The following is a 54441-nucleotide window of genomic DNA, read 5'->3' on the forward strand; positions in this document are numbered from 1 at the left end:
CAATAGGACTGCGCATCCGTCAAAGTGACGTTGATCACGGGCCGCGACCCTTGTTTCGAGCCTGCGTCACGGAACTTCTTTCGCCCGGTCTCGTCGCAGAAACGATCGAATTCATCGACGGTCACGGGATGGCGAGCAAGCGCGAATGGCGTGCGGATGTCCACCCTATGCTGCGGCCCTTCATCCGGATGCCGGCCGACTTCGTCTTTAGGAGATCCCATCAGGAAGCTGCCGGTCGGAATCTGAATCATTTCGGGTGTGAAGGGAAGTTCGCGGAATGCCGCCAATGGCGGCAAGTCCGCAATCGTCTGGTGAGAAGCTTCGCGCAACGCCGCAAGCAGCGAGCCTCCTGCCTCGCGGAATGGCTCGAAGCCAAGCGCCTTCGCCCGTTCCTTGATCCGAACGGCGGATCCGTTCATGCGCGCCCAATCGGGCGACATCGAACGCGCCGCGCGCCGGATCGCCCGTGCTTCATCCTCGATCACGGCGAGGTCCGCAGAAGACCATCCCTGCCCGCTTACTTCATCGACGCGCTGGAGAAGCTCGGCGGCACGCACCGCTAAATTGGTCTGAAGGCCAGGCGGCCAAACCCCGTACCCACCCGTGCCGGCGGAGAGCGCGTGCGTTTCTGATGGTGCCAGGGCACCAACGAGTGCCATGGCGTCGGTCTGCACCTTGCGGAGCACCTCGCTCCCCTCATCAAACTCCGGCACTTCAAGGCGCAGAAAGTACAACAGATCGGCGGCAAAGCCCCCAATCGACGTGGCGTCTGGTCTGACCGTCCGGGCAAACGCTGCCGAAATGTCGTCTGTCAGATCTTCCAGCAGGCCAGCGCTGTAAGGTTCGGGCAGCATGTTCCGCTTCCGACGCGCGGTCTCGGCGAATTTTTCGGTCGCGGACTCGACTGACGGGCCTGCCTTGTTAGCTGCCTCTGCAAGCAGGGCCTTACCCTCGTTACGGCGGAGGGAGGGAAGGTCGATTGGACTCGGCTCGAAAGTCCGTTTGTAGGCCTTCGCCGCGATCTCCTGATGCATCCGTGCGAAGATGCCGGCGGACAGTAAGAATGCGGTGCCGGGAGCATTCACGCCCACAGCCTGGTTCATTCCTATCACAGGACCAGTCCGCAAACCGCTATGGTCGCAAGCGAAAAGAGGTGCGCCGCTGAACCCCGCCACGATAAATGGATGCTCTGCGTGAAGCGCATGAAAAGCAGTCACACCGTCGCGCCGTTTCATAGGTTCAATTTCTCCGGACGCGCCACAGCCTTCTCTTGGCGCCGCGTGATTGCCCTCCGTCGGAAAGCCAAAGCCCCAGATTTTCCGCGCCGCGGGGTCCTCAGCCGAAAATAGACCTTCCGGCGGCGGCCTCTCGTGATCGAGGATCCGAAGAAGCGCGTAGTCGCCGCGGGTGCCGGGACTGCATTTCTCCCGGGCCGGTCCCCAATACTCAGCGACGCATTCGGCCTCATATTGATGTAACTTGTTTTCCTCGTCCTGCAACTCGAACGACAAGACACCCCGAGGTGGCGCGGCCGAGGTCTTGTCACTGCCCGTCAATGCCTTAGTGGCGACGTGGGCACAGGTTGCGAGGTAGCCATGGGGCGCCACGAAGCCTGTGCCAACGGTTGTCGGCGACCCATCCCTGCCTTTTCCAAGGATGCGTGCAATGTGTAACGCGACCCTGTCCCGCATTCCGTCAGTCCTTGCTTTCCCATGTCAGGGTGAACTTCAGCGCTCCGCTGCTTTCGCCTTCTACGATCCAGAAATTGGCCTTGCCCTTCAGCGTCCCCGACAGTTCCAACGTCAGCTTGTCGGGCCGCGCATCGCTGGCGATGGACTGCATTTGCTCGTGCATCGAATTAGCTATTCCGGCGAGCGACTTCGTGATCTTCGCGAATTTGGCCTCAATTTCAGCCTCTCCTTTCGCGGAGGTTTTTCGCATGCCGCTGCTTTCCTCTTGCGGCTCAGTCGGGTCCGCCTCTACCTCCATGAAGATCGCAGCTTCGTCTTGGCCTTCCCCCAGCGTGAGCTTGAGGATCTTTTTCTCAGTCATTCTCTATCTCCCAGTCGGCTTTCATTGTGTTTTCAACCATATTATACGGGATGTTGACCAGTGAGGAAAATCCATGTCACTCACTCGAAGCGCATTCGGCCGGATCGCAATTGAAAAAAGCAAAACGATAGGGAACGTCAAGCTGAACTCCGGCGGGATGCTGTCGCCGCTTAAACACAGGCCGTTCGACTGACGTAATGATCAGCAGGTACCCCTCACGGGTATTCGCTCTTGTCCCGGCATAGATTGCTCCAAGTACATGAAGAACAGGCAGATACATCTATGTGCTCTAGTGCGTCGTCAGTCACCCGTCGTATCTACCTTGACACCGAAGCGCCGAACCCTCCGAGCGTTCAACCTTGACTCCTTCCCAATCTTCTTAAGCGCGGTCATCGTATTTTGAGTGATTCGAGACATTTCACCTGATGGGTTGGCAATGCGCTTAAAGCTTGTCGCGTTTGCTAATAGACGCCGTAGCTCTGTGCCCTCACAGGCTTTGAATGTTTCATAGTATCTCTCGACGGGCGCATCCGCGAGGAAAGCTAGTTGTTCGGAGTTCCAACTATTGCCAACCGACAGGAGCGTACTCTTGAAGTCGAGATCTTCAGACAGTTCGTCGCGCTTTTTGTCAAACTTGTCACGGAAATACGGGTCGATCTCGCCCTCTATGAAAGGGTTTTGGTCTAAATCAAAGAAGGCCCGCCCCTCGTCCCGACCCGCGACGTAGATGTCGACCAGCTCTTTCGCCTCAGCCTCACGGTCGAAGTCCTTAAGAATGCGGAATGTCCCAAGTGCGTTGAGAGGAGTGATGTGATGGAAATTCTTCTTAAACGACGAGTATAGGGCATTACACACTTCGATCTCGTTGTCGCCAAACGAGTCATGATACAACCCCCAAGCCTCTGTGAAAGAGCTATCAGCCTTCTCTGCCTTTATTCTGGCATCAAACTCCTTAATCAGAGAGCTTAGCTTTTCGATATCAAAGTAACCAGTCGCTACACCGTCCATAAGCACAAGATCGAGGTCATCGGTCCAGCTGTAGCCGTAAGCTTCCAAGAGGGGTTTCCACTGCGAGGCTTCAGCGTCTTTTTCTTCACCGTCGCCCTGATCAAGCGCGAAGAACATCCACCCAGACGTGAGAGACCGGAGGAATGCTGTACTCGGCGCTTCTCCGGGCTGATCGCGTGACCACGAAAACAGGATCAAAGACGAAATGACATTGTCCGCGGTCTTTTTTTCACAACCATCTAAATGTTTCTCAATAGATCGCGCAAATTTTTCAGCGCGCCGTATGGCGCGAACGTTCGACATTCCAAGCGTACTGCACTTTTGCGCGATTAGCTTCGACAATACGTCTGATTCCGAAAGCGCAACTGACACTGCTTCAGCAGACGTTGGCTTCATCGCAATAGAAATATCGACTACCTTCTCAAGGTGAGCCGTCATCTGCTCCCTGCCAGCTTCATCAAGTTCCTCATCGTTCAAAATGATGATGACCTTGCACTTTCGTTCTTCCTTCAGGAACGACGCGAACCCAAGAACGTCTTTGACGCTCAATCCGTCCCCACGCCGCTCGATATCATCGATGCAAACAATTTGCTGGGGCGATTCAGCCAAGGAAAGCACGCTGATTATCTCCTCATCAGACAGGTTGGCGACGCCGGGGAGCGCCTTCAGCAATTTGCCTCGACTGCGAAACCTGGCCTTCTTCTGCAGACCAGCCAGCCAACCCCTCTCATTGCCTTCACTGTGGCCTGCCTTCAGAGATTGCCGCCGTTCGAAAACGGACAACCGAAGGTCTGAAAGGTTGTTTAGACCAAAAAGCGACACATAAGAGTATGCCTTGAGGCCCACACGTCCGGAGGTCTCCGCATCATTCAGGCAAGTATTCCAGAGGTGCGTTTTGCCCACCCCCCAACCACCCCGCAGGCATAAAACCTCTGGGTCAGTGCTAGTGATAAACCGTTCCACCTCCCCCTTGAGCACTGCCAGTGACATGACGTCTTCCCCTTTTTTACAAACCGACGTATACCTCTCGTAAACCACGAAGACCTAACCGTCGAAGCCATTCTGGCGAATATGGCTCTTGGAGCCATCCGGGCATACTGCATCCGCTTAGGATGCTTGATTTCCGCTCGCCGGCTAGTAACGCATGCGTCTGCAGGGCATTGCTTCATTATCTTGCCGCTCGGCTTCTTGGATGTATTTGCGAAACGTTCACGCAGGATCCTCGCCATGCGCGGATGCTCGAACACGCTCTGTTTTGCCCAGCCCTCATGCTGATCCGCTAGCTCACGCTCTTGCGCACCGCCTTCACCTCGCTAGGTTGTGCATCGCTCGCATTGGAACCCTTGGAAATGCCCCGCTCTATCTCGACGCTACGCAGATCAATGACAGCCTCTCGCACAGACTCTCGCAACGTGAGTTGCTGGGTCTAGCGGGACGGGAGGTTGGATGTTCGCTCTCGCCTTAGCCACGGGGCACCTTCGCACTAGCAGAGAAGATCCGCTCCCCGCCCTCGATGCTGCTGCCACGTTTCATGCCGCGCTAGGCTTTAAAGTCGTGAAAGGGCTGCAAATGGTCGAGCGATCGTAATCCAGAAAACCCGCCTCACGCGAAGCACCCCCTCACTTCATCAAGGGCAGCGTCCAAGCTTTCAGCGTACCCCTGCTCCGGCACACCTGCCTGCGTGAACCACATCCAGCTGCGTTCGGGATCCGGAAGCATGGTCGCGTAGATGCGCCCGATCGGATGCCCGTCCCTGAGCACCTCCCAGTCGTTGTCGCCGTCATCCCGGCCCGCCACCATCGTTCGTCTGCGCGTCCACATGAGAGGTGAGATAGAGGCCGCACGGAAAAAGAAAAAGCCCGGCGCGAGGCCGGGCGGTTTGGGAATCAAGAGGACATCGTCCTGTCTTTACCGGAGGCAAGCGTGGACCCACTCAGGTCTTCCCGCCAAGCGCCTTGACCCAGCGCGACCAGGCGAAGGTGCCGCCGGAGACGAGCCCCCAGATCACCACCGCCGCCGCGATCGAGGCCGCGTTGACGTCAATGCTGAGGATCCCGCTCACCTTGTCGAAGTCGACGAAGGGCAGCGTGGCGGCAAGGCCGGCGAGCGGCAGGAGAATGAAGACGCGCAGCAGCAGCGCGATCTGTCCGGTGAGGTTCAACATGGGAATGTCCTTTCGGGTAGCGCTCTCGGCGCGGAGGGAAGCGGCACGCGGCCGCGGAAAGCACCAGCGCCAGGCGCCGGTCGGTGATGGGGAGAAGGATCAGCACGGGCGCCAGGCGCCCGCCTGCAGCCAGCCGTGCCAGTGGCATTGCCAGTTGACCGAGGGCGCGAGTTCTGGCGCTTCGGTCGAGCCGTTCCAGGACCAGCTCGGCCCATGCTTCGGCTTGAAGCCGTTGCCAATCGTCAGCACCGAGGTGTCGCCACAGCCGCAGGGGCAGAAGAAGAGGAAGCTCTGCTCGCCCTTCTCTTCCGGTCCGCTGATCCAGAACGACCCAGGCAACCGATCCGCGAGGAACAGGTTTCGGTCGCGGTAGTGGACGGCCCGGGTCATGCCGAGACCGGCTTGCCGAAGATCGAGGCGAAGATACGGAGGAGTCCGGCAAAGAGAGCGGTATCTCCGACCGCCTTCGCGCCCGCACCATCCTCGAGCGCCTTGGGCGCGGGGATGTTGGCCGAGCTGAGCGACAGCATTACGCCCCTGTCGACCACGCCGTAGTCACTCTCCTGCACGCCCTCGTGCGCGCCCATGACCCGCCGGGTCCAGCCGGTGCCAAAGGTGGCGAAGGTTGAGAGCGTCCGCATCCAGCGCAGGCGCCTGGAGCAGAGCGCCACGACGAGCTGCGCGGGGTCGCGCTCGAGGATTGCCGCGAGGGTGCGCACCCCCATGACCCCATCCGCCTCGGTGCCGACGAGCTCCTGAACGAAGCGCACCGCGCGCGCCGGGCCGGAGTTCACCGCGAAATCGTAGAGCGCATAGTCGACGCCCGCCGGGAGCTTGTCGCCCCAGACCTTCTCCCAGTATTGCTCGCGGTAGATCGCGTCGCGCTCGCGGGCCTCGAGGAGGCGCACGTCGCGTGCGGGCAAGCCCATGACCTTGCGCCAGGCATCATAGGTCCGCTGGGTGATGCCCTGGTTGGTGGCGACGCCCGGGTCTTTCGGGTGGTTCACGAAGCCGCCCTTGTGGATCAGGAGCCACGGCTGGCAGGTGTCAAAGGTTGCGCGCATGCTATTCTCCATACGAAAGAGCCCCCGCGCGATGACGGGGGCTTGATTTCAGGCGATCCGTGCTAGGTGGAAGGAGGGCGCGGTAGGCCGTTCCCTGCTTTGGTGGACTAGGAAGCACTGGGGTTTGGCGGCCAATGGATGTTTATACACCTTGCACGTAGGTCACCGCGTCCACCCTGCCCTTAGGTAACCGCTTGAAACCGGCATCTGAGCCGCACCTTTGACTGGGGCGTGGCAACAAACTCGCCTCGGCTTCGCGTCAAGTTGACGAGGCGCGTGCCGCGCCCACGTCCACCAGGCAGATTTGCGCTCACCGATATTTTTCTTCGGAACTTTATGCCGTCTCGCAAATTTGCTTGCTGAGCGCGACCTGCACTCTGTGAAGCACCCTCAACTAAACTTCACTTCCTGAGGTCCTCCCTGTTCCTCTGAAAGTGAAGGCGGGCCGCGCTCACCGGCCCTGAGACAGCCGGTCGAGCTTGCCGTCGATCTTCTGGAGCGTTGCCTGGATGCTGCGAAGGTCGGAGGCCTGTCCGGCCTGGGTGAGCTCGGCCGCCCGTAGGCGCCCGTCCATCCCCCGCCAACCCTCCTCGAGCCGGGCGATCGACAGCGCCTGGGTTTCCTGCGTGTTCGTGAGCGTCACGTAGCCCGCCGTCACGGTGACCATCATCGCGAGGATGGAGAGGATATTGCCGGTGCTCACCGTGCTGTCGAACTTGATCTGCGGCATCATGAAGTCCCCACAAAAAAGCCCGCCTGAAGCGGGATCACGTCGTCTCGATTTCCGCCCGGGTCAGGCCAGAGGCCGGGCCCAGTCGATGTCCGGCAGCGCCGCGAGGATCTCGACCGCGCTCACCTCGGCGTCCGCGTCCTGCATCTCCACCGCGCGCAGCCAGACCTCGTCGCGCCAGAGCGCGAAGCGCGCGGCCTCCTCCTGGAAGCTGACCTGGTTGCTGAGCGCCCAGGAGATCAGGCTGTCGGCCGAGCTGTAGCCGCGCGCCTGCGCGGTCTCGTCGAGCCGCGCCTGGATGGCGGCGTCGATCTCGCGCCGGCGCCCGGCGGCCGCCTCCGCCTGCCGCGCCTCGGCGGTGATGGCCCGTGTCCAGTCGATGGTCATTGCGCGCCCTCCAACTGGTCCAGCGGCAGCGCGAAGGGCGGCACGTCGATCTCGCCGTCCGGGGCATCGAGCACCGGCTCGGGAAAGAAGTCCGACCGCGCCGCGTGCGGCAGGTTGAGCGTGAGGCTCAGCACGCCGGTCTCGTCGCGTTCGATCATGCCGAAGAAGAGCCCGCCCTCGATCGCCTCGGCCGGCAGCGCCCCGCCGGCGCCGAGCTGCGCGAAGTCGAGCGCCTCGCCATTCACCGTCAGCACGTCGCCTCGCCTCTGCAGCGAGGTGATCCGGCGAAAGTCGTTCATCGCGGGCACGATGGGGTTCCAGTAGATGTTCATGGTGATGCCTTTCAGAACCAGCGGCCGATGGCCATCCAGTAGAGCACCTGGGTGCCGGTGGTGGAGGTGGCGGCGAAGAAGACCGGGGTGAAGCTCGAGGCGGTGACAGCCGAGACCGAGGCCCAGGTGCTGTTGCCGCGCAGGTTCACCTGCACCGATGGCGCGACCGTGAAGGAGGCCGGGAAGGAGATCGGCGGCTGCGCCGTGTCGTTGAAGATGTTCCCCGAGGCAGTCGAGATTGCGATCGCCTGGCTGTCGATCCGGTTCCAGCAGAGTTGCGTGCCGTCGGCGAGTCGGACGTAGGACCCGTTCGCGTTGCTGCCGTAGGTCGGGATCAGCGGCACCCAGGCCGACCAGGTCACGCCGTTGTCCTGCGAGCGCCGGATGAAGGCGACCGTGCTGTTCGCCCCGAAGACGATCTGGGTCAGCCAGCTCGCCCCGTACCGGATCACCAGCACCGCGCCGCCCGTGCTGATGGGGTTTTCGGGATCGGTAGACGCGAACTGGTGCACGCCCGAGCTCAGGGCCTCGCTCAGAAGCTTGGCGGTCTGCTGGTTGCCCTGCTGCCCCCAGCCATACGCCCCTGCGAGAAGCCCGCGCCCGGCGGTGGTGTCGTGGATCACGGACTGGAAGGTGACGGTGCTCGGCCCCTGCAGCAGCAGCGCCCAGTACTCGGCGTTGGAGCCGGGCGCGATGCCCTGCGAGGGCTGCAGCGCCTGCCAGAGCGAGCCATTGTGGGTGCGCGTCTCCGACATGGCGATGACATCCCCGGCCAACCACGCCGGACTTTCCGGATTGACCCGCGGGAAGTATTTCCCGGTGTTCCACATCGCCAGCCAATCGGCCTTGGAGAGCGGCGTCTCCCCGGCGCCGGTGACAATCTCGAGATAGGCCTGGTAGCCCCGGTCGGTCGGCGCGACCGCGCCGCCGCCGATCAGATCAACGAGCGCCATGCTCCACCTCCTTCTGCGTGGTCATGCCGGGCACCTCAGACGAACTTGTTCATGCAGGCGCGCCAGTCCTGCGCGACGATCTCGGCGACCGGGCGGTCATAGGCACCGCCGAGCTTGCAGGCCGCGGTCTTGTAGATCGTCGCCACGTGGTTGCCGGCGAGTTTCGTGCTGACCGGCCCCGAGGCCTGCAGCGAGGCCGGGCCATTGGGGTTCACGTCCACCAGCACGCCGTTGACGAAGAGGCTGAGCTTCGTGCCCTCGCGCGCAAAGGCGATCTGCCGCGGCGAGCCCTGCCCCACGCCTTCGGTGGCGAGGACCGACTGGCCGGCGCTGCCGGTCCCCACGGCCCCGCGCGGGACCACGCCGCCGAGCCCGAGGTCCATCCAGAGCGAGGCCGCGTTGGCGTTGCTGACGCTGTCCCAGAGGATCGGCGCGTAGTTGGCGGTGTTGAACCCGGTGAGCGGCTGCTTGTCCCAGACCACGGCGAGGTAGTCGTCGTTGTCGAGGTAGAAGTCCTGCGAGCCGTAGGTGAACTCGACGAAGTCCGTCACGTTGTGGGTGCCCGCGGGGAACACGAGGCCGCCGCGGCCGGCCACCTGCGTGATCGTCGCGCCGGCGTTGCGCAGCGTGCCGCCCTGGCCCTGCAGGGTCGGATCGCCCGGATCGCGCGCGAGGCTTACGAACTTCGTGCCGGTTGGCGGGATCGGCGCCTCGGTCGGGTTGCAGAACGGGTTGGTGAAGTCGAGGCACCAGACCCAGTCCTCGAGGCCGAGGATCGGGTCGCGCTCGATGCGCTGGCGGGAGGGGTCGGTGATCCGGTTGTCGGAGCGGAGGATGGTGGAGCTCATGGCATACCCTTTCAGAGAACCCAGCCGCGCACGCGCAGCTGCTCGGCGACGATTTCCGCGACGACCTGGTAGCCCGCGGCGTTGAGGTGGAGGTTGTCCGTCCGGAGGCTCGCCGGCGGGACATCGTTGGCGATGTCGGTCAGGTCCTGCGCGGTGGGCGCGATCCCGGCCCGGGTCAGCCCCTCGCTGATCAGCAGCCGGCGGATGTCGACGAACTCGCCCGGATAGGTGGCCTCGAGGTCGGCGTTGAGCCCGGTGATCGTGGCGTAGCGCGCGCCGCCGACATGCTCCTCGGCATCGTAGTCGCCGTTCAGCACCGACAGCACGAGGAAGCGGCGGTTCCCCCGGTCGAGCCGGGACACGCAAAGGGCGATGTGCGCCTTGATCGTGTCCGGATCGGCGTTGTTGTTCCGGCCGAGCCAGAGAATGTCGATGCCGCCCTGCTTCAGCGCTTCGGTGAAGCGCATCGGCGATTGCGCCGGGCAGGTCACCGGAAGGTTGGCGCCGCTGCCCGTCGGGCTGAAGGTGTAGACCTCGGCCGTCGAGGGCGGCCCGCCCGTCGCCGTGCGCCTGAGCACGCCCTCGACGCCCTGGATGGTCACGATGGCCTTGCGCTCGAGGTTGCCGGACTGGGACGAGAGCGGGAACGGCTGATCCTTGTCCGGCGCCATGCCGCCCGAGCTCGCAAGCGTCACCCCCTCGATCGCGGTGATGGTGTTGGCCCCGGCCACGATCTGGTTGCCGGCGAGCGTCACGCGCGGGACGTTCCCGCCCTGGCGCATCGAGATCTGCGTCGAGGTCTGCGCGCCGATCCCGTTGTTGAAGACCGGGATACCGAGGATGTCCGAAAGCGCTGCCGGGTAGTCGACGGTGAACCCGCCCTGACGGCCGTAGGTCAGGCTGTCGCCCCAGGCGTTGATGCGCGTGCCCGCGACGACATCCGCCGCCGGCGCGATGAAGCTGCCATCGGCGAGCATCGCGTACCAGGCGCGGCCGTTCGCATCGACCATCGCGTCACTGACCAGCTTGCCGGCGAAGTAGAAGGCCGCGCCGGTCTCGACGGTGAGGCCGCCGCCGAGGGTCGCGCCGCTCTCGGTCTGGACATAGGACGGGCGGTCATCCGTTCCCACGGCGGCGGTGACCACCTTCTCGCCCCGGTAGTACCACTCGCTTGCGAAGTCGACCGGCGCCCCGTCGCGCCCGACCCGGGCATCGAGCGCCGCGGTGTAGTCCGCGGCAAGCGCATCGTCGGCGGCAAGCCGGGCCGCGGCCTCGCTGGCGACATCCCCCGACAGCGCCTCGTCCGCCGCCTGGCGGTTGGCCATCTCGGCGGCGGGCGCGAAGACGCCGTCAAGGCCGAGCTTGGTCTTCAAGGTTCCGTAGGAGAACTTGAACATGCCCGTGCCGCTCGTGCCGGCGATCGCGGTCAGCACGTCGCCGTTCTCGGGATACCGGCCTTCAAGGCCGTAGCCGAGCGTCGAGAACTTGGTCAGCAGGTTGGCATTGAGCCAGGCGACGATCGCCTGCCTGACGCGCTCCGCCGTCCAGGCGCGCCGCGTCGTCGCGGCGCCGGCCTCGGCCTCGCCCTGCGGGACCGTGAGCAGGTCCGCCTTCTGCACCACGTCGTTGTAGACATAGGTGAACGCGTCATTGACCTGCGCCTCGAGGTTTTCCTTGGTCGCAACCTTGGGATCGCTCCCGGTGGTCGAGAGCGAGATGGTAGGCGGTAGAGCCATGATGGAGCCTCTCAGGTGATCGTGAAGGTGCCGAGCGCGGTCGGCGTGCCGTTGGCGCCGCTCGCGGTGTAGGGAACCAGCCAGAACCGTCCCTCACCGGCCGGGAGGGCGTCGGGGGTCTGCGCCACCACCGAGAAGGTGTTGACGCTCAGGAGCTGGTTCGTCGCCGCGACGAGGCGCAGCGTGGCCGGGCTGGTGGGCGCGGTGACGGTCGAGACCTTCCTGCCGGTGCTGGTGAAGAGATCGCCGGAAACCACCGTGTCGCCGACGAGCTGGCAGGCCGCCGCGCCTGCCCCGGAGATCGCCGTGACATGCGCCGAGAGCCGGTACTGCGCCCCGGCGACCAGCGCGCCGGAGGCCTGCCCGAGCGTGCCGCCCGAGGACGCGCCGTCGTGAGAGGCGACACCGCCCGCGATGCTCCAGCCGCCCCCGAGCATCCAGCCCGAGCCGTCCGCGAAGTCGCCGTTGCTGACGAGATCGACCGCCTCCGGATCGCCGAAGACGATCGAGAAGGCCGCGTCCGGCGCAACCGGGATGTCTTTGCCCACCTGCACCGCATCGTTGAACACGCCGCCCACCGGGGCCCGGTAGAGCCGCATGCCGGCGAGGTAGCCGTCAGACGGCGCGGTCCCGCTGACCTGTAGCCGCGCCGGGCCTGCGGACGCGCTCACGCCGCTCGCCTGCAGCCCCGCCCCGACGCCAAGCGCATAGGCCCAGAAACCCTCGTCCGAGAAGCCCACGGGCAGCGCGCGGAAGTCGTAGGACGCCCCAAACTCCACGGGACCGAAGGTGCCCTCGATCTTGCCGGAGGCCGAGAGCACATCCGGCGCCCGGTTCGGCAAGGGCGTGTAATCGGCATCGGCGCCGAGCTTGAACTGCAGTTCATAGTGGTCGATCGGCACGTTGCTGACCGGCGTGAAGCTGTAGCGCAGCATCAGAACCACCGAGCCGCCGCTGTCGACCTCGACCGGCTCGACCACCAGGTCCGAGATCGCGGCAGGGCCCTCGTAACTCATCGAGAGGTCGGCGGTGGCGATCTGCTTTTCGTCCGAGGCAGGGGTCCAGTCATAGATCGCCGAGGATTCCTCGGCCAGCGTGACCGGCACGCGGAGCGCGACCCCGCCCTCTTCGGCAAGCCATATCGCGGGCGATGCCCCCTGGGCGCGCCAAGTCCCGTTCATGCGCGTCAGCGGCGCCGCGAAATCCGTGGCGACGATCGAGCCCGGAACAACCACCATTCCGCTCGGCGGGAACGTGCAGCTGAGCCGCTTCTGCGCCCCGAGACGCAGCGCCTCGATCTTCGCGATCCGCTGCGCCTGCGTCGGCGAGTTGCAGAACGAGATCGTGGTCTCGTTGACATTGTCATCGTTGACCTGTGCGGGCCCGCCGGGGATCGGCCAGAGGGGCGTCTCGGCGTCCTCGAAGTTACGCTCGGCGCTGACGTAGCCCACCTTGAGAGCTGCCGCGAGATTTCGGCTCGGCTGGTCCACCTCGAAGCTGACGCTGTCGCCGACGATGTCATGCGCCGTATAGACCGGCGCCTCCCAGGCCCCCGGCGCATAGCCGAGCTGCCCGCCCATCCGGATGATCCGCCCGGCGCCGGCATCCGCGATCGGCTGCACGAGTCCCGAGAGCTCCCCACCGCTCCAGTTGATGAAGCCCCCCACGGCGTAGCGCGGCTCATAAACGTCCGCCCCGGCCGCCAGGGTGGCGTAGTGGCAGATCACCGGTTCGTCCGCGACATCCGCCCCGTCGATGAAGGTCTCGAGCAGCAGCTGGCTGCGTTTGTACCGCCGGAGCGGGTTTTGCGTCAGCGCATCCAGCAAGCAAAGGCTCTGGTTCGCCGAGAAGGTCCAGGTCGCGGGATTGTCGGGGTCCTGTGCGACATCCCGAGGATCCCACACCTGCGAGTAGTCCATCTGAACCTCGACGGTCGGCGGCACGTTTCGCCAGCGCTTGGCCTGCTTCCCCGCGCTGCCCGCCCGGAACTTCACCCAGAGCACGGTCATCCCGCGCCAGGCGTCGGACGTCAGGAAGAGCGACGGAAAATTGTCGGTCACGTAGGCAGGTGGCGCGACCTGGTCACCAAGGCCGAGCCAGGCGCTGATGAAGGTGCCGTCGTCGTCATCCTCAAACTTGTAGAAGCCCTCGGGGTGAAGGACCGCGCCATCCTGATCCTCGAAGTCGAAGAACGAGCCCCGCACCACTGAACACTCCTTGCCGTCGATGAACACAGTGAGGTTGGTTCCGGCGCTCGGCCGGCTGTTCAGCAGTAGGCAACCGATCAGGACGTTGCCGCTCACCCGCCAGGGGATCGGGCTCGGGGTCATTCGATAGTGGCCGTAGACGTAGCGTTTCGTCGGCCGACTGTCGGGTAGCTGGAACTCCCGCTTGATCTTCGGCGCGGAAACCTTCGAAGAGCTCAGGCTGTTGACCGCCGCCGTGAGCAGCATCGACGCGCCGATCTGCAGCGCCGCGGCGGCGACCACGCCGTAGGTTGCGCTCACCGCCCCCCAGAAGCTCACACCGCTCTGGATCAGGGCATAGGTGACGGGATCGGCCTCGGCGCGCTCCGCGCCAGCCGTGAACGCCACGATCGCCGTGGACGCCAGGAGCCATTTACGCATTCCAGGACCTCAGGACCGACGGCACCGCGATGGTGCCGGCCGGGCTCTTTGCCTGCCACGCCGTGCCCGTTCCGAGCGCCAGCGCGTGGCGGCCATTGTTGAGTTGAACGACGCCGAGTTCTCCCGGCAGACCGGAACCCGGCGTCAGGTGGTAACGCTCCGCCAGATGCTCGCACATCGGCAGGAACCCTCCGAAGGACGCGATCATGCGCCTCGCCCCTCCGAAGCTCTGGTAGGTGCCGCGCAGGCACGCCATCGGATCGATGCTATGCAGAGCGAGGAAGGCGTTGCAGGCCGAGGTGCAGCAGTCGGCCGATCCCCAGACCCACGGCCCGCTCATGTGCTCGAGCGCCGCCCCCAGGGCCGCGCGAGAGGTGATCACTGAGGCCATCGCAGCGTGGAGCCTTCCCGGTAGGCCTGCAGGATCAGGCGCCCCGCGGTGTCGCCGGGGAAGCGCCGCTTCTGGTCCTCGTCGCTATGATAGACGCCGGCAGCGCTGCGCTGCGACGGTCCCGGCGTGATCGAGATCGACACGCCCCTGACCGTGATATTGTCGCTCTCGCGCTTTAGGGTGTCCTTCTTCGCATCCATGGTCCCGACGAAGATCGGGATCGGCGCGCCGACGAGCGTGTTGCCGTCCCGCTCGGTCACCGCGCCGAAGTAGATGATCGCGTCCCGCCCCCGAATGTCGTCGTCGAGGTAGTCGTTCAGCTTGTCCCCGAGACCCATCAGGCCAACGGTCGCATCGCTGGATGCGAGCCCCATGGCTTCGTCCGGCAGGCCGATCTTTCCGAAGTCCCCGACGCCGCGCCAGGATTGCCCGCCGTAGGAGATCAGGCCCAGGTTGCTATGGGCGTAGACGGGCGCATCCGGCCAATCGAGATAGACCAGGACCACCGGGAAGAAGGCGCGCCCCGAGATCGCCGCGAGCGTTGCAGGGTCGATGTCACGAACTACCGCCAAGGGTTCACCTCCACGAAGCCACCGTCGCCGACCTCATCCTCGAAGACCTCGCGGAATTCCCAGCTGTAGGTCCAATCCGCAATCCCGGGCTGCATCGACTGCGGGATGCTGACCGGTCGGAAGACGCCCGTGTCCCGCGACTGGAGGTTCACCCGGACATCCGTCATCGGGCTCGGCGCATCGTGAAGACGGACCACCGCCACACCTGCCGCGTTCGAATAGGCTGGCGCGAGAACCCGGTAGGTCATACCCACCGCATCGCCATCGTCCGCGAAGAGCGTGACGAACTCCGACGGCTTCGCCACGAGCGCGTTGGCAGGCACCCCGGTAACGGTGATGATCGGCCAGCCCGCAGCATCGGTCCCGGTGGTGCAGGTCAGGCGCGTGCCGGTATCCCAGAGCATCTCGGCGCCGCCTGCGGCCCAGTCGAGCTCTGCACCTTCCGTTTCCCACTCAAGGCGGGTCAGCTGCAGAAGATTGGACGCCAGCCCACCGCGCGGATTGATCCTGCAGCTGTAGAGGCGGACACAATGCTGACCGCCCTTCAGAAGCTCGATCAGGCTCTCGACGTATCCCGCCCCCATCCGGTTCTTGCCAAGCGCCGCGACATCGAGCTTCGCGATCCTGCGCCGGCGCTGAGCTGCCGAGAGGTAGTCGGCCCCCGTGATCAATGACCGGCTCTGCTCGATCGGATCAAGCAAGGTCCACATCCAACCGTGCAGCGAAACCGGTGGCCAGGCATAGACATTGACGCTCATCGCAGCGGGCTCTCGGCATTGGAGGCATAGACGGCGCGCACGGCATCGGCCGCGAGCTGCCCGCGGCGCTCTTCGATCGCCCGCGAAATCTGCTCGGCGACACCCATCTGGGCGCCCCGCGCGTCGATGTTGACGGCTTGATGCACCGTGGTCGATTTCCCCGAGCCCACCTGCGCGCGGACGCCAAGCTTGCCGTCAGAGCCGCGACGGAGCGGCAGGATTGCCTCGTCGTCGAGCCCCTCGCCCAGCACCCCTGTCCGCCCGTCCCCCATGGGGAAATAGGTCGCGCTGTCGAAGACCCCGCCCTTGGCGAAGGGCACGACCTGGCCGCCGCCGAACGCATTGCCTTTCGCGTTGGCGAGCAATCCGCCAAGCCAGCCGAAGACACCGCCCCCACTGATCCCTGCGAGGCTGCTCAGCCCGCTCGAAATCTGCGCCTGAGCGATCTGCGCCACGAGGTTCAGAAGCGCTTCCTTAGCCGTCATCGACCCGTCGATGATCGAGCCGAAGAGGTCGGTCATTGCATCCTTCCCAAGCTCCGCCTGATCCTGCAGCCTCTCCAGGCGATCCGCGTTCTCGTCGGCCGCAAGGGCCGCGTTCATGTAGGCCATCGCCTGCTGCTCGATCTGCCGTGTCAGCTCCGGCGTGATCTCGGCACCGGATTTCTGTGCCGCCGCCAGCAGCTCGGCCCGCTTGCGCGCGAACTCCATCGCATCACCGAGCTCCGTGCCGTACTGCGCCGCGACCAGCAGCGAGGCCGACTCCGCCTCGAGGCGCGCGATTTCCTCGCGGGTTCCCTCGAGCGCGGTTTCCCAATCGCTTTTCTTCTCGCCGCCGCCGGACTTGCCCTTGGGTGCTTCTGGAACGCCGAAGCTGAAATCGACACTCGGAAGTTGCGGGCGCGGCGAGGACGTCGGCGCGTGCTCTCCCGGAGGCAATTGGAAATCGACCGGTCCTTCCGGCGCCTGCGTCATGCCGGGCGATCCGCCGGGAAGGTTCCGGCGAAGCTCGGCCGCACGGCTTGTTGCCTCTCCCAGCGATCTCGCCAAGCCGCCGATCTGCCCGATGACCGTCGAGAACGTGCCGCGGTCGATCTCCTCGATTTCCGCAAGCGCCTCGGACGCCTTCGTCGTGGCCTCGCGCATCCCGGTCTCGAAGTCGGACGCGCTCACCGTCCCATCCCGGAGGCCCTGGTCGAGCTCGAGCATCTGGTCGCGCGCCTCCATGATCGCTGCGGCGGCATCCGCGTAACCGAGCGCTTTTAGCGCAACGACCGCCTGGTCGAGCGACGGACGCAGCCGTGCTGCCTCCTCCCCGAGCCGACCATATTCGGCACTCAGCGCGCCCAGGCTCTCGGCCTGCGCGTCCGTCATCGCGGTGAGATCGGAGAGGCCATCGTAGATTTCATCCCCGAGCACCGCGCGGCCCTGCGCCTCGTCCGGGAAGATTTCCTTGAGCCGGGTCTCGACCATGTCGAAGGGGATGTCGGCAAGCGCGACCGCGAGACCCTTCGCCCAGGTCGACGCCTTGTCCATCATGCGCGAGAACTCGGCGTCGATCCGCTGCGCCTTGGCCACCAGCTCGGCATCCATGACGAGGCCCATCTCCTTGGCCTGATCCATCATCAGGCGAATGCCGGTCTCACCCTTTCCCAGCAGCTCGACAAAGCGCTCGCCGCCCGTCCCGCCAAAGACCTCGTCGGCGACCCTGATCTGCCCGGCGCGGTCGAGGTCTTCCATGCGCCCGATGATCTCGAGCAGGAGCTCCTCGGGCTTCTCGAGCTGGCGCTGCAGGTCCGCCGCGCTGAGCCCGAGGCGCGCGAAGGCATCGGCGGCGGAGCCCTTGCCGGTCACGATGAACTCGTCGGCGCGCAGGCTGAGTTCCTTCATTCCATCGACGAGGGCATCGACCGGGATACGCGACTGGCTTGCGACATAGCTCAGCTGCTGGAAGGCCTCGACGCCGAGACCGGAGCGCCGCGCCTCGTCGCCGATCTGCGAGATCGCGCGAACGCCCTCACGCACGTTGCTCGTGAGCACACCGACCGCGGTTGCAGCAGCACCGGCGACGAAGGCCTTCGTCAGGTTGCCAACGCTGGCGGCCGCCTTGCTGAGGTTGCTGTCCATGTCCCGCGCCATCTTCGACGTGTTCTGGCCGGCATCGCGCTGAAGCCGTGCGATGAGCTTGTTGTTCCGGTCCATGGCGCGGGCGAAATCCTTGTCCCGCGCCTGCAGGAGGATCGTGATGCGCTCGAGTTCTTCGTCAGCCATACCGCTTCACCAGTTCCTCGTATTCATCCACGCTCGGCGGCGCGACCTCCCCGGACGCATCCTGCTGTGCCTGGTTCCATGCCTCGATCAGAAGGGAGGTTTCCTGCGGCGTCAGGCCCCGGACTTCCGCCGGAAGACGGCCCATCACACCGCAGATGTTCAGAACCCGCTCCCGGGCGCCGTAGTGGGTTCGGGGCCGCTCTGTGCCCCGGGCGATCCAGCCTCTTTTTTTTTGTCCGCCTCGAGGACGGCGGGAATGAATGCCACCCCCAGAACCCGCTGCGCGATCTGGCGCAGCCGCATGTTCTCCGACGGCGGCAGGTCCGCGACGATCTCGTCGGCGGCGCGGTCGGACATGCCACCGCCCACCAGCGCGAGCGCGACCAGGTCGCGCACGTGCCGCACCTGCGGCCCGCGCGATACCTTGCCGAAAAGCTGATCCCAGAGTTCGAAGATGCCGAGATCGTGCTCCGCCTCGAAGCGCTCGATCTCGCCATTCCTGAGGACGAGACGGCGGAGCTTGCCGCCGACCTCCTCTTCGTAGACGCCGCTCTTCGCGATCGCCATCAGACTGCCACCTCGGGCGTGAAGGTCACCACGCCGGTCGAAGCCGCGGTCAGGCTGAAGGTCACGCCGCCGGACTGGTCCCCGCCGAAATCGCCTGACTGGATGAAGAACGATCCCGCGAAAGTCCCGAAGTTCGGCACGATGATCTCGGCATCAACCACCGGCGGGCTCGACATCGCAACCGATGCGAGGCGCGCCTCGGCGTTGTCCTTCTTGGAGATGCCGTTGCCCGAGAGCGAAACCCGCTTCACCCCGTCGAGCACCTCGGTCCAGAGCGCGCCGTTCGGCGCGGTGCAATCGGCGGTGGTGACGTCGATCTCTTCGTTGTTGATGGTGAGCGTCTTCGTGGTGAGCGCGCAGAGCGTCTCGAAGGTCGGCGATTCCTGCCCGTTGCTGAGCTTGATGAGGAGCGTGCGCCCCTTCTGTTTTGCCATGATGGCCTCCTGTGTTGGGAGATGGGCAGCCGCCCGGATCGCCTTGCCGAAGGGCGTTACGTGGCAACCGCGACAGCCGCCTCGAAGGCCACGGTCGCGGTGTAGGTGTCGCCGGCCGAGGACCGGCTCACGGCATGGGTGAGATAGTCGCACCAATCGAGGGTGTAGCCGTCGAGCGCGAGCTCGGCGTCATCGAGCGCCATGCGAACGGCATGGGCGATCTGCAGCGCCTCGACGCGGGCGGAGACGGGGCGCGAGTGACACTCCACCGAGAAGATGATCGAGTCGTCGGTGTAACAGCCGATCCGGTCCGCGCTGGCGTCCTGCCGGCCGAGATGGATGTAGGGAAACACGACATCATCCTGCGGCTCGACGAAGACGCGCCCCGAGACCAGCGCCGCGACATCGGCGTCGGCCAGCAAGGCGAGCACCACGGCATCCTGAAGCGCAAGAACCGGACCGTCAGCCACTGAAGCTCTCCTTCACCGCCTTGTTGACCGCCCGCCTGACCCGCGCGCCGTGCTTCTTCCGCAGCACCTTAAGGGCCGGATTGACGAATGGTCGCGGGCCCCGATCGCCCTCGATGACCTTGGACTTCGGCCCGAAGTCCACCAGGTAGCTGCCATCGGGGTTCTGCGTGCCGGTGATCTTGTCGCGCTCGCGGCCGTCTTTCTCGACGTCGGCCCCCATCGGGATCAGCACCTTCGCAGTGCGCACGAGCTCCTCGCCGCTCTTGCGGTTGGCCGCGTCGACCTGATCCTTGACCCGGCGCTCCAGTTTCGAGAGCTTCCGCATCACCTTGTCAGCACCAATCACGGTCATCTCAGGCCTCCCAATCCGGGGCATTGACCCACTCTTCACAGGTGAGCTCGAGGACATCGGCCCGCGCCTGCGACCGTGCGGGCGTGCTGCGGATTTTCCAGACCGCACCCCGCCCGACGAGCCGGTCAGCGGCAGTGACCTGGCGCGCGAGCGGCCCGTCCTTGATGCGCACCACGGCCCGTCGCACCGCCTCATCGCGCCCTGCAACAAGGCTTTCGCTGCCCGGCTGCTCGGCGAAATCGGCCCAGAGCTGCAGCGCCACGCCGGGCTCGACCTCGAGGTTCGCCCAGCCGGTCACCACCACGCCAGGGCGCGGAGTTCCTTTTGCCTTGCGCTGGACCGTGATGCGATCACTCAGGCGCCCACCCGCCACGTCAGCACCCCGCCGACACGTTCGGCCGCACGTACCGCGCCTGCCGGATGAGACGCTGCACGCTGAAGGACGCGCGCGGGGTCTGGATGTCGCCCGAGACACTGATGTCGGCCTCCCGCCATTCCCGCGCCAGGGCGACGACCGCACGCCAGAGATTGCGCGGAAAGACCCCGCCGATCTCGGCCTGGATGCGCAGGGTCCGACCCGCTTCGTTCGCCGCCCACCGCTCCGGCAGGAGCAGCTGCGGCTCGTCCTCGCCCTGCACCAGCATCACGCCGTCAAGCGCCTGGTCGACCCACGCCCCGCTGTAGTCGGTCACCGCGAGCGCCGAGATCGACGTCACGGGACAGCAGGGAAACCACCAGCGCCGCCAGCCGTAGAGCGGGTAAGTGAATTCGTAGAGGCCGGGCGCCGGGGGAATGTTCGCCGCCGTGGTGACCACGTCCTGCGCAGCGCCGAGCAGCAGCTCGATCGAGCTGCGCTCGGCCGCGTCCGGCATCTCGCCATGCACGGCATTGATGAACTGATCAACGCTCACCACGGGCGTGATGTCGTCTTCCCCGATATAGCGCATGCGCCCGGCCCTCTCTTACTTGCGGCCCTTGCCCTGGACGGGCGGAGCGCCTGCATCGGCAGCGGTATCGGTCTGTGAGCCCGCGCCTTCGCCCGCCTTGGGCTCGCCGCCCTCTTCACCCTGACCGCCCTGGGACGCGCCGGGCTCATCACCGCCCACCTGCGCCGCCACGTCGGCGGGCAGCTCGGGCATCGGTGCATTCGGGTCGCGCGCGATCCCCGCTGCGATCAGCTTGTCCGCGTGATCGTCGGGGAAACCGGCCGTCTCACCACGCTGGTACATCAGGTGGGTCCGGTTGAACTTCACCACCTTCATTGCGGCAGACGGTCCATGCCGCCGCAGACCAGCACGGCCGAAAGCGCTGCGGTGTCGGTGCCGCTGGCGCTGAGATCGGGCGTGTAGCCGAGACGGACGTAGCGACCGCAGGCGCGGAGCTTCACGTCGATCTCGAGGCAGCCGGTGACGGTGCCGCCGCCGGTCGGGCCGGTCGCCGCGACCACGGTCTCGGTCACCAGCGTGATAGCGTCCGACAGGTCGCTCTCTTCGCCCTCTTCGACGGTATACGCGACGCTCAGCGTCTCGCCCGCGGCGAGGGTGGCGGTGAACGGGATCGCGAGCACGCCGGACTGCGGCATGCCGATCTCGGCGCGGTCGACGATGGCGCCCGCCACCGCGGTTGCGTCCCCGGCACCGCCCGCGGTCACCGCGGCGTTGCCGGCGGCGCGCAGCACTTTCATAAGCGCGCCGATGTCCTTCATTTGCATCATGGGATCAGTCCTCAAAAGGATGTGGAGACGGGCGCGAACGCCCGCCCTTTGATCATCGTCGGGAGTTACTGGTCAGCCCAGGTCACGCCGGTCATCACGGCGACCGCCGGCAGATGGCGCAGGCCGAGATCGTGCTGCATGATCATGCGCATCAGCGTCTCGTCGCGGCTGAAGGACGACTGCAGCTGGCCGTTGTCGTCACGGTAGGCCGCCTGGTCGGACATCGCGATGGTGATGCCCATGTGCTCGCCGATGACGACGTGCATCGGGTGCACCAGCATGATCTCCGACTCGTTGCCGCCCGCGCCGAGATTGGACGGCATCTCGGTGGTGACATGCACCGGCTTGCGGCGCAGCTGCCCGCCCGCCATCTCGGGGAACGCCTTGTTGCCGTTGCCGTCGACGAGGTTGGTCAGGAACATCGCGGTGCGCGGCGACATGATCCAATGCGCGCCCATGTAGGGAACGTTGGCATTGGCCAGCGCCAGCTCCATGCGGCCGAGGTTGCTGTTGACCGCCTGCACGGTCGCGCCACCGGTCATCGCGAGGATGTTGGTCGCGGCCGCGGCAGTGCCGAGCAGCTGGAAGCGCAGACCTTTCGGCGCGAACTCGGTGCCCTGGCCGCGCAGGAAGTAGCGGTCCTGGATCTGCGCCGCATCCGCGATCGCGTCATCCCGCACCATACGATCGACGGCGGTCGAGGCGGTGCGCAGCAGGTCGTTCGAGATCGGGATGATCCCGCGCATCTTCTTCGCCGAGAGCTTCATCTGGCCATAGGCGTAGCCGGTCACCGGCGCGTCCGAGACCTCGTCGCCATAGCCGAAGTTCGCACCGCTGGCGCGGCGGTTCTGGGTCATGTTGCCATCGGGCATCGGCACGATGCGGGGCCCCATGGCGGTCACGACGCTCGCCGGGCGCAGCAACTCGATCACCTCGGAGCTGACGTCCTCGGGAACGAGGAAGCCGCCGGCCGCGGCCGAGGACACGTTCTGCGCCGAGAAGAGCCCGCTTTGGCCGTTCTCCTCCGCGATGACGCGGGCCGTGTGGACGTTGCCGCCCGCCGCCGCGAGGGTGCGGAGCATGGCGCCGAACTGCAGCCCCTTCTCCTTCGGCTGCGCCGCGGTGGTGCGGGGCGCGTCCGGCTCGGAGCCGGGCTCGGGCACCGCCGCCGAGGCGCTCGCCGCTTCGACCTCCTCGGCGCGCTTCACCTGGCGATCCGCCTTGTCGAAGGCAGCCTTGGCCACGTCGAATGCCGCCTGCGCGCCCTGCACCGCCGCCTCGTCGGCGCTCTCCTGGTCTTCGAGCGCGGTCAGAGCATCGGCCTTGGCCTGCATGTCATCCGCCGCGGCCTTGCGAGCGCGGCGCAGGTCGTTGATATCGCCCATGTTCAGTTCTCCTGTCTGGTGGGCACCGCGCGATCCGCGCAGCAGAAAGACCCCGCCGCGCACCGGCAGGGCAGTCTCAGGCCGCGGCACGCGCCGAGGCCGGATTTCGGAAAGTCAGGTCAGCTCGCGAGCCGGGCTGCCGCTGCGGCGGCGAGTGCCTGCGCCCGCGCGCCACGTCCGGCCGGCCGGGTCGGGCGCGGCGCGTAGGCAGCGCCGATGCGATCCCAGAAGGCGCGCAACGTCTCGAGACGATCCACGAGGCCGCGAGACCGGGCATCCTCGCCCCAGAAGATCGCGCCGCCGTCGGCGGGATCGTCGGTCACCGAAAGCCGCTCGGGCAGCTCGGCGAGCGGGATGCCCCGCCCGGCCGACACGGCGGCGTGGAAGTCCGCCTCCATCGCGTCGAGACCACGCAGGATTTCGGTGCGGCCCTCGTCGCTCGACGGGTCAGGGCGCTTCGCGCGGGCGTTCGACGAGGTGATGATGAAGGTCTGCTCACCGAAGAGGCCCGGCTGCATCGGCGCGGCGTCAATCCGCATGCAGCCGATCGAGCCCACGATGCTGCCCGGGGTCAGCGAGATGTCGGTCGCCTGACTGGCGATGTGATAGCAGGCCGAGGCCGAGAGCGGATGGACCAGTGCATGCACGGGCTTGACTGCCTTCGCGGCCGCGACGGCCGCCGCCGCCCCGGCGATCCCGAGGACATAGCCGCCCGGGGAGTCGCAGAGCAGAACGATCGCCGCGACATCCTCGTTCGCCGCCAGCTCTTCCATGGTCGCCTCGAGGCCATGATAGGTCGACCAGCCGAGCCAACGCTCGAGCAGGAACTGGTTCGGCGTCAGCAGGCCGCGCAGCGGCACGATCGCCACGTTGCGGCTGATCGCATAGCGCTCGCCCGGCTCGAGGCGGACCGACAGCGCGGTCTCGACTGCTTGCGGCGCCCCCTCTCCGCCCGGCATGGCCATCTGCAGGAGCGGCGCGCCGTGGGTCCGCGAGAGCGCAAGCGGCGTGCAGGCGAAGAGGCTCGCAACGGTCTGAACGGTCATTCGTCGTCTCCTTCGGGTGCAGGACGCGCCGGCTCCGCGCGCGTCATGTTGGGGGCCGGGTTGAGCTGCGCGCCCTCATCGACCGGCGCGAGACCAAGCTTCGTGCGCGCCTCGTTCGGCCGCATGAAGGGCCCGCCGACCGCGCGGTTCAGCGCCTCGTATTGCTCCTTCACCGTCGGCTGCAGCAGCGCGCCGAAGTCATGGCGCAGGAAGAGACCCGCCTCGCGCTCGGCGCGGGTCAGCAGCGCCACGTCGAGTTGCGCCTCGACCAGCGCCGACCAGTGCAGCAGGCAGTCGGTCAGGTAGTCGATGGCCTGCTGCTCGCCATTGGCCTTCACGCCGTACTCGAGCATCTGAAGCTTGCTCGGCGGCATGCGGTAGATGCCTGCGATCATCTCGCGATCGAACTTGCGGCTGGACAGCAGTTCCTGATCGGCGGCCGAGATGTCGAGCGCCTTCACGTCCTCGTCGGGGTTGGTGACGATCCAGCCGTCTCCCGAGGGATCGGTCATCGTGCCCTTGATGCGGCGGGCGTTGCGGGTGCGCTGCTCCTCGCTCTCGTAGTTGTCGCCGAGCTTGATCACGCCCTTGGTGGTGCCGCCGGCAGCGTTGCGCGCCGCGGCGCGCTGGCCAGCGAGCGCAATCCCGACGCTCTCGGCCGCGACATGGATCGGGCTGCGCCCGGTCCAGCCATCTTCGGCCATGTAGCGCAGGTGCACCATCGCCCGGGCGGGAACGCGGCGCTGTACCCCTGCCCCGTCCTCGAACTGGTAGAAGCGCTCGAGCCCGTCGCGCAGGATGGCCACCGAGCCCTGGCGCACGATGTCGAGCCGCATGAGCTCGCCGCCCCCGTCACGCGGCCCGTAGATGTGACCGTTGCCGCGCAGCGCGTAGGCGTAGACGGCGGCAAAGCGCACCAGGCGCGCCGGAACACCGGGAGCGGCCTCGCCGTTCAGCAGCTCGGCCACGGCGTGCTGGCGCACCCGCACATCCTGCCCGTCAGCTCGTCGCTGCCAGAGCTTCAGGGGCACCTTGGCGAGATCGCCTGCGATATTGTTGCAGCAGGCGAAGACGGTGCCGTGATGGACCGCGGACTCTGGCGTCACGCGCGGCAGGCCGCGGACGGATGCGGACGGGCCGAGCGAGCCCCAGCCCACGGCCAGCAGCCCCTCGTTCCCGCCCGACACCACCGCCGGCGCCGAGATTGGCGGCTCGACGCGCGCGGCAGCCGCGGCCCCGCCAGCCCGGGAGATGTGCAGTCCGAAGAGCTTCATACGATCACCACGTCCCTTGCCTTGCGTTTCTCTTCGCCAACCTCGGCGCGGCCCACCGCCATGATCGCGGCGACGGCCGGGTCGATCCGGCCGGTGGCCTTCTTCTTGTTCGGTTTCACGTTCTCGGCCGCGTCCTGGTCGAGGATCACGTTGCCCACCGCCCAGGCGAGCAGCGGGTTGCCATTGTGGCGCAGCCGGTTCTGGATGACCGCGCGCTCGAAGCGCTTGGTGGCCGGCGACATGCTGGCATAGCCCTGGCCAAACTCGAGGAGCGGGAAGCGCATCTTGTCGAGCTCGCCCGCCACGTACTTCATGCCCCAGCGGTCATAGGCGACCTCCTGGAGATCGAAGCGCGCCCTGATCCATTTCATCCGCTCGATGACCTGGTCCTCGTCGATCACCCCGCCCCGGTGCACCTCGAGCCAGCCATCGTCGCGCCAGGCGACATAGTCCCGGTTCTCCGACTGCGCCCGCGCCACGAAGCCCTTCGGGCCCTCCGCGATGAACGCGAAGCACAGCAGGTAGATCACCCCGTCGACCGGCACGGCGACGACGATCGAGGTGAGGTCTGTAGTCCGGCTGAGGTCGAGGCCGACCCAAGCCTTGCGCCCGAAGAGCTGCTCGAGCTTGAACGGTGCCGTGGCCATGCCGCCATCCCAGACGTCCCGGGCAATCCAGCTCTGCTCGCCCTCGGTCCAGAGGTTGAGGTGCAGGCGCCGGAAGTTCGGCATCTTGCCGCGGATCGCCTGCGCCTCGTCATGGATGCGCCGGAAGTCCGCCTCGGTGAAGGCCACCCCGAGGTTCGGGTTCGCCATGGCCCAGGTGGCCGGGTCCGAAGGGTCAGCATCCTCGGGCGGCTCAGCCACGAACCCGAAGAAGCTGTCGTCGCGCACATCGCCGCGCATCACCCGCTCGGCATAGCCGCGAATTTCCCCGCAGAGGCTCGCCCTGTCGGCGCCGGCCGTGGTGATCGCCCAGTCGATCGGCTGCGAGCGCGCGATCATCGAGTTGGTCACCACGTCGGCCAGCTCTCGGTCCGTCCAGCGGTGCACCTCGTCGCGGGCCGCAAAATGCGGGTTGATCCCGTCGGCGCTGTTCCCGTCGCGGCTCAGCGCCGCGATGTAACCATTGGTGCGCGGCGACTGGATCTGCGTCTTGTAGACGTCGAGCAGCTGCGAGAGCGCTGAAGACCCGCGGATCATCCGCTTGATCTCGTTGAAGAGCAGCCCCGCCTGATCTCGTGTCGTCGCGGCGCAATAGCCCTGCGGCGCCCCCTCTCCGTCAAAGAGCTGGGTGTAGAGCATCGGCACCGCCGTGTCGGTGGTCTTGCCGTTCTTCTTCGCCACCTGGTGGTAGGTTGAGCGGAACCGCCGCAGCCCGGTCTCGGCGTGCTTCCAGCCGAAGACCGAGCCGTGCCGGAAGACTTGCCAGGGCTGCAACGTCAGCGCCGCCCCGGCCATGGACCCGGTGGTATGCCGCAGCACGCTCGCGAAGCGGATCACCATGTCCGCCGCTCCGGTGTCGAAGACGAGGCCACGATCGGCGCCGGTCTCGAGGTCTAGCAGGTGACGCTCGCAGGCCATCCGGACCAGCGGTCCGGCGAGCACCTGGTCCTCGATCACGTCGAGGGCGTACCGGCTCACCGGGTGGTCAATTGCCTCCACGAAGCTGCCGCAGGAGATCGTCGAAGAGATCGCCCTGCGCCCCCGAGCTGAGGCGCGCATCGTCCACCGGCGTCATGCCGAAAAGCGCGCCGAGCTGGCGCATGTTCGCCAGCGCATCCTGCCGTGCCTGCCAGTTCGCCGTCTTCTTCTGCTGCATGCCGTTGCGCGTCTTGACGGCGTAAGTGCGGCCCTCGAGCGCGATATTGCTGGTCAGCTCGATGACGTCGGCCACCGCTTCGCAGTAGGCGGCGAAGATGTCCTCGAAGTGCGGCTTGAGCCGGTCGAACTTGACCAGCTCGGGCGCGAGACGCTCCCACACCGCCTTGGCGGGCTCGGACATGAGATCGTGCGCCGCGGGAATCGGCTTGGGCATCTCCTCCCGCATCGGCACCACGTTATCCATGTTCGGCTTCCGCCCCTTCATGGTCTACCTCCTAATGCCCTGTCAGGTGGGCTTTTTTCTCCAATTTCGTCGGCGCAGAAAGAAAGGTGGGGGCGTCGGTTTGGGCCCTCCACCCGAGATTTTTGACCTACCCCCGGTCCCCGTGGAAAACCTCGCGGGCCGTCTTCCGGCTGTGGCAGCGATGGCACAGGGCCTGCCAGTTCGACCGATCCCAAAAGAGCGACCGGTCGCCCTTGTGCGGAACCACGTGGTCGACGTCGGTCGCGGGCTCGACAACGCCGAGCTCCGCGCAATCGACGCAGCACGGATGCCGCTGAAGGAAGAGCCGCGCCGCCTTCTTCCACCGGGGATCGGCGTAGAGCGCTCGCGCGGCGGCAGCGTGAGGCGTGGCCTGCGCCGCCGCCTTCTGCCCTGCCCGCTTCCGGTCCTGTTCCGCCTGGTGCTCGGCGCAGCGCGCCTTGCCGATGACCGCTATCTCTTCGCAGCCGGGCGCAGCGCAGAGCTTACGCATCGCCGTGCCCGGCTGCTGCCTTGGGGAAGAGGTCCATGCCTATGGTCTAGAAACGACAAAGCCCCGCACGTTGGCGGGGCTCGGGGCACAGTGAAGGCGTGTCAGATGTGGCGTCAAACCCATCCTCGCCGCCCACCCGCTCCGGTATCTGTCCCTCTGAGGGAGAGCACTCGGAGCATAAGGCCTGTTCGGGCAACATAGAAATCGCCACGCCGCGCTGTCAACTCTCTTTCGCAGCCAGCCCCACGAGCGTGTCGCCCGTGGTGGTGACAGAGTTCTCCCGACCGAAGAGCTCGAAGCGCACTTTGATGCCGCCCGCGGCGTCGATCTCGACAACCTCGCACTGGAACCCTTCGAGCGGCCCGGTCCGGAACATTGCCCGGTCACCGGCACGCACGCGCCGCGCCGCTGCGGCCTTCCGCTTCTGTTCCTGGCGCTCGTCTTCCTGCCGGAGGTCACGCGCGCGCATCTCGTGCAGCGCGGCCAGACGCTTCGAGCCAAGAACACCCCACCTCCCATCCGACCGGCAGAGCGCGCCGGTGAGGAAGGGCGAGGTCAGGACCCGGTGCGGAACCGGCACACCGCCGAAGCGCGCGAAGACATAGCCCGGCAGGTACCGGCGCTCGTATTCTCGGACGTGCCCGCGCACCCTGGTCCGCCGCGAGGTCACCGGATGGAAGGCGTAAACGCCCCGCGCCGCCAGCCAGCTCTCTGCCTGCCGCTCCTGCTGCGGGCGGCAGAGAAGCGCATACCAGGCGTTCTCGCCCGGATCGAAGATGGGGGCCGAGCTGCTCTCGGTTGGGACGGCATCGCCGATCCTAAGGCTGAGGTAGGAACTGACCATTGCGCGCTCTTTCCACTGCTCTTCCGACAACGAGATGCTCATGCGTTGCCCTCCTGCGCGGCCTCGACATAGCCCAGCACCTTCGCCTCGGTCTCGTCGTACATGGCGAGCCATTCCCCATCACCGTCGAAGGGCATGAGGCCGCGCGATATGCGATCCCGGACCCGCTCAACTTTCGAGGCGTGCTCGCTGGCGCGCCGCTCGACCGCCGCCTTCTCCCGGAAGCTGCTCGGCGGGCGCTTCTTTTCGGTCCAGAACTGGTACTCGGCGACCAGCCTGTTCCCAGCCAGCGCCTCGCGCCCGGCCACCGACCGAAACCAGCGCAGCACGGCGGGCAACTCGCCGAGCGGACGCGGTTCTCGCGCCTCGGCGTAGCCCTCGAAGCTCGCCAGCTCAGGCCAGAAACACCGGGCCGAGCCCTGCCCCTTTGCCCGCATGCACTGCTCGAGCACACGCAAGCTCTCGTCCCCGAGGTAGCCCATGCTATCCGCGATCGCGTCGAGGCGCTTCACCTGCTCGGCATCCTCTGTCCCCTTCGGGAAGCGGAACCCGCGCGCCTGCAGCGGCGCGATCAGGAGCCTGCGCACCCGGTCACGGTTGGTCTCGGTGGTGGTCTGCTCGGTGGTCATTGCCAGCCCCTTCTCTCAGCACATCCTGAGTTATCCACAGGTGTCAGCGGTTGGTTTGAGGTCCGAGCGGAAATTTCTTTTCATTTCTGTCTCTTCTCCTCTCTTAGAGCCGACAGAATGTCCGAAGTTCTGTCACGCTTCCGACCAGTTCTGTCACACGTGACAGAACCGGTTGTTCTCTCATCTCCGGTAATCGGTGGTCCCGAGGTACTCCATGCCCTCGAGGATGCGGACGGCAGTGCGGTTGCCGTGCGGGTAGGTGTCGAGAAGCCAGCGGTGCAGCATCACGATGTAGCGCGGGTTCGCGGCGAGGTTCTTGGAGCCAATATCCTCGACGCTCTTGCGCAGCCGGCTGAGCGCCTGGCGCTCCTGATCAGCCGACTTGCGATCCTGATCCTTGTGCTTCCACTTGAGCGCGTCGAGCGCCACGCCCGTTACAAAGCGGTTCATCAGGCGGATTTCGCCCGTCCCGATGATCCGGCACCGCGTCCAACCGTGGAGCGGGCTGATCTTCCGGCGCAGGTAGCCCTCCCACCGAGCCAGCGGGATATCCATCATCCACGCCTGACGCTGCGGCTCGGCGGGGATCGTGCCGACTGGGTCCTGCAGCTGGCACTTGGACCAGAGAGCGAGCGCGAGGCCGATAACCTCCCAGTCCTCGATCTCCTTGCAGGCCTTGAAGAAGTCGCTCTCAAGGAAAGATGTGTGATGAAGCTTGAAGTAGCTGTGCGTCTCCAGCCGCTCGCCGGCCGGGACCGGATACTCGGGAAGATCGGTGACGTCCGAGACGCGGGTCAGGCTGAGAGTGTTCATCACACGCTCCTTCTCGCATAGGCGCGCGCCCGCAGCTGCCAGTGAGCAGACATCTCGAGCGTGAGCGCGAACTTCGCTTCGCCATAGGCGGTCTCATCACCCGCGCAGCGCGCCGCTATGAGCTCGCGAGCACGGCCATGCGCCGGCCCGATCTCATCGCCAGGCGCGGCAATGGGAAAGTCCTCGAGAGCACACCTCAAAGCCTCGACGCTGTCGGCGCAAGCAGTCATGCCGCCGCTGCGCAATGCCAACGCGGTTGCGGCGATCAAGAATGTGGCGCGCGCAGGTCCATTCATCATGCCGCCCCACGCTTGGCGGATATGGCGCCGCGCGCGCGCATCAGCGCGGCAACAGCCTCGTCGATCTCACGTTCTGCCTCAGCGACAGACTGAACCGAGGCCTTCTCCGCAGCGCGAAAGATTGCCGCCTGTGCCTCGCCGCATTCCCGAGCAACATCACCGCACTGGGCAAAGATGGAGGTGACGTTTCCCTGCATCTCGACTGGCCGGAAAACACCACCGGCCAGCCCCGCAAAATGCTGCGCCAGCGGAATGGCGGCCGCCGGGCAGTCCATCGCCAAGCGGTGCAGGTAATTCACCCCGAGCCCGCCGGGGCGGTCCTCGTTGTCCTCCATCCCGTAGGAGAGGGTCGAGCCGCGGATACCGAGCAAGGCCGCGACATCCTGATGACGCTTGCCAGTTGCCTCGACCGCCTCGCAGACCGCGTTCTGGATCGTGCCGTAGCGCTGGGGTCTCATGTGAAGGGCCTCGTTTTCGTTTAGCTGGAGTGACTTGATGGCTTGCGTCATGCTCAAGACATGAAAAATCGTGCCTATTCAGAAGCGAATTCTGGCTTGGAATCCTCGGGCCAATTTTCATCAAACCAGCGCATGGCGTCAGTGAAGCGGCGGACTGTGATGTCCGCGCCAGACCTCAGGGCCGCCAACTTTTTGCTGTCCCCAAAAACTCGATGTGAGACGGTGCTGTCGTGATCGACCCTAGCAGCTCTTTTATAGGCGTCTGCACGAGCCAGAAGGTGATCTATAGTCTGCATGGGCCGCAGTATGCGGTTATTTTACCGCCTCGTCAACGGTCATCTTACCGCTCTACTGGCGAGGAAACGTGCGGTAATTTCGACCGCATGGACATGGGCGAAATTCTCTCTCGCATTTCTGCGAAGTCGAAGGAGAAAGGTCTTTCCGAGCAAGGGCTCGCGAAAGCCGCAGGCCTTTCTAAAGACGGCATCCGAAACTGGAGACGCCGACACGAGGCTGGCGAGGAAAACGCTGGGGCGAACGTTAGTTCGATTAGCAAAGTAGCTGCGACACTTGGAGTATCGGAGCTTTGGCTCTTGCACGGTGTTGGGGAAGAGATGATTCCGACCATTTCCATTGCGGGAAAGGTCGGCGCCGGCGCTCAAGTTCCAGTCTTTGACGCCTACACCAAGGGAGATGGGCCACAAGTTGAATGCCCTCCCGGCCTGTCACCGCATGGGGTGGTGGCTGTGGAGGTGGAGGGCGACAGCATGGAACCTGTCTTCAGCTCTGGCGATCTCCTGTTTTACACTCGCCACACGCATGACGGCGTTCCTGCAGAGGCCATAGGGCATCGCTGTGTGGTCGAGGATGAAAACGGCATGGGGTGGGTCAAAGGTAAGACCAGGCGATGAGCCCGGCGTTTTTCACCTGATCTCCCTCAACCCCGGCGCCAACACCATGTGGAATGTGAAGCTAAGGTGGGCCGCTCGAGTACGCCTTCATTGGCCTGCTGACCTTGCGAAAAAGCGATAACCTTGGGTACCAAACTGCTCGCAAGACTTGGCCCCGGCGACCACATTAGTGAACTTTGTCATCCATCGATCAAACGGAGAAAACGATGAGCACCGAGAACCCCAAAGACAGCCGACCAGAATATGTCGAACAAAAGAACTACACACCATCCACGACAGGTCATCAGAACAACTACCGCCCCGAGACTGGTTCCGGTGAAAGCAAACCCACCCCTCCGGCACCTTCTGACGATTAAAGTCTCTCTGCCCGCCGGAGCTCTATCCGAGCTATCTGATCCTTTGGCAAGTAAGTAATCGCAGCACCGAAGTCTGGGTCAATGACGTTCCCGACTTCGGTCCAATTCCTCTTGCCAGTGGCGTCCAACTTTCCGACTTTGGTGACGTGCATCAGGACGTCACCACTCCCGCCGAGCACACATGCACCATTTGGCTCGTTCTTAAATCTGGAAAGGTCGTCGCAGAACATCATTGTTCCATCGGTCAGGCAAACCTTCAGTTGCCAAACATCAACGCCCTCCCCTACCTCAGATAGTGCGGACCATGCTGAAGGTAGGTCGTCAGACATGCTTACGCCGCTCTTTCGAAGAAGCTTTGTTAAGCACCGCTTACCCCATTTTCTCCACGCAGCACCCAGAAGAGCTGCAGCCAGGATTGCGAGCGCCGATGCAATTAGAATCCCGATTTCAGCGTGGGTTCGCATCAGAACATAAGCAAACATACCCCAGAATCCATAGAAGACGACCCTGAAGGCTTGATCTATGGACTTGTGGTGCTCTCGGTTCCCGACATGCGCGATGAAGTATCCAGCATACCCCGATGCCAAGGTCAGGATCGTTGTCCAAGGCGCACTGAGCGTAGACGTGATATTCTCGATGTTCTCCACTCGCGGTCTCCTGCTAAAGCCCGAAAATCTCGCATGAAGGTCGCTTCGTGAGACGCCGCTCTCTGGATGTCCAAGACATCGTCAGCACCTCCAGTCACGCCACGTTGAGGCTAGGACTGCGCACAATCGGCTTTGATTTGGCAAGAGCAGATTAGCATAGGTGACCCCTGCAGGAAACTCTTTGCGGTAAAAAAACCGCACATGCAGTTGACGGCGGTAATATTACCGCTTATCTTTCCCGCTGCACGCCCGAGCGCACAGCGCGTTCCGCGGGCGTCCTACCGGGAGAAGCTAAATGAAACACCCTGACAACGTCATCTATATGCCCTGCTACCGACTCCCTCAGGGCCACGCTCGTGAAGCGGAACTCGCCGCTGCGCTGGAACGGGCCCGCCCCGCGATCATTGCCGCCTGCGCTCGTGCCAAGGGCTTGCGCACCGCGCATCGCACCCGCCTGCTGCAGCAGGCCTTCGGCCCTCAATCGACGGGCACCGCCTGATCCACCGTCGGCCCCATGGCCGGCGGCATCCAGAAGGGCCCGAAAGAGACCCGGCGCGGAGAGAAGACGAAGCGGACGACGCCACCGCTCACGAACCGCCGAATTTCCTCGGAGGACCTCGCCAACTGGATGCCGCCCGCCATGGGACCGACCACACCGAATGCCGGGCATGAGGCCCGCATCCCCTCGCCGCGCCCAATCATGGAATCTGCGTATGCCCCGCGAATGAACGCGGCGAGGGGCCCAGTTTCTTCAACGAGGACCGAGCATGTTGATGCCCCAGGAGAACGATTTTCAGCCCGACGACGTCGGCGCCGACATGGCCCGAGCAGCGTCGAAGAAGCACACCCCGATGAAGGAGACCGCCGAGGACGTCGAGGTCAAGAACGGCGCCTACGGCGTCGCCGCGGGCGAGCTGAAGAGCTTCATCGAGCGCTTCGAGCGCCTCGATCTCGAGAAGAAAGAGATCGCCGACCAGCAGAAGGAGGTGATGGCCGAAGCCAAGGGACGAGGCTACGACACCAAGGTGATCCGCAAGATCATCGCCCTGCGCAAGCGCGACAAGGCCGACATTGCCGAGGAAGAAGCGGTGCTCGCGATGTACAAAGCCGCGCTGGGGATGGACTGATGCAACACGTCCTTTCCGCACCCATCGCACCGCCGCCCTCCATGGGCGAGCACGCTCACCGCAAGTCGGCCGACCTGCCCCCGCTCAAGCCGCAAGGCACCGTGCGCCGCGAGCCGATGCTGCCCGAGGGATGGTGGGTCGGCGTTCTGGTCTTCGCGATCATCGTCGTCGGCGGCGTCTCGCTGCTCAGCTTTGTCCTCTCGCTGTTCGCATCGGCGATCCGCTCCTTTTCGGAGATCTACTGATGCGCGACACCTTCGATTTCCCCGAGCTGCCCGACCGCGCCTTCACCGGCCTGCCGCTGATCGTCGACAGCTTCGCCGGCGGCGGCGGGGCCAGCACCGGCATCGAGATGGCGCTCGGCCGCGGGCCCGACATCGCGATCAACCACAACCCGGCGGCGCTGGCGCTGCACGCGGCGAACCACCCCGAGACGCTGCACCTCTCCGAGAACGTCTACCGCGTCGATCCGCTGGACCACCTCGCGGGCAAGCACATCGGCCTCATGTGGTTCAGCCCGGACTGCAAGCACTTCAGCAAGGCCAAGGGTGGCAAGCCCGTGGCGCGCAACATCCGCGATCTCGCGTGGATCATCCCCGGCTGGATCGAGCGCATCCAGAAGAGCGGCGGGCGCGTCGACGTCGTGCTGATGGAGAACGTCGAGGAGTTCGCCGGCTGGGGCCCGCTGATCGAGACCGAGCGCGGCCTGATGCCCTGCCCCGACCGCAAGGGCGAGACCTTCGCCACCTGGTGCAAGGCCATCCGCAAGCTCGGCGGCAAGATCGAGCGCCGCGAGCTGCGCGCCTGCGACTATGGCGCGCCGACGATCCGCAAGCGACTCTTCGTCGCCATCCGCTTCGACGGTCAGCGCATCGTCTGGCCTGCGCCGACGCACGGCGCGCCGGACTCGCCCGAGGTGATGGCGGGCAAGCTGCTGCCCTGGCGCACCGCGGCGGAATGCATCGACTGGTCGCTGCCCTGCCCGAGCATCTTCGACAGCAAGGCCGAAGTCATGGAAAAGCACGGGCTGCGCGCCGTGCGACCGCTGGCCGACAACACGCTCGCCCGTGTCGCCAAGGGGCTGCGCCGCTACGTGCTGGACGCCGGGCACCCCTACCTCGTGAGCATCGCCCACGGCGACAGCGGCGGCCGCCGGGAATACCCGCTGACCGAGCCGCATGGCGTGGTCACCGCGGGCGGCATCTCGCACGCGGTGGTCACGCCCACGCTGATGCGCCAGTTCAAGTGCTCGAGCGCCGCCGACATCGACATGCCTTCGCCCACCATCACCGCCGGCGGCGGCGGGAAGACCGCGCTCATCGCTCCTTCGATCGCGAAGTTCATGACCGGCGCCACTGGCAGCGACATCGCCGCCCCGCTCCCCACGGTCACCGCCAACAGCTACCTCAAGCGCCCGGGTGGCGCGGCACCGCTCGGCATCCTCGCGCCGCTGCTGGCCAGCCTGAAGGGCACCACGCGCCGCATGGGCCCCGTGCTGCAGCCACACCCCACCATCTGCGCCGAGGGCAACCACAGCGCCATCGTGGCGCCGGTGCTGACCTACGCGCAGCAGGGCGGCCGCTGCCGGTCGATCGAGGATCCGCACCACACCATCTGCGCGAGCAAGAAAGACCAGAACAGCATGATCGCCGCGACCATGGTGCATGTCGGGAACGGCGAGCGGAAAGGCCAGGCGCCCCGCGCGCTCGACATCACAGCGCCGCTCAACACCGTCGTGGCGGGAGGCGTGAAGCAATACCCGGTCGCGGCCTTCCTCGCCCAGCAGAACAACGACGGGCGCGGCGTTCATCCGGGCCGCCCCGCCGGTGAGCCGCTCTCCACGGTCACCCGCTCCGGCAGCCAACAGACACCCGTCGCCGCATGGCTTGCGAAATACTACGGCACCGGCGACGGCGCGCCCGCCACCGAACCGATGCACACGATCACCACCAAGGATCGGATCGTGCCGATGCAAGCCGCGCTCGCGGCCCCACCCTTCGACGACAGCCACGCGCCACGCGCCCGCCAGGTGGCGGAGTTGCTGCGCCAGCACGGGCTCTGGGATGACCGCGAGTTCGTCACCGTCGAGATCGGCGGCACGTCCTTCGTCATCGTCGACCTGGGCATGCGGATGCTCACCCCGCGCGAGCTCTTCAACGCTCAGGGCTTCCCGTCCGACTACGTGATCGAGGGTGTCTGGCACGAGCGCAGCGGCGAGTGGGAATTCGAGTCCTTCCCGAAGGATGTGCAGGTGTCCTGCGTCGGGAACAGCGTCTGCCCGCCGTTGGCCGAGGCTTTGGTGCGCTCGAACTGCGCGCATCTGATCGAAGCACATGAGGTCGCGGCATGAGTGGCGTCGCCCACCAAATGCCCCGGATTGGGGGGACATTTTCCAAACCGGGGCAACAGGTAATACAAAAGTGCTGTCTTCAAAAGTTTGCCCTTCGCCTCGGCGCCGGGAAAATTCCGGCAACTTCTTCCGAGGGATCGTCAGGCGGATCAGCCCACTCACGGACCATGCTCACATTGCGACGAATTCTCGCCGCAATCTACAGACCTCACCCGGCGGTTGCCGAGACTCCCGTGGGCATCAACCGGAAAGAAGACGCCGCACCACATAGAGTAGGTGCGCACCTAAGCGCACCGATGGAAAAGCAGGCATTACTCGGCTCGCTCGACTTCGGGCACGGAATCGAACGATGACTCTTATCTTCGACAAGTCCGATCTGCCCGGCAGCCCCAGCGTAAGGCGCATGCACTTCGCCGAGGCAGGCAACCTTCCCGGCGGCGCACTAGGCGTCCGGTTCAAGTGCTCGCGCTGCCAGCACGATTCTGTCTGGTTCGCTGATGAATGGACGGCTGGCGAGAACCGACGCAGGCACCCCTGCCCGACCTGCGACCCCTCAATCAAATTAACCTAGGAGACCTGACATGGGACATCGTTTCAGCCTGACGCAGAAGCAAGTGCGCGACCTCATAGCGATGACTCCGCCGGGGTATGTGCCGAGTTTTACGGTCACCTTTGCACAGTCAAACGATCGCCAGCAGGATGACACCAATAGAGAACCCAATCCGGCGGACCTCATTGAACCATGACCAAGGGAAAAGACCTTCCAAGCTACATCCATCGCCGAAAGCGCGATGGCGTCCTGCTGTTCAGGAAGCGGTACGCCGGAAAGATCGTGGAAATCCGTCTTGAGACGCAGTTCTCGGAGGATGAGCCGGTTCCGTTTGCGCTTCACCAAGAGCGCGAACGGTTGCTGAACGCGCCTGCTCCTGTGCGAGGAGGCCAAGACGTGGCCGCTGCCATACGAGCCTACCGCGCAGCACCAAAATACCAGGACCTGAAGCGCCGGACACGCGACGACTACGAGAAGCATCTTCCCTATTTCGAAGAGAAGCTCGGACATCTCTCACCAAGGCAGATCGAGAGGCACCACGTCATCGCCTGGCGCGATGCCTGGGCGAAGAAGAAGAGCCCCCATTTCTCAAACTACCGCCTGCGCGTTCTTTCGATTGTGATGGAACACGCTAAGGACATTGGCCTGCTGACGAAGGCCGAGGAAAATCCGGCGAAGGGCATCAAGGCGCTGAAATACGAGAAACAGGACCGGGAACCGTGGCCGGACACCAAGGTCGCTGCGTTCCGCAAGACATATGCCTACGGGACCCGAGAGCGAACACTCTTCGAGCTATGCCTGGGCACGGGACAGCGCATAGGCGACGTGCTGCGCATGCAGTGGGGGCATATTGTCGACGACACCATTTTGGTGCGGCAGGGGAAGACAGGCACGCGGCTCGAGATTCCAATTACGCCGAACCTGGCGGCGGCGCTGGCTTCCACTGAGCGAACGAGCCTTTTCATTCTTACGAAAGACATGTCGAAGACGAAGCGCCCGGGCCAGTGGGAGTATCGTGGCGCATCAGACGCGATGCGAGCCGCGCGGGAAGCCGTAGGCGCCGAAGCATACGATCTGCACGCGCTACGCTACACAGCCGCCGTCGAACTCCTCCTCGCGGGTTGCAGCGACGACTTGATCGCGGCGGTCACAGGGCAGAGCGCCGCCATGGTCAGGCACTACACCCGGCACGTCCGGCAGCGGGTCCGGGCGCGCGAAGCGCAGGACAGACGGGACCGATTTTAACCGGAAATCACCGCCACACATTCCCGCTTTGTTCTTCATTTGTCCGGGGCTACCACCGCACAAAAAAGATTATATTTTCAGGGGTTTGTTGCTGGATTTGCAATCCGCTGCGTCACCACTCCGCCAACTCGCCGGGGGTGTGGCACTCCATAAGTTCCTTGCGGAGTGCCGTCAAGAAGATAAGCGGAGCCCCGAGCACGGGCGACGCGACGGAGGCGGAGCTCCGCGCCGGACCTGCCCGGAGCCCCGCGGCTCAGCCCATCGCCTTGGGCGCGAGGTAGCCGAAGCGTTCCATGATCGCCGCGCAGTTCTTCTGGATCATCCCCGCGACCTCGGGCGCGAGAGAGGCCCGCGCGGCCTCGTTCACGTCCTCGCGCATGTGCCCGTTGACCCGATCGAAGGCGTGGAACGTGTCGACCTTGCGCGTGCCCACGACCCGGCCCTGCGCGTCGGTGATGCGCTCCTTGCTCTGGAGGCACAGGCCCCGCGTCGCGCCGGGCTCCAGCCCGCAGAGCTCGAAGACCTCGTCCACGGTCTTGCGGAAATCGACGATCATGTCCTCGAGACGCACCACCTTCAGCGGCAGGCCCCGCGCCTCGAGCCGCAGCAGCGTCTCGCCGAAATAGCGGTAGAGCGGCAGGATCTGCGATGGGTCGGCGCCGCGCGCCATCATGCTCTCGCAGATGCCGTAGGGGTCGCGCACCAGCCCGACGAAACGCGCGCCGGGATAGATCCGGTCGAGCTCGGTGGCGAGGCCGATGTTGTAGTTCATCACCTTCACCAGCATCCGCCCGCGCCCGAGCGGGAAGCTCGGGCCCAGTCCCTGCGCCGCCAGCGCGCGCTTGTAGCGGCGCACCTCGGGCAGGTTGCGATCGGTCGCGCGGGCGAGCTCGCGGGCGATCCAGGCGCGGTCGCGCGGGAGCAGCGGGCCGGGAGCGTGGCGCGGGTTCAGGATGTCGCCGCTGCGCAGCGCGGTCGGCAGGTAGCCCGCCAGCGTGCGCAGCACCTCGGCGCGCGGCGCCGGCCGCGGGCGCAGCACCTCGTGCATCTCGCCGTCGGGCCAGACCGTGTCGGGGTGCGAGCGCAGCGCGTTCAGCATCTGGTTGGTGCCGCCGCGCTGCAGGCCGAGAAGGAAGATCGGGGCCGTGTCGGTCATGGATCAGCCCCTCCCCGCCGCGGCGGCGCGCGTGCCGGCGCCAAGCTCGATGTACTGGCCGAGCAGCGCCCGCGCGGTCTGGCGGATGTCGTAGCTCTCGGCCACGGTGCGCAGCGCGGCCGCACCGAGGCGGGCGCGCAGCTCGGCATCGCCCGCCAGCCGCTCGAGCGCCCCGGCCAGCGCGGCGCGATCGTCGACGTCGAAGAGCAGCCCGTTCTCGCCGTCGACCATGAAGTCGACCGCCCCGCCGGTCCGCGCCGTGATGCAGGCAAGGCCCGAGGCGCAGGCCTCGAGCAGCGCGTTCGACAGGCCCTCGCGGGCCGAAGGCAGCACGAAGACATCCACCGCGCGCAAGAGGTTCGGCATGTCCGAGACGTGGCCCAGCATCCGCACCCCCGGCTGTTCGAGCAGCGCGGCCGCGATCTCGTCCCCCTCGCCGAAGGTCGCCTGGTAGCCCGAGCCCGAGGCGCGGTTGGCCCCGGCGATGGCGAGCGTCGCCTGCGGGATGCGGGCGCGGATGTCGCGCCAGGCCTCGAGCAGCAGCGGCAGGCGCTTCTGCGCGGCGAGGCGCCCGGCAAACAGGAAGAGCGGCCCCGAGGGCAACCCGAAGCCAAGGCGCAGCTTGTCCTTCTCGACCTGGCTCCGTGCCGGGAAGAAGCGCGCGCCGTCGACGCCGTTCGGAATGAAGCGCAGCTTCTCCGCCGGCACGCCGAGGTCGGCCAGCTCGCCCTGGATCTCGCGGCTCACCATCGGGAACCGGTCCACCGCGCGCGCCATGTAGGCGAGCCGGCGGCGGCCGAGGGGCTTCTGCGCGATGGAGCTCGCCTCGCCGCCGCACATGGGCTTGGCCAGCAGCGGGGCGTCGGTCCAGCGCTTCCCGAGCGCCCCGGCGAGCGCGGGCGTGAAGAGCGAGTGGCAATGGATCACGTCGGGGTTGAGTTCGCGCACCATGCGCGCCGCCCCGAGGATGAAGCCGACGGCCTTGACCGGCTTGCGCATGGCGATGCGCCGCACCTTCACGCCGTCGATCGTCTCGGCGGCGGAGAGGCCGGGGTAGCGCCGGGTGAGGATGTAGACCTCGTGCCCCTGCTCGATCATCAGCCCGGCGAGTTGCGCGACCTGCTTCTCGGCGCCGCCGACGATCGGGTGATAGGACGAGATGATCATGCAGATGCGCAGCGGCCGGGTCGCGGCAGGATCCGTCAGGCCGGTCGTGCGGGTAAGGGAAGAGGTGCTGCCGGGGGTCATTGGCCGCCCTCCGATGCCGGTTCCGCCGTGCCGGCACTGGGCACCGGCGCCCTGCCCGCGGTGAGCGTCGAGAGAAGCTCGACCCACTTGGCCACCATGGTCTCCTTGTCGAAGAGGGTCACGGCGCGGTGCCGCCCGGCGGCGGCATAGGGGTCGCGCAGCCCCGGGTCGTGCAGCACGCCCTCGAGCGCCCCGGCCAGCGCCGCGGCATCGCCCGCGGCAACGAGCCGCCCGCTGACACCGTCCTCGAGCGCGTCGGAACAGCCGTCCACGTCCGTCGAGATGCAGCAGCAGCCGCTGGCCATGGCCTCGAGCAGGGTGATCGGCAGCCCCTCCCAATGCGAGCTGAGGACGTAGATGTCGAAGGCCTGCAGCGCAGCCACCGGGTCGGACTGCCAGCCCAGCATCCGCACCTTGTCCGAAAGACCCGCCGCGGCCAGCGCCTGCGTCACCTCGCCTTCGAGCCGGCCCTCGCCCGCCATCACGAATTGCACCTGCGGATAGCGCGCGACGAGGCCGCGCAGTGCCTCGATGTAGTCGAGCGGGGCCTTCTGCGGCTCCATCCGCCCCATCCAGCCGACGACCGGCCGGTCCGGATCGAGCCCCAGCGCCCGGCGCGCCGCGGCCCTGTCCGTGGCCGGGCGGAAGCGCTCGACGTCCACCCCCGTGCGGATCACGCTGACCCGGTCCGGCGGCATCAGCTTCGCCTTGAGCGTTTCCTGCCGGGCATATTCGGTCAGGGTCACGACGTGCCCGCCGAAACCGCGGGCGGCAAAGTCGAGCGCCCAGTAGAACGGCGCCTTGGCGCCCTGCACGCGGCGCTGGAACGGCATCGAGGCCTGCCGGTAGACCACCGGCCGCCCGGTGATCCTGCCGGCGGCGCGGCCGATGAAGCCCGACTTGCTGCCATGGCAGACGATCACGTCGGCCTCGTGCTCGCGGCTGGCGGTGATGACCCGGCGCAGCACGCGCGCGTCACCGCCGAGATCTATACTGTAGCGCGCCATCTCCACCGGCTCGGCGCCGAGGCCGCGCCGCGCGAGATCGGCGGCATAGGACTCGGAGTTCTCGGACAGGCACAGCGTGTGCGAGTGCACCCCGATCCGCCGGAGCTCTGTCAGGAGCAGCTTGTTGTAGAGAGCAATGCCCCCGGTCGACTTCGTCAGGGCTAGCAGACTGAGCTGTCGCATGGGTAATCCACGTTATGAGAAACAAATCGGCTTAAATGTCTTAGATTTCGAGCCCGGAGATGCCGTGGCATCACCGGATCCCAGCGTCGATTCGGCCGAAATCGACCGTTGCCGCGGGGGCAGCATACGATGCTTGTGGCGATTATGCCGCAGCACTTCCGCAGCGAACAGTGCAAACCCGAACCGCGCCCATTTTTTGGGCAGCGGCGGCTCGGCGGTTTCCCGCATCTTCGCCCGCGACACAAAGCGTGTCCATTGTAGATAATTAACTTAACGTTAATGTACAAAACACGTTTGAACTTAACTACCTACGTCCGGCGCGTTCCGACGGCGCGCTCAAGTCCGGACAAGGTTCCGCCTCATTTCCATTTCCGTATCACACTTTTAACGGGATTTTTTCACCCGAAGGCGGGATTCCGCCCTGCCCAGGTCGGCGGAAAGCCACCCAGTACCCCAAGGTAAAGTTGCAGAAGGCATGCGTCCCGAGCGCCGTCCGAGTATCCGGTGGCCACTGCGAAGGAACTACTCACACACAACATAAAGCTAAGTACTGGGACTAAGACACACAATGGTGGCAGATAATTCGGAACTTCTTGCGTTTGAGGGAGCGCAAGGATTTGGTGCGAACGCAACAGGTGGTCGAGGTGGTGAAGTTGTTAAAGTTACAAATCTGAATGACTCCGGGGAAGGTTCGCTTCGCTGGGCTCTGGAAGAGTTGGACCAACCGCGCATTGTCGTTTTCGAGGTCGGCGGACAAATCGACCTCAAGAGCCAGATTCAAATTAACGGCGACGTTACCGTTGCCGGGCAGACTGCGCCCGGGGGGATCACGGTGACCGGCGGACGTCTCCGCGTCGTCGAAAGCAACGTGATCATCCGCGGCATGACCGTGCGCCCGGGCGACGATCCCGACGCGCAGAACCCCGACGACCGTGACGGCGTCTCCATCGGCAAGGCCGGTCAGGTGGTCGAGGACGTCATCCTCGACAGCAACTCGATCAGCTGGTCGATCGACGAGCTCGCCTCGACCTGGGGCGCGCCGAAGAACGTCACGATCTCGAACAACATCATCGCCGAGGCGCTGAAGGACTCGCTCCACCCCAAGGGCGAGCACAGCATGGGCATGCTGATCGGCGACCACAGCGAGAACGTCAGCGTGATCGGCAACCTGCTGGTCAGCAACAAGTTCCGCAACGCGCTGATCAAGGATGACGCCCAGAACGTCGAGTTCATCAACAACGTCATCTACAACTACGGCAACGAAGGTCTCGTCGTCGCTGGCGCCTCGACGGTGCACGTGATCGGCAACGTCTTCATCAAGGGCCAGGATTCCAGCGGCCGCGAGGCGATCCGCTTCATCGGCACCGACGGCGCGGCCTCCTACTTCGTGTCGGACAACGTCGGCGACGTCGGCGGCGAGAACACCTCCGAGATCGTCTCGAAGTTCGTCTTCGATCCCGCGACCACCGAGGTTCTCTCCTCGGGCGAAGTGCTCGACTGGATCCTGTCGAACGTCGGCGCCCGCATCGGCGGCGAGCTGAGCGACATCGACCAGCGCATCATCGACACGGTGATCAACAACACCGGCGAGATCATCGACTCCCCGGATGACGTGGGCGGCTACGGCAGCTCGACGTCGACCAAGGCGCTGCTCGACAGCGACGGCGACGGCATCCCCGACGCCTACGAGAAGCTGATCGGCTCGGATGCCAACGTCGCGGACGCCCAGAAGGACGCGGACGGCGACGGCTACGCCAACATCGAGGACTACATCAACGGCCTGCTCGACGGGTTCGACGATGCGGTCACCGACAGCGGCTCGGCAACCGACACCGGCACCTCCACCGGTGGCAACACCGCAACCGGCGGCAACGAGACCATCGTGGCCGGGGATGACGCGACCGACTCCACCGGCAACGCGGTCGTCGGCACCGTGATCACCGTCGAGGCCGAGGATCTCGAGCTGAGCGACGGCTGGGCCGTGAAGGCGCTGAAGGCGGCGTCCGGCGGTACGGTCATCCAGAACGAGAGCGGCGAGAACCAGAGCGCCTCGCTCGCCTTCGACGGCGACGCCGGCGTCTACGACCTGACCGTGAACTACTTCGACGAGAACGACGGCGTCAGCACGCTTTCCGTGCTCGTCAACGGCGAGGAAGTGGCCACCTGGGACTGGGATCTCGAGCTGGGAAGCGCGAATGCGAACGCCAGCACCCGCGCCTCGAAGGTGATCGAAGGGCTCGAGCTGCAGAAGGGTGACGTCGTCACGCTGCAGGGTCAGCACGATGGCAGCGAGCCGCTGCGCATCGACACGATCAGCCTCGAGATGACCGGCGAGCTGACCGGCACCGACACTGGCACCGACGCCGGCGCCGTAATCGACACCGGCAACGTCGGCGCGATCGGCACGACCTTCTCGGTCGAGGCCGAGGATCTCGACCTCTCCGACGGTTTCGTCGTCAAGAACGTCGGCCCGGCCTCGGGCGGCGCGGTCATCCAGACCGAGACCGGCACCGAGCAGACCGCGAGCTACACCTTCAAGGGGGACGCCGGGGTCTACAGCCTCAATGTCAACTACTTCGACGAGAACGACGGCGTCAGCTCGCTTTCGGTCCTCGTCAACGGCAAGGAGGTCTCGAGCTGGGACTGGGACGAGCAGCTTGGCAGCGCCAACGCCGACAGCAAGACCCTGACCGCGAAGATGATCGAGGGCATCGAGCTCGACGCAGGTGACGTGATCACCCTGCAGGGCGTGAACGGCGGTCGCGAGCCGCTGCGCATCGACAGCCTCGATCTCGAGATGACCGACGTGATCGGCGGCAGCGATGCCGGCAGCGCGGCGCAGAACTCGGCCGAGTGGACGATGATCGAAGCCGAGAGCTTCCAGTTCGACTCCAGCGTCAAGAAGGGCTTCGAGGTCACCAGCCTGATGGCGGCGTCCGGCGGCAAGGTGCTGAGCGCGCTCGGCGCGGCCGAGGCATCGACCACCTTCGAGGGCTCGTCGGGCACCTACGATGTCGGCATCGACTACTTCGACGAGAACGACGGCGTCTCCTTCCTGGAGCTCCGCGTCAACGGCGAGGTGATCGACTTCTGGCAGTGGGACGCCGACCTCGGCAGCAGCCTCGCCAACAAGTCGACCCTCACCCGTCACCTGATCTCGGACGTCGAGATCGAGGCCGGCGACGAGATCGTGCTTGCGGGCTACGGCGACGGCGGCAACGAGCCGATGCGCATCGACGCGCTGGAATTCATGCCGAGCGACACGCTGCTCGCCTGATTTCCCGGACCCGTTCCGATCCGAAATACCTTTGCCGGGCGGCGCAGCATCTGCGCCGCCCGCACTCCGTTCAGACCTTGGCGGGATCGCCGCGCCCGACGCTCTCGTAGGCGCTGAAGCCCGCGGCCAGCGCGTCCTCGTAGGTGTAGATGTTGCGCAGGTCGGCCATGCGCGGGGTCGCCATGGTCTTCGCCAGCGCCTTGAGATCCAGCGCGCGGAACTCGTTCCACTCGGTGAGGATGACCAGAAGGTCGGCCTCTGCCGCGGCCTTGTAGGGATCTTCCTCCCATGTCACGCCCGGCAGCAGCGCCTCGCCCTCGCGCTTGCCCTGCGGGTCGACCACCGAGACCGAGGCGCCGCCCCCGACCAGCGCCGGCACGATGGTCAGCGAGGGTGCGTCGCGCATGTCGTCGGTGTTGGGCTTGAAGGTGACCCCGAGCACGGCGACCTTCTTGCCGTTGAAGCTGCCATCGCAGAGGTCGAGCAGCTTGTCGGTCATCCGCCGCTTGGTCTCCTCGTTCACCTTGATCACCGTCTCGACGATCGAGATCGGCGAGGCGTGTTCCTGGCCGATGCGGGCCAGCGCCTTGGTGTCCTTGGGGAAGCACGAGCCGCCGTAGCCGGGTCCGGCGTGCAGGAACTTGTTGCCGATGCGCCCGTCGAGCCCCATGCCCTTCGAGACGCTCTTCACGTCCGCCCCGACCTTCTCGCAGAGCGCGGCGATTTCGTTGATGAAGGTGATCTTCGTCGCAAGGAAGGCATTGGCAGCGTACTTGATCATCTCGGCGCTCTCGAGATCGGTGGTGACGATCGGGAAATCGCGCAGGTAGAGCGGGCGGTAGATGTCTTCCATCACCTTGGTGGCGCGCTCGGTCTCGACACCGACGACGACGCGGTCGGGCTTCATGAAATCGTCGATCGCCGCGCCCTCGCGCAGGAACTCGGGGTTGGAGGCGACATCGAAGTCGAGCCCCGGGTTGGCGGCCGCAACCACCTCCTGCACCTTGCGGTTGGTGCCCACCGGCACGGTCGATTTGGTCACCACGACGATGTAGTGATCGGCGGCCCTGGCGATCTCTTCCGCCGCCGCCATGACGTAGCTGAGGTCGGCGTGGCCGTCCCCACGCCGGGTCGGCGTGCCAACGGCGATGAACACCGCCTCGGCGCCGTCGATCGCAGATTTCAGGTCAAGCGTGAACGAAAGCCGCCCGGCCTCGACGTTCTTCGCCATGAGCGTGTCGAGCCCCGGCTCGTAGATCGGGACCTCGCCGCGCTCGAGCATCTCGATCTTGCGAGGGTCCTTGTCCACGCAAACCACTTCGTGGCCGAAGTCGGAGAAACAGACGCCGGAGACAAGACCCACGTAGCCGGTGCCGATAATCGCAATCTTCATTCCAAAAATCCTCAGAATTAAAACAATACCCGTGGTGTACCGACTCCACGGTACAACTCAAAGCAGATTCACCCCGACGTGGTCCATTACGGCGCCACGCGGGGCGGATGTGATGCTTGGCAGGCAGCTACCAGCGTATTTCCTGAAATCGTCACCGCCGCTTCAATCTGGAGTAGAACGGCTTGACCAGCGCCCACTCGATCTCGCCAAGGCGCGGATGGCGGGCCTTGAGCAGGCGCCGCCGGTGCAGCATCCGGGTCACCCCGTCGGGCTGGACCGCGGCGGGCAGCGGCGTGCCGAAGATCTCTTCCAGCATCAGCATCTGCAGGTCGAAGGCGAGGCGGAAGCCGCGGTCGCGGCGCAGCCCGAGCAGCCAGGGCCAGTCGAGCGCCTCCGCGTCCTCCTGCAGCTGCTGCCGGAGCGGCAGCAGGTAGCGCAGGCTGATCCCCCCGCGCGACAGCCCCGAGTGGTGCAGCATGTCATGGCTGATGTTGATCAGCAGGCGCAGCGAGGGGTCCGGAATGTAGAGCCGCAGACCGTCCCGCTCGCAGAGGATGCGGCGGCGCTGCCAATCCTCCTCGGTCAGGAAGCGCGCGATGTCCGATTGCAGGCCGGAATGCAGGTCGAGCGACCCCGCGTAGCCGGCTTTCCAGAAACTTCCCGGCGAATGCGCGTACTCGGTGTCCTCCAGCCGCTCGAACCCCGCCGCCGCGAAGATCTGCTGGGCATGGGCAACCTCGTCCGGCTCGACCAGCAGGTCGACGTCGATCAGCATGCGGTAGAATTCGGTGGGATCGTCCTGCAGGGCCATCTCGCTGGCGCCCTTGATCAGCGTCGGCACGATCCCCGCGTCGTTGAGCAGTCGCGTACATTCGGCGACCATCGCCCAGAGGCTGGTGTTCCGCACGCAATTGAGGGAGTCCACCTCGCCGAGATAGGCCATGGCCTCGGGCTCGGCGACCGGGGCATCGCCCTGCCGCAACCGCTGGAACAGGGCGGGCGTGACGAATTCGTCGTTGGCGGTGCTGATCAGGGCCGTCCAATCCGGCACGTGACCGAGGTCACCGCATAGCGCGCGACCGAGACTTTCCAGCGGGGAAGAAGCGGCAACGGCTGCTTTCATGTACATATTCCAATTTCTACTAAAATGGCGAAATGCGAACGAAAATTGAACGCGGATCTCGAAATCTGCTAAATCACTTAGAAACAATCACTTCCAACTTGAATTCTGATACGGCTCCCGCGCCCGTCCTTATCGATCACCCAGTGCAAAACCGCGACACGGCCTCGAGGGCCCGCGGCAAATCCGAATATTCGAGGCGCCCGGCCTCGGCCCCGTCGAGGCATCCGGTCATCGCCTCGAAGACCTCCGGAGACATCGCCTCCTCGCCCGACCACGCGGCGCCGAGCAACGCCGCGAACGTGACCGAGAGCGTCAGCTCCTCGACCGACGCCGCCCCGTCCTGCCTGCGGTCCAGCTTGAGGACCCAACCGACGGATTTCCAGCCGACATCGCTCGTCAGGCCGAGGTAACGCACGTTGAGCGCGTCGGGACGCCGGTGTTCGGCCGCCCCTTCTATCTCGTCGCGGCGGTGCCCGAGCAGCGCCCACGATCCTTCCTTGAGCGTCACCGGGAACGGCAGCGCCGCCACCTCGCCGGTTCGCGCCAAAAGCACGATGTCGTCGCTCAGAAGGGCGAAGCCCGCCTCTTCGAGCGCGGTTGCAAGCGTGCTCTTTCCGGCCCCCGCATCACCAAGAAGCAGCAGGCCGCGACCATTCCTTTCCAGCAGGGCCGCATGCAGCATGATGTGCTGCGTGTGGTCGAAGAGGACCTCGGTCATCTTGATCTTGAGGAGCGGCACCGCCTCGTGCGGAGCAACCCAGTCGATATCCTCGCCGCGGCGCGCCATGCCGATCAGGTCGCCGTCACGCTGGACGACGATGTGATCGTCGGCCCGGCGGGGGGCCACGGACAGATGCGCGAAGCAGGGCATGAGCACCTCGCGCAGGGCCTCGTCCTCGAAGGCGAGACCGATGTGAACGCCGGCCAGTCCGACCGTCTCGGAACACCCGACACGCGCCGGACCGCTCGTCGTGGCGAGCGGCTCCAGGGCGCCGATGCGGATCAGATCCGAGAGAATGCCGCCGCCTGCGACCGCGGCGGCATCCAGTCGCACAGACGCAATACCGAGCTCGAACCCGGCCCACGCCTCGGCCACCGGGGGAGTGGCCGAAAACAGAAGTTCCTTCTCAGGGACCAAGAGAAGGTGCTGACGGTTCACTTCCGCCAGCGTGACCCCTGCAGCAGGGAGGACAAAAAGGCTCTCACTCAATGAAATACGTCATCTCAAAAGAAGAAAATCAGGAGGATGCGGGACTGCACCCCCCGGGAGGCATTAGTGCTTGCCGTACTTCTTCTTCATCTTGTGCTTGTGCTTGTGCTTCATGCCGCCCGAACGGAAGATGCCACCGGCATCTGCCTTCATCGAGGTGGAGAGAAGCGCCGTCACGGCAAGCGGGGTCACCGCTGCGTATTTTCCGGCCTTGCCGAGAAGCTCACGACGGCCGGGGGATTCCAGGGAATCGCCCTGGGGGGTCTTATCAGTCATATTTGAAAACTCCTTTTTCCAATGAGTCGGACTATAGCGTAGCTCCGGAGCCCTGCCAATTATCTTTAACACTGCGTTAACCGTCACCTCACGGTTGAATTGATCGATGCACAATATTTAGGAGCTTGCGCGACGGCGCCCGACGCGAGAAGCTGTTTGACTTCAGCCGGATGTCTTGGCTTTGCGGGAAAATTCAGCCGCGGGCGCCCCGCGAAGCCACGGACGGGATTGCGTAAGTCAGCCAAGGTCTGGTGAACCCCGCTCTGTTACACTTTGTCCGCCTCCCCGTCCGGCCCTCCCCACCCCTTCCGCCGCGGCTCGCTCGAATCGGTGATGTCGTGCAACCATGTCGCGTACCGGGCCCGGACCCGGTGTCCGCGCCCAGTTCCAGTGCGCCCGCGTGGGAAGTCGCCGCTGGAATGAGCCCGGGCCGGCGGAGCTTCGAGCAATGTCCGCCAGGAAGAAGAAAGCGCTTGCTTTGCAGGCGGGCTGACCACAAGACATTCTATATTGATTTCTCGAATTTATTTCTTTGTTAGGAGTTCATTGATGCGCACCGCCTTGGTCACTGGCTCTTCTGGCTTCATCGGGTACCATCTGTGCCAGCGACTGCTTGCCGACGGCTTCCGTGTGGTAGGGATCGACAACCTCTCCGAGTATTACGACGTCACGCTCAAGAAGCGCAGGCAGACGATGCTGCTCCAGTCGCCCGGCTTCTCCGTCCTCAACAGCGCCATCGAGACCGAGGGCCTGCTTGACGAGGTCTTCGCCCGCGAACGCCCCGAGATCGTCGTCCACCTGGCCGCGCAGGCCGGGGTCCGGCACTCGCTCGAGGATCCGCGCAGCTATCTCAACAGCAACATGAAGGGCACGTTCGAGCTGCTCGAGGCCGCGCGGGCCTACCCGCCAGAGCACATGCTGCTGGCCTCGACCTCGTCGGTCTACGGGGCGAACACCAAGCTGCCCTACGCCGAGATCGACCGCACCGACCACCAGATGTCCTTCTACGCGGCGACGAAGAAGGCCACCGAGAGCATGGCGCACAGCTATGCGCATCTCTACGACCTGCCGGTCACCATGTTCCGCTTCTTCACCGTCTACGGCCCCTGGGGGCGCCCGGACATGGCGCTCTTCAAGTTCACCAAGGCGATCCTGCGCGGCGAGCCGATCGACGTCTACAACCACGGTCAGATGATGCGCGACTTCACCTATGTCACCGACCTGGTGCAGGGCATCAGGCTGCTGATCGACGTGGTGCCGCGCCGCCCCGAGGGCGGCGTCGTGCCGGAGGGAGATTCGCTCTCGCCCGTCGCGCCCTGGCGGGTGATCAACATCGGCAATTCCCGGGCGGTGCCGCTCGGCGACTTCATTTCCGCCATCGAGCAGGCGACCGGCCTCACCGCGCGGCGCAACCCGATGAGCATGCAGCCCGGCGACGTGCCCGCCACCTGGGCCGATGCCACGCTGCTGCACGACCTGACCGGCTACCGGCCGCACACCGGGCTCGCCGAGGGCGTGCAGGCCTTCGTCGACTGGTACCGCGGCTATTACGGCACCAACGACTGGGCCGAGACGGTCGGCGCGGGCGACCTGCGCCGCCTGTCCGGCTGACACGGCCGGCCGACCCGGCCGGGCAGCCGCACAGGCGCCGGCTCAGCGCAGCACGTGCACCGCGCAATGGGCGTGGCGCACCACCACCGCGGCGGTGGAGCCGAGGAGGTAGTCGCTCATCGCCGGCTGGTGCGACGCGATGATGATCAGGTCGCAGCCGTTCTCCTCGCCGTATTCGAGGATCGAGCGCCCCGAATGCCCCTCGATCACCATGCCGCTGGCGTTCGGCAGCTTCGCCGCCATGTCGTGCAGCTCCGTCTCGAGCGCGGCGCGGGACTGCGCGAGGTACTCGGGCGGCATGTAGGTGATGGCGTAGCCGGGGATGTGCTCCATGACATGCAGCAGCGTGATCTTCGCATCGGGCTCCGCCAGCGCCTGGGCGACCTCGATCGACTTCTGCGCCTTGGCGTCACTGTCAAAGGCGATGGGCACGAGAATGTTCTTGTACATGCGAGGCCTCCTTTCCTGACCTTCGGGCAGCATCTCCCCTTCGAAGGTATAGCGCCTTGATACAAATCATCTCGCGCCGCCCGCGAAGCCAACACATTTCGGGCACATTTGAGCGCTATTCCTGTTCCCGGGCCGCAAAATGCGCCGCCCTCCCCCGCGGGCCGCATCGGCACGGGGGACGGCCCGGTCACCCCGGCAGACCCGAAAGAACGGTCACCTTCGCCCCCACGGAACGGACCAACCGCCGGAGCAACGCCCGCGGTGCTTAGGAGGAGCACGCCCATGCGCTACCTGATTGCTGAAACCACCTGGAAGATGATGAGCCTCGGCCATGCGCTGAGCGAGACCGGCACGCTGCTGACGCGGTGCGAGGCCGCCGAGGACATCGAGGAATTCCACCGGATCGGCGCGCATGACCTTCTGGTGATCGAGGCCGCGGTGCTGCGCAGCCAGACCACGCTGACGCGCCTGCGCGAGCTGAACCCCGACGTCCCCATCGCCGTCATCGCGCGGGAGGGCGACGGCGCGCAGATCGCCGCCTGGCTGATGGCCGGCGCCGACACCGTGCTCTCGGTTGAGACCCGCCCCGACGAGATCATCGCCCGGCTCGGCGCCGTGGCGCGGCGCGCGCATGGCGTCTCGCGCCCGGTCACCGACTGCGGCCCGCTCCGGTTCGACCTCGACCGGCGGCGGGTGCATTTCGGCGCGACGACGCTTTCGCTCTCCCCCAAGCTTTACGAGATCCTCGAGTTCCTCGCCCTCCGCCCCGGCCGGCTCGCCACGCGCGAGACGCTTATGAGCCATGTCTACGGCTTCGAAAACGAACCGGCGCCGCGGGTGTTCGACGTCTACATGTGCAACCTGCGCGCCCATCTCGCCCCGGTCGAGGCGGCGCTCTCCATCGACACGGTGCGCGGCGAGGGCTACCGGCTGCGGGTCTCGGAACGGCGCGGCGCGGCGCGCACCATGGCCGCCTGATCCGGTCTCGGCCTTGAGCCGCGCGCGGGCGGCGGCGTCAGTAGACCGCCGCCACCTCGTAGAGCACCGGCTCGAAACTGCGGCACAGGTCGTTGAAGCGACGGTTCCACGCCCGCATCTCCGCGCTGCGCAGCATGGCAAGGAAGTCCTCGCGCCGTTCCCATTGCGAGTAGTTGGCGATCCGGGTCTGGGCGTCGTTCACGTGCAGGCCCGCCCCGACAAACCCCGCCTGCTTCGAGATGAAGGCGTCATAGGCCTCCTCCAGCGCCTCGAGCAGGTCCTGGCAGGTGCCCGGGCTGGTCTCGAAGGTGGTGATGACCGTCTGGGCGAAGCTGGGATGGCTGATGGTGGGCATGGGATCCTCCTCCTGTGCCCCATCCAGTCTGCCAGAAAACCCCGCGCCCCCAAAGCCTTCCCTTCATCCGGGGGCCGGACCGACACAAGCTGCGGAAACACGCCGCCCCCCCGAGAAAAGGGGGCGCATTCGTCCTTCGGACCTGATAGTCTGCGCCGCAAAACACCGATCACCGGAACAGGCACGGACAGACCGGAACAGGCATGAGCAGTCCCCGTATCGACGAGACGCTGCGCGAGCAGCTGCTCTCTCGCCCCGACATGATTCTCGATGACCGCGACCTGATGCAGGCGCTCATCGCGTCCAACGAACGCGCGATGGGCTCCAACATCGTGGACCTGCGCGGCATCGCGATGGAACGGCTCGAGTCGCGGCTCGACCGGCTCGAGGACACGCACCGCAGCGTCATCGCCGCGGCCTACGAGAACCTTGCCGGCACCAACCAGATCCACCGCGCGATCCTGCGGATGCTGGACCCGGTCGCCTTCGAGCCCTTCCTGCGCGACCTCAACGGCGAGGTTGCCGCGATCCTGCGCGTCGACATCATCCGGCTGGTGCTGGAAACCGGCCACCCGGACGACACCCGCGCCGTCAGCAAGCTTGGCGACGTGCTCTCGCTGGCCGAGCCGGGCTTTGTCGCCAGCTACCTGACCGAGCGGGTCGATGCGCCGCTGCGGCAGGTCACCCTGCGCCAGCTTGGTGCCGGGGACGGCCGCATCTTCGGCCCGCGCGCCGACCTGATCCGCTCCGAGGCCTGCCTCAAGCTCGACTTCGGCCCGCGCCGCCTGCCCGGCCTGCTGGTCATGGGCTCCGAGGATCCGCAGATGTTCACGCCGCAGCAGGGCACCGACCTCCTCGCCTTCTTCGGCGGGGTGTTCGAGCGCACCATGCGGCGCTGGCTGTCGTGAGCCTCGCGCTCACCCCCGCCGCGCGCGACGCGCTGCAAGGCTGGCTCGACCACGCGCGCGCGCTGAAGAACGCCTCGGAAAACACCATCACCGCCTATCGCGGCGACGTGGCCGAGTTCATCGCCTTCCAGACGATGCACCACGCCGAGCCGCAGGGGCTGAAGCCGCTGGCCCGGGTGACCACGCCCGACATGCGCGCCTTCATGGCGCATCTGCACGCCGGTGGCGCTGCGCCGCGCTCGATGGCGCGCAAGCTCTCGGCGGTGAAGAGTTTCTACCGCTGGCTGTCCGAGCGCGAAGGCTTCGAGCCCACCGCCGTGCTCTCGGCCCGCGCGCCGAAGTTCCAGAAGAAGCTGCCCCGCCCGCTCACCGAGGACGCCGCCCGCGCGATGATCGACACGGTCGAGCTGCAGGCGACCGAGGGCTGGATCGGCGCGCGCGACGCCGCCGTGGTCACGCTGCTCTACGGCTGCGGGCTGCGCATCTCCGAGGCGCTGGGGCTGACCGGCGCCGACTGGCCCTTCGCCTCGTCGCTGCGCATCCTCGGCAAGGGCGGCAAGGAGCGGATCGTGCCGGTGATCCCGGTCGCGCGCCGCGCGGTCGAGACCTACCTGACGCTCTGCCCCTTCGAGATCGAGCCGAAGGCCGCGCTCTTCAGAGGTGCCCGCGGCGGCAAGCTGAACCCGCGGCTCATCCAGGCGGTGACCGAGAAGGCCCGCATGCAGCTCGGCCTGCCCGCCAGCGCCACGCCCCACGCCATGCGCCACAGCTTCGCGACGCACCTGCTCTCGGCCGGGGGCGATCTGCGCGCCATCCAGGAGCTGCTGGGCCACGCCTCGCTTTCGACCACCCAGGCCTATACCTCGGTCGACAGCGTGCACCTGATGAAGGTCTACGAAGCCACGCACCCCAAGGCGGGCTGAGAGCCCAGCCCGCGCTTGCCCCGCCGCGCCCGAGGGCGCAGAACGGCGGCATGACTGGACCTGATACATCATTCGAGTCGCCCTTCTGGGCCGAAGGCACGCTTGTCGCCGGGGTAGACGAAGTCGGCCGCGGGCCCCTCGCCGGGCCCGTCGTCGCCGCCGCGGTAATCCTCGATCCCGCGCTGATCCCCGCCGGGCTCAACGACTCCAAGAAGCTCACCCTCAAGCGCCGCGAGGCGCTCGAGCCGATCATCCGCGCGCAGGCGCGGGTCGGGCTCGGCGTGGCCTCGGTCGAGGAGATCGACGAGATCAACATCCTCCAGGCCACCTACCTCGCGATGCGCCGTGCCGTCGCGGCACTGCCGATCGAGCCGGGCCACCTGCTGATCGACGGCAACCGCC

At 65.8% G+C, this 54441-nt stretch carries 62 protein-coding genes (2 of these 62 only partly in view); 14 read left to right on the forward strand and 48 right to left on the reverse strand.

Annotated features, from left to right (window positions below):
• The 38 genes from PVT71_RS18210 to PVT71_RS18395 form a co-directional block, all read right to left on the reverse strand.
• Positions 1–1691 carry the 5' portion of an SUMF1/EgtB/PvdO family nonheme iron enzyme gene (locus PVT71_RS18210; protein WP_353475494.1) on the reverse strand. The gene continues 436 nt to the left of window position 1, outside the view, so only the first 1691 of its 2127 coding nucleotides appear in the window; the start codon lies at positions 1689–1691; the stop codon falls past the left edge of the window.
• A 4-nt stretch (positions 1692–1695) separates the two neighbouring features.
• A complete protein-coding gene (locus PVT71_RS18215) occupies positions 1696–2052 on the reverse strand; it encodes a CU044_2847 family protein (protein ID WP_353475495.1) in 357 nt (118 codons plus the stop codon).
• A gap of 300 nt (positions 2053–2352) precedes the next feature.
• On the reverse strand, positions 2353–4050 hold the full coding sequence (locus PVT71_RS18220; RefSeq protein ID WP_353475496.1) for a P-loop NTPase fold protein: 1698 nt from the start codon (positions 4048–4050) through the stop codon (positions 2353–2355).
• 612 nt (positions 4051–4662) lie between these two features.
• Positions 4663–4950, reverse strand: a complete 288-nt coding sequence (locus tag PVT71_RS18225) for a hypothetical protein (protein WP_353475497.1) — start codon at positions 4948–4950, stop codon at positions 4663–4665.
• Positions 4951–4993: 43 nt separating this feature from the next.
• Positions 4994–5224 carry a hypothetical protein gene (locus PVT71_RS18230; RefSeq protein WP_353475498.1) on the reverse strand — a complete coding sequence of 77 codons (231 nt, stop codon included), beginning with the start codon at positions 5222–5224 and terminating at the stop codon, positions 4994–4996.
• Positions 5225–5323: 99 nt separating this feature from the next.
• Positions 5324–5614, reverse strand: coding sequence for a DUF6527 family protein (locus PVT71_RS18235; RefSeq protein WP_353475499.1), 291 nt, complete (start codon positions 5612–5614; stop codon positions 5324–5326).
• Positions 5611–6288 carry a glycosyl hydrolase 108 family protein gene (locus PVT71_RS18240; RefSeq protein ID WP_353475500.1) on the reverse strand — a complete coding sequence of 226 codons (678 nt, stop codon included), beginning with the start codon at positions 6286–6288 and terminating at the stop codon, positions 5611–5613. The genes PVT71_RS18235 and PVT71_RS18240 overlap by 4 nt, the downstream gene beginning before the upstream one ends.
• Positions 6289–6739: 451 nt before the next feature.
• Positions 6740–7018 carry a hypothetical protein gene (locus PVT71_RS18245; protein WP_353475501.1) on the reverse strand — a complete coding sequence of 93 codons (279 nt, stop codon included), beginning with the start codon at positions 7016–7018 and terminating at the stop codon, positions 6740–6742.
• 63 nt (positions 7019–7081) lie between these two features.
• On the reverse strand, positions 7082–7405 hold the full coding sequence (locus PVT71_RS18250) for a hypothetical protein (RefSeq protein WP_353475502.1): 324 nt from the start codon (positions 7403–7405) through the stop codon (positions 7082–7084).
• Complete coding sequence (locus PVT71_RS18255; RefSeq protein ID WP_353475503.1) at positions 7402–7737, reverse strand: hypothetical protein; 336 nt, start codon at positions 7735–7737, stop codon at positions 7402–7404. The genes PVT71_RS18250 and PVT71_RS18255 overlap by 4 nt, the downstream gene beginning before the upstream one ends.
• Before the next feature lie 11 nt (positions 7738–7748).
• Entirely contained in the window at positions 7749–8690 is a 942-nt protein-coding gene (locus PVT71_RS18260; RefSeq protein WP_353475504.1) for a pyocin knob domain-containing protein, read from the reverse strand.
• Positions 8691–8725: 35 nt separating this feature from the next.
• Positions 8726–9538 (reverse strand): hypothetical protein, encoded by an 813-nt coding sequence (locus tag PVT71_RS18265; protein WP_353475505.1) that lies wholly within the window; start codon positions 9536–9538, stop codon positions 8726–8728.
• A gap of 11 nt (positions 9539–9549) precedes the next feature.
• On the reverse strand, positions 9550–11274 hold the full coding sequence (locus PVT71_RS18270) for a hypothetical protein (RefSeq protein WP_353475507.1): 1725 nt from the start codon (positions 11272–11274) through the stop codon (positions 9550–9552).
• Positions 11275–11285: 11 nt separating this feature from the next.
• Positions 11286–13901, reverse strand: coding sequence for a hypothetical protein (locus PVT71_RS18275; RefSeq protein ID WP_353475509.1), 2616 nt, complete (start codon positions 13899–13901; stop codon positions 11286–11288).
• Positions 13894–14292: a hypothetical protein gene (locus PVT71_RS18280; protein ID WP_353475510.1), complete on the reverse strand. Its 399-nt coding sequence runs from the start codon at positions 14290–14292 to the stop codon at positions 13894–13896. Before PVT71_RS18280 ends, PVT71_RS18275 begins: the two co-directional genes overlap by 8 nt.
• Complete coding sequence (locus PVT71_RS18285; RefSeq protein WP_353475511.1) at positions 14280–14864, reverse strand: hypothetical protein; 585 nt, start codon at positions 14862–14864, stop codon at positions 14280–14282. Before PVT71_RS18285 ends, PVT71_RS18280 begins: the two co-directional genes overlap by 13 nt.
• Positions 14855–15622, reverse strand: a complete 768-nt coding sequence (locus PVT71_RS18290; protein ID WP_353475512.1) for a hypothetical protein — start codon at positions 15620–15622, stop codon at positions 14855–14857. Before PVT71_RS18290 ends, PVT71_RS18285 begins: the two co-directional genes overlap by 10 nt.
• Positions 15619–17748, reverse strand: a complete 2130-nt coding sequence (locus PVT71_RS18295) for a hypothetical protein (protein ID WP_353475513.1) — start codon at positions 17746–17748, stop codon at positions 15619–15621. Before PVT71_RS18295 ends, PVT71_RS18290 begins: the two co-directional genes overlap by 4 nt.
• A gap of 136 nt (positions 17749–17884) precedes the next feature.
• Positions 17885–18037 carry a hypothetical protein gene (locus PVT71_RS18300; protein ID WP_353475514.1) on the reverse strand — a complete coding sequence of 51 codons (153 nt, stop codon included), beginning with the start codon at positions 18035–18037 and terminating at the stop codon, positions 17885–17887.
• Between the two features lie 14 nt (positions 18038–18051).
• Complete coding sequence (locus tag PVT71_RS18305; RefSeq protein WP_353475515.1) at positions 18052–18459, reverse strand: GTA-gp10 family protein; 408 nt, start codon at positions 18457–18459, stop codon at positions 18052–18054.
• Positions 18459–18893: a phage major tail protein, TP901-1 family gene (locus tag PVT71_RS18310; RefSeq protein ID WP_353475517.1), complete on the reverse strand. Its 435-nt coding sequence runs from the start codon at positions 18891–18893 to the stop codon at positions 18459–18461. The genes PVT71_RS18305 and PVT71_RS18310 overlap by 1 nt, the downstream gene beginning before the upstream one ends.
• A 56-nt stretch (positions 18894–18949) precedes the next feature.
• The gene (locus tag PVT71_RS18315) at positions 18950–19363 is read right to left on the reverse strand and encodes a DUF3168 domain-containing protein (RefSeq protein ID WP_353475518.1); all 414 of its coding nucleotides are present in this window, start codon (positions 19361–19363) and stop codon (positions 18950–18952) included.
• Positions 19356–19715: a hypothetical protein gene (locus tag PVT71_RS18320; RefSeq protein WP_353475520.1), complete on the reverse strand. Its 360-nt coding sequence runs from the start codon at positions 19713–19715 to the stop codon at positions 19356–19358. The genes PVT71_RS18315 and PVT71_RS18320 overlap by 8 nt, the downstream gene beginning before the upstream one ends.
• Before the next feature lies 1 nt (position 19716).
• On the reverse strand, positions 19717–20190 hold the full coding sequence (locus PVT71_RS18325; RefSeq protein WP_353475522.1) for a head-tail adaptor protein: 474 nt from the start codon (positions 20188–20190) through the stop codon (positions 19717–19719).
• Positions 20090–20662 (reverse strand): hypothetical protein, encoded by a 573-nt coding sequence (locus PVT71_RS18330; protein WP_353475524.1) that lies wholly within the window; start codon positions 20660–20662, stop codon positions 20090–20092. Before PVT71_RS18330 ends, PVT71_RS18325 begins: the two co-directional genes overlap by 101 nt.
• 15 nt (positions 20663–20677) lie before the next feature.
• Positions 20678–20977 carry a hypothetical protein gene (locus PVT71_RS18335; RefSeq protein ID WP_353475525.1) on the reverse strand — a complete coding sequence of 100 codons (300 nt, stop codon included), beginning with the start codon at positions 20975–20977 and terminating at the stop codon, positions 20678–20680.
• A complete protein-coding gene (locus PVT71_RS18340) occupies positions 20974–21429 on the reverse strand; it encodes a hypothetical protein (protein WP_353475526.1) in 456 nt (151 codons plus the stop codon). The genes PVT71_RS18335 and PVT71_RS18340 overlap by 4 nt, the downstream gene beginning before the upstream one ends.
• A gap of 65 nt (positions 21430–21494) precedes the next feature.
• Positions 21495–22814: a phage major capsid protein gene (locus tag PVT71_RS18345; RefSeq protein WP_353475527.1), complete on the reverse strand. Its 1320-nt coding sequence runs from the start codon at positions 22812–22814 to the stop codon at positions 21495–21497.
• 119 nt (positions 22815–22933) lie between these two features.
• Positions 22934–23860 (reverse strand): S49 family peptidase, encoded by a 927-nt coding sequence (locus PVT71_RS18350; protein WP_353475528.1) that lies wholly within the window; start codon positions 23858–23860, stop codon positions 22934–22936.
• On the reverse strand, positions 23857–25134 hold the full coding sequence (locus PVT71_RS18355; protein ID WP_353475529.1) for a phage portal protein: 1278 nt from the start codon (positions 25132–25134) through the stop codon (positions 23857–23859). Before PVT71_RS18355 ends, PVT71_RS18350 begins: the two co-directional genes overlap by 4 nt.
• Positions 25131–26798: a terminase TerL endonuclease subunit gene (locus PVT71_RS18360; RefSeq protein ID WP_353475530.1), complete on the reverse strand. Its 1668-nt coding sequence runs from the start codon at positions 26796–26798 to the stop codon at positions 25131–25133. Before PVT71_RS18360 ends, PVT71_RS18355 begins: the two co-directional genes overlap by 4 nt.
• Positions 26785–27222 (reverse strand): P27 family phage terminase small subunit, encoded by a 438-nt coding sequence (locus PVT71_RS18365; RefSeq protein WP_353475531.1) that lies wholly within the window; start codon positions 27220–27222, stop codon positions 26785–26787. The genes PVT71_RS18360 and PVT71_RS18365 overlap by 14 nt, the downstream gene beginning before the upstream one ends.
• 106 nt (positions 27223–27328) lie before the next feature.
• Positions 27329–27712, reverse strand: a complete 384-nt coding sequence (locus PVT71_RS18370) for an HNH endonuclease signature motif containing protein (protein ID WP_353475532.1) — start codon at positions 27710–27712, stop codon at positions 27329–27331.
• 220 nt (positions 27713–27932) lie between these two features.
• The gene (locus PVT71_RS18375) at positions 27933–28598 is read right to left on the reverse strand and encodes a transcription termination/antitermination NusG family protein (protein ID WP_353475533.1); all 666 of its coding nucleotides are present in this window, start codon (positions 28596–28598) and stop codon (positions 27933–27935) included.
• Positions 28595–29185, reverse strand: a complete 591-nt coding sequence (locus tag PVT71_RS18380) for a hypothetical protein (protein ID WP_353475534.1) — start codon at positions 29183–29185, stop codon at positions 28595–28597. The genes PVT71_RS18375 and PVT71_RS18380 overlap by 4 nt, the downstream gene beginning before the upstream one ends.
• Positions 29186–29365: 180 nt before the next feature.
• Positions 29366–29998 carry a hypothetical protein gene (locus tag PVT71_RS18385; protein ID WP_353475535.1) on the reverse strand — a complete coding sequence of 211 codons (633 nt, stop codon included), beginning with the start codon at positions 29996–29998 and terminating at the stop codon, positions 29366–29368.
• The gene (locus PVT71_RS18390) at positions 29998–30297 is read right to left on the reverse strand and encodes a hypothetical protein (RefSeq protein WP_353475536.1); all 300 of its coding nucleotides are present in this window, start codon (positions 30295–30297) and stop codon (positions 29998–30000) included. The genes PVT71_RS18385 and PVT71_RS18390 overlap by 1 nt, the downstream gene beginning before the upstream one ends.
• Complete coding sequence (locus PVT71_RS18395) at positions 30294–30755, reverse strand: hypothetical protein (RefSeq protein ID WP_353475537.1); 462 nt, start codon at positions 30753–30755, stop codon at positions 30294–30296. The genes PVT71_RS18390 and PVT71_RS18395 overlap by 4 nt, the downstream gene beginning before the upstream one ends.
• A gap of 230 nt (positions 30756–30985) precedes the next feature.
• Here PVT71_RS18395 and PVT71_RS18400 point away from each other — a divergent pair, with 230 nt between their 5' ends.
• Entirely contained in the window at positions 30986–31666 is a 681-nt protein-coding gene (locus tag PVT71_RS18400; RefSeq protein WP_353475538.1) for a S24 family peptidase, read from the forward strand.
• Positions 31667–31872: 206 nt separating this feature from the next.
• Positions 31873–32022, forward strand: coding sequence for a hypothetical protein (locus PVT71_RS18405; RefSeq protein ID WP_353475539.1), 150 nt, complete (start codon positions 31873–31875; stop codon positions 32020–32022).
• On the opposite strand, the gene PVT71_RS18410 is transcribed toward PVT71_RS18405, so the two are convergent.
• Complete coding sequence (locus PVT71_RS18410; RefSeq protein ID WP_353475540.1) at positions 32019–32669, reverse strand: hypothetical protein; 651 nt, start codon at positions 32667–32669, stop codon at positions 32019–32021. The genes PVT71_RS18405 and PVT71_RS18410 overlap by 4 nt on opposite strands.
• Positions 32670–32964: 295 nt before the next feature.
• On the opposite strand from PVT71_RS18410, the gene PVT71_RS18415 reads away from it, so the two are divergent.
• The 6 genes from PVT71_RS18415 to PVT71_RS18440 all read left to right on the forward strand — a co-directional run bounded on the left by PVT71_RS18415 (position 32965) and on the right by PVT71_RS18440 (position 37941).
• Complete coding sequence (locus PVT71_RS18415) at positions 32965–33168, forward strand: hypothetical protein (RefSeq protein WP_353475541.1); 204 nt, start codon at positions 32965–32967, stop codon at positions 33166–33168.
• A gap of 352 nt (positions 33169–33520) precedes the next feature.
• Positions 33521–33796 carry a DUF2312 domain-containing protein gene (locus PVT71_RS18420; protein WP_353475561.1) on the forward strand — a complete coding sequence of 92 codons (276 nt, stop codon included), beginning with the start codon at positions 33521–33523 and terminating at the stop codon, positions 33794–33796.
• Entirely contained in the window at positions 33796–34041 is a 246-nt protein-coding gene (locus PVT71_RS18425; protein WP_353475542.1) for a hypothetical protein, read from the forward strand. The genes PVT71_RS18420 and PVT71_RS18425 overlap by 1 nt, the downstream gene beginning before the upstream one ends.
• Positions 34041–36146 carry a DNA cytosine methyltransferase gene (locus tag PVT71_RS18430; RefSeq protein ID WP_353475543.1) on the forward strand — a complete coding sequence of 702 codons (2106 nt, stop codon included), beginning with the start codon at positions 34041–34043 and terminating at the stop codon, positions 36144–36146. The genes PVT71_RS18425 and PVT71_RS18430 overlap by 1 nt, the downstream gene beginning before the upstream one ends.
• A 581-nt stretch (positions 36147–36727) precedes the next feature.
• On the forward strand, positions 36728–36892 hold the full coding sequence (locus PVT71_RS18435; protein ID WP_353473903.1) for a hypothetical protein: 165 nt from the start codon (positions 36728–36730) through the stop codon (positions 36890–36892).
• Positions 36889–37941, forward strand: a complete 1053-nt coding sequence (locus PVT71_RS18440; protein WP_353473904.1) for a tyrosine-type recombinase/integrase — start codon at positions 36889–36891, stop codon at positions 37939–37941. Before PVT71_RS18435 ends, PVT71_RS18440 begins: the two co-directional genes overlap by 4 nt.
• Before the next feature lie 253 nt (positions 37942–38194).
• Here the strand turns inward: PVT71_RS18440 and PVT71_RS18445 are convergent, their stop codons facing one another.
• From PVT71_RS18445 to PVT71_RS18455, 3 genes are read right to left on the reverse strand one after another with little or no spacing between them, the layout of a single operon-like run.
• Complete coding sequence (locus tag PVT71_RS18445; RefSeq protein WP_353473905.1) at positions 38195–39097, reverse strand: sulfotransferase; 903 nt, start codon at positions 39095–39097, stop codon at positions 38195–38197.
• 3 nt (positions 39098–39100) lie between these two features.
• Complete coding sequence (locus PVT71_RS18450; protein ID WP_353473906.1) at positions 39101–40345, reverse strand: glycosyltransferase family 4 protein; 1245 nt, start codon at positions 40343–40345, stop codon at positions 39101–39103.
• Positions 40342–41535 (reverse strand): glycosyltransferase, encoded by a 1194-nt coding sequence (locus PVT71_RS18455; RefSeq protein ID WP_353473907.1) that lies wholly within the window; start codon positions 41533–41535, stop codon positions 40342–40344. Before PVT71_RS18455 ends, PVT71_RS18450 begins: the two co-directional genes overlap by 4 nt.
• Before the next feature lie 832 nt (positions 41536–42367).
• On the opposite strand from PVT71_RS18455, the gene PVT71_RS18460 reads away from it, so the two are divergent.
• A complete protein-coding gene (locus PVT71_RS18460; protein WP_353473908.1) occupies positions 42368–44812 on the forward strand; it encodes a right-handed parallel beta-helix repeat-containing protein in 2445 nt (814 codons plus the stop codon).
• Positions 44813–44882: 70 nt separating this feature from the next.
• Here the strand turns inward: PVT71_RS18460 and PVT71_RS18465 are convergent, their stop codons facing one another.
• The 4 genes from PVT71_RS18465 to PVT71_RS18480 all read right to left on the reverse strand — a co-directional run bounded on the left by PVT71_RS18465 (position 44883) and on the right by PVT71_RS18480 (position 48814).
• Positions 44883–46205 (reverse strand): UDP-glucose/GDP-mannose dehydrogenase family protein, encoded by a 1323-nt coding sequence (locus PVT71_RS18465; protein ID WP_353473909.1) that lies wholly within the window; start codon positions 46203–46205, stop codon positions 44883–44885.
• 151 nt (positions 46206–46356) lie between these two features.
• A complete protein-coding gene (locus PVT71_RS18470; RefSeq protein ID WP_353473910.1) occupies positions 46357–47256 on the reverse strand; it encodes a nucleotidyltransferase family protein in 900 nt (299 codons plus the stop codon).
• Positions 47257–47464: 208 nt separating this feature from the next.
• Positions 47465–48538, reverse strand: coding sequence for a hypothetical protein (locus tag PVT71_RS18475; RefSeq protein WP_353473911.1), 1074 nt, complete (start codon positions 48536–48538; stop codon positions 47465–47467).
• A gap of 63 nt (positions 48539–48601) precedes the next feature.
• Positions 48602–48814 (reverse strand): hypothetical protein, encoded by a 213-nt coding sequence (locus PVT71_RS18480; RefSeq protein WP_353473912.1) that lies wholly within the window; start codon positions 48812–48814, stop codon positions 48602–48604.
• Between the two features lie 549 nt (positions 48815–49363).
• On the opposite strand from PVT71_RS18480, the gene PVT71_RS18485 reads away from it, so the two are divergent.
• A complete protein-coding gene (locus PVT71_RS18485; RefSeq protein WP_353473913.1) occupies positions 49364–50425 on the forward strand; it encodes an SDR family NAD(P)-dependent oxidoreductase in 1062 nt (353 codons plus the stop codon).
• A 42-nt stretch (positions 50426–50467) separates the two neighbouring features.
• Here PVT71_RS18485 and PVT71_RS18490 read toward each other — a convergent pair whose 3' ends face one another.
• Positions 50468–50875 (reverse strand): universal stress protein, encoded by a 408-nt coding sequence (locus PVT71_RS18490; RefSeq protein WP_353473914.1) that lies wholly within the window; start codon positions 50873–50875, stop codon positions 50468–50470.
• A 282-nt stretch (positions 50876–51157) separates the two neighbouring features.
• On the opposite strand from PVT71_RS18490, the gene PVT71_RS18495 reads away from it, so the two are divergent.
• Positions 51158–51853 (forward strand): response regulator transcription factor, encoded by a 696-nt coding sequence (locus PVT71_RS18495; protein WP_353473915.1) that lies wholly within the window; start codon positions 51158–51160, stop codon positions 51851–51853.
• A gap of 37 nt (positions 51854–51890) precedes the next feature.
• Here PVT71_RS18495 and PVT71_RS18500 read toward each other — a convergent pair whose 3' ends face one another.
• On the reverse strand, positions 51891–52208 hold the full coding sequence (locus PVT71_RS18500; protein WP_353473916.1) for an antibiotic biosynthesis monooxygenase family protein: 318 nt from the start codon (positions 52206–52208) through the stop codon (positions 51891–51893).
• Between the two features lie 203 nt (positions 52209–52411).
• Here PVT71_RS18500 and PVT71_RS18505 point away from each other — a divergent pair, with 203 nt between their 5' ends.
• The 3 genes in view from PVT71_RS18505 to PVT71_RS18515 are tightly spaced (at most 50 nt apart) and all read left to right on the forward strand, a layout consistent with a single transcriptional unit that may run on beyond the window.
• Positions 52412–53116 carry a DUF484 family protein gene (locus tag PVT71_RS18505; RefSeq protein WP_353473917.1) on the forward strand — a complete coding sequence of 235 codons (705 nt, stop codon included), beginning with the start codon at positions 52412–52414 and terminating at the stop codon, positions 53114–53116.
• Positions 53113–54039, forward strand: a complete 927-nt coding sequence (locus tag PVT71_RS18510) for a tyrosine recombinase XerC (RefSeq protein ID WP_353473918.1) — start codon at positions 53113–53115, stop codon at positions 54037–54039. The genes PVT71_RS18505 and PVT71_RS18510 overlap by 4 nt, the downstream gene beginning before the upstream one ends.
• 50 nt (positions 54040–54089) lie before the next feature.
• Positions 54090–54441, forward strand: the 5' portion of a protein-coding gene (locus tag PVT71_RS18515; protein WP_353473919.1) for a ribonuclease HII. Its footprint extends 296 nt past the window's final position; 352 of the gene's 648 nt are visible here — the first part of the coding sequence; its start codon is at positions 54090–54092; its stop codon lies off the right edge, out of view.

Source organism: Salipiger sp. H15 (assembly GCF_040409955.1).
Classification (GTDB): domain Bacteria; phylum Pseudomonadota; class Alphaproteobacteria; order Rhodobacterales; family Rhodobacteraceae; genus Salipiger.

Bases quoted from the DNA above. Each gene is read 5' to 3' on its own strand.
- PVT71_RS18350 (WP_353475528.1), bottom strand. From the start codon at position 23,860: ATGACCGTTCAGACCGTTGCGAGCCTCTTCGCCTGCACGCCGCTTGCG.
- PVT71_RS18265 (WP_353475505.1), bottom strand. From the start codon at position 9,538: ATGAGCTCCACCATCCTCCGCTCCGACAACCGGATCACCGACCCCTCC.
- PVT71_RS18240 (WP_353475500.1), bottom strand. From the start codon at position 6,288: ATGCGCGCAACCTTTGACACCTGCCAGCCGTGGCTCCTGATCCACAAG.
- PVT71_RS18270 (WP_353475507.1), bottom strand. From the start codon at position 11,274: ATGGCTCTACCGCCTACCATCTCGCTCTCGACCACCGGGAGCGATCCC.
- PVT71_RS18260 (WP_353475504.1), bottom strand. From the start codon at position 8,690: ATGGCGCTCGTTGATCTGATCGGCGGCGGCGCGGTCGCGCCGACCGAC.
- PVT71_RS18245 (WP_353475501.1), bottom strand. From the start codon at position 7,018: ATGCCGCAGATCAAGTTCGACAGCACGGTGAGCACCGGCAATATCCTC.
- PVT71_RS18380 (WP_353475534.1), bottom strand. From the start codon at position 29,185: ATGACCACCGAGCAGACCACCACCGAGACCAACCGTGACCGGGTGCGC.
- PVT71_RS18390 (WP_353475536.1), bottom strand. From the start codon at position 30,297: ATGATGAATGGACCTGCGCGCGCCACATTCTTGATCGCCGCAACCGCG.
- PVT71_RS18505 (WP_353473917.1), top strand. From the start codon at position 52,412: ATGAGCAGTCCCCGTATCGACGAGACGCTGCGCGAGCAGCTGCTCTCT.
- PVT71_RS18405 (WP_353475539.1), top strand. From the start codon at position 31,873: ATGAGCACCGAGAACCCCAAAGACAGCCGACCAGAATATGTCGAACAA.
- PVT71_RS18375 (WP_353475533.1), bottom strand. From the start codon at position 28,598: ATGAGCATCTCGTTGTCGGAAGAGCAGTGGAAAGAGCGCGCAATGGTC.
- PVT71_RS18500 (WP_353473916.1), bottom strand. From the start codon at position 52,208: ATGCCCACCATCAGCCATCCCAGCTTCGCCCAGACGGTCATCACCACC.
- PVT71_RS18365 (WP_353475531.1), bottom strand. From the start codon at position 27,222: ATGAAGGGGCGGAAGCCGAACATGGATAACGTGGTGCCGATGCGGGAG.
- PVT71_RS18415 (WP_353475541.1), top strand. From the start codon at position 32,965: ATGAAACACCCTGACAACGTCATCTATATGCCCTGCTACCGACTCCCT.
- PVT71_RS18440 (WP_353473904.1), top strand. From the start codon at position 36,889: ATGACCAAGGGAAAAGACCTTCCAAGCTACATCCATCGCCGAAAGCGC.
- PVT71_RS18345 (WP_353475527.1), bottom strand. From the start codon at position 22,814: ATGGGCGATATCAACGACCTGCGCCGCGCTCGCAAGGCCGCGGCGGAT.
- PVT71_RS18480 (WP_353473912.1), bottom strand. From the start codon at position 48,814: ATGACTGATAAGACCCCCCAGGGCGATTCCCTGGAATCCCCCGGCCGT.
- PVT71_RS18485 (WP_353473913.1), top strand. From the start codon at position 49,364: ATGCGCACCGCCTTGGTCACTGGCTCTTCTGGCTTCATCGGGTACCAT.
- PVT71_RS18300 (WP_353475514.1), bottom strand. From the start codon at position 18,037: ATGGGCCGTCTTCCGGCGGAAGTCCGGGGCCTGACGCCGCAGGAAACC.
- PVT71_RS18230 (WP_353475498.1), bottom strand. From the start codon at position 5,224: ATGTTGAACCTCACCGGACAGATCGCGCTGCTGCTGCGCGTCTTCATT.
- PVT71_RS18305 (WP_353475515.1), bottom strand. From the start codon at position 18,459: ATGGCGATCGCGAAGAGCGGCGTCTACGAAGAGGAGGTCGGCGGCAAG.
- PVT71_RS18495 (WP_353473915.1), top strand. From the start codon at position 51,158: ATGCGCTACCTGATTGCTGAAACCACCTGGAAGATGATGAGCCTCGGC.
- PVT71_RS18250 (WP_353475502.1), bottom strand. From the start codon at position 7,405: ATGACCATCGACTGGACACGGGCCATCACCGCCGAGGCGCGGCAGGCG.
- PVT71_RS18370 (WP_353475532.1), bottom strand. From the start codon at position 27,712: ATGCGTAAGCTCTGCGCTGCGCCCGGCTGCGAAGAGATAGCGGTCATC.
- PVT71_RS18215 (WP_353475495.1), bottom strand. From the start codon at position 2,052: ATGACTGAGAAAAAGATCCTCAAGCTCACGCTGGGGGAAGGCCAAGAC.
- PVT71_RS18235 (WP_353475499.1), bottom strand. From the start codon at position 5,614: ATGACCCGGGCCGTCCACTACCGCGACCGAAACCTGTTCCTCGCGGAT.
- PVT71_RS18295 (WP_353475513.1), bottom strand. From the start codon at position 17,748: ATGGACAGCAACCTCAGCAAGGCGGCCGCCAGCGTTGGCAACCTGACG.
- PVT71_RS18430 (WP_353475543.1), top strand. From the start codon at position 34,041: ATGCGCGACACCTTCGATTTCCCCGAGCTGCCCGACCGCGCCTTCACC.
- PVT71_RS18490 (WP_353473914.1), bottom strand. From the start codon at position 50,875: ATGTACAAGAACATTCTCGTGCCCATCGCCTTTGACAGTGACGCCAAG.
- PVT71_RS18335 (WP_353475525.1), bottom strand. From the start codon at position 20,977: ATGAAGGTGGTGAAGTTCAACCGGACCCACCTGATGTACCAGCGTGGT.
- PVT71_RS18450 (WP_353473906.1), bottom strand. From the start codon at position 40,345: ATGACCCCCGGCAGCACCTCTTCCCTTACCCGCACGACCGGCCTGACG.
- PVT71_RS18385 (WP_353475535.1), bottom strand. From the start codon at position 29,998: ATGAACACTCTCAGCCTGACCCGCGTCTCGGACGTCACCGATCTTCCC.
- PVT71_RS18355 (WP_353475529.1), bottom strand. From the start codon at position 25,134: ATGAAGCTCTTCGGACTGCACATCTCCCGGGCTGGCGGGGCCGCGGCT.
- PVT71_RS18320 (WP_353475520.1), bottom strand. From the start codon at position 19,715: ATGACCGTGATTGGTGCTGACAAGGTGATGCGGAAGCTCTCGAAACTG.
- PVT71_RS18310 (WP_353475517.1), bottom strand. From the start codon at position 18,893: ATGGCAAAACAGAAGGGGCGCACGCTCCTCATCAAGCTCAGCAACGGG.
- PVT71_RS18425 (WP_353475542.1), top strand. From the start codon at position 33,796: ATGCAACACGTCCTTTCCGCACCCATCGCACCGCCGCCCTCCATGGGC.
- PVT71_RS18340 (WP_353475526.1), bottom strand. From the start codon at position 21,429: ATGATGCAAATGAAGGACATCGGCGCGCTTATGAAAGTGCTGCGCGCC.
- PVT71_RS18445 (WP_353473905.1), bottom strand. From the start codon at position 39,097: ATGACCGACACGGCCCCGATCTTCCTTCTCGGCCTGCAGCGCGGCGGC.
- PVT71_RS18420 (WP_353475561.1), top strand. From the start codon at position 33,521: ATGAAGGAGACCGCCGAGGACGTCGAGGTCAAGAACGGCGCCTACGGC.
- PVT71_RS18255 (WP_353475503.1), bottom strand. From the start codon at position 7,737: ATGAACATCTACTGGAACCCCATCGTGCCCGCGATGAACGACTTTCGC.
- PVT71_RS18220 (WP_353475496.1), bottom strand. From the start codon at position 4,050: ATGTCACTGGCAGTGCTCAAGGGGGAGGTGGAACGGTTTATCACTAGC.
- PVT71_RS18275 (WP_353475509.1), bottom strand. From the start codon at position 13,901: ATGCGTAAATGGCTCCTGGCGTCCACGGCGATCGTGGCGTTCACGGCT.
- PVT71_RS18455 (WP_353473907.1), bottom strand. From the start codon at position 41,535: ATGCGACAGCTCAGTCTGCTAGCCCTGACGAAGTCGACCGGGGGCATT.
- PVT71_RS18280 (WP_353475510.1), bottom strand. From the start codon at position 14,292: ATGGCCTCAGTGATCACCTCTCGCGCGGCCCTGGGGGCGGCGCTCGAG.
- PVT71_RS18465 (WP_353473909.1), bottom strand. From the start codon at position 46,205: ATGAAGATTGCGATTATCGGCACCGGCTACGTGGGTCTTGTCTCCGGC.
- PVT71_RS18395 (WP_353475537.1), bottom strand. From the start codon at position 30,755: ATGAGACCCCAGCGCTACGGCACGATCCAGAACGCGGTCTGCGAGGCG.
- PVT71_RS18435 (WP_353473903.1), top strand. From the start codon at position 36,728: ATGGGACATCGTTTCAGCCTGACGCAGAAGCAAGTGCGCGACCTCATA.
- PVT71_RS18290 (WP_353475512.1), bottom strand. From the start codon at position 15,622: ATGAGCGTCAATGTCTATGCCTGGCCACCGGTTTCGCTGCACGGTTGG.
- PVT71_RS18330 (WP_353475524.1), bottom strand. From the start codon at position 20,662: ATGCGCTATATCGGGGAAGACGACATCACGCCCGTGGTGAGCGTTGAT.